Source organism: Streptomyces sp. NPDC058284, assembly GCF_042881135.1.
Classification (GTDB): domain Bacteria; phylum Actinomycetota; class Actinomycetes; order Streptomycetales; family Streptomycetaceae; genus Streptomyces.
On the sequence record NZ_JBHVYE010000001.1, the window covers coordinates 1 to 55534 of the forward strand.

52 protein-coding genes (1 of these 52 cut by a window edge) are annotated in these 55534 nt (G+C 71.7%); 31 read left to right on the forward strand and 21 right to left on the reverse strand.

Annotated elements, in window-relative coordinates; genetic code table 11:
- Positions 1–68 precede the first annotated feature (68 nt).
- From ACFVYR_RS00005 to ACFVYR_RS00040, 8 genes are all read left to right on the forward strand, one after another.
- Entirely contained in the window at positions 69–1667 is a 1599-nt protein-coding gene (locus tag ACFVYR_RS00005; RefSeq protein WP_384246814.1) for a DUF6801 domain-containing protein, read from the forward strand.
- A gap of 59 nt (positions 1668–1726) precedes the next feature.
- On the forward strand, positions 1727–2677 hold the full coding sequence (locus ACFVYR_RS00010) for a hypothetical protein (protein WP_384246817.1): 951 nt from the start codon (positions 1727–1729) through the stop codon (positions 2675–2677).
- A gap of 212 nt (positions 2678–2889) precedes the next feature.
- Positions 2890–4101: a helix-turn-helix domain-containing protein gene (locus ACFVYR_RS00015; RefSeq protein WP_384246819.1), complete on the forward strand. Its 1212-nt coding sequence runs from the start codon at positions 2890–2892 to the stop codon at positions 4099–4101.
- Positions 4102–4349: 248 nt separating this feature from the next.
- A complete protein-coding gene (locus ACFVYR_RS00020) occupies positions 4350–5318 on the forward strand; it encodes an ABC transporter permease (RefSeq protein WP_384247960.1) in 969 nt (322 codons plus the stop codon).
- 1 nt (position 5319) lies between these two features.
- A complete protein-coding gene (locus ACFVYR_RS00025) occupies positions 5320–6219 on the forward strand; it encodes an ABC transporter permease (protein WP_384246821.1) in 900 nt (299 codons plus the stop codon).
- Positions 6216–8420 (forward strand): dipeptide ABC transporter ATP-binding protein, encoded by a 2205-nt coding sequence (locus ACFVYR_RS00030; RefSeq protein ID WP_384246824.1) that lies wholly within the window; start codon positions 6216–6218, stop codon positions 8418–8420. Before ACFVYR_RS00025 ends, ACFVYR_RS00030 begins: the two co-directional genes overlap by 4 nt.
- Positions 8421–8506: 86 nt before the next feature.
- The gene (locus ACFVYR_RS00035; protein ID WP_384246825.1) at positions 8507–10183 is read left to right on the forward strand and encodes an ABC transporter family substrate-binding protein; all 1677 of its coding nucleotides are present in this window, start codon (positions 8507–8509) and stop codon (positions 10181–10183) included.
- 98 nt (positions 10184–10281) lie between these two features.
- Complete coding sequence (locus tag ACFVYR_RS00040; RefSeq protein WP_384246828.1) at positions 10282–10566, forward strand: hypothetical protein; 285 nt, start codon at positions 10282–10284, stop codon at positions 10564–10566.
- Between the two features lie 58 nt (positions 10567–10624).
- On the opposite strand, the gene ACFVYR_RS00045 is transcribed toward ACFVYR_RS00040, so the two are convergent.
- Entirely contained in the window at positions 10625–11311 is a 687-nt protein-coding gene (locus tag ACFVYR_RS00045) for a type III effector protein (protein ID WP_384246830.1), read from the reverse strand.
- A gap of 127 nt (positions 11312–11438) precedes the next feature.
- Here ACFVYR_RS00045 and ACFVYR_RS00050 point away from each other — a divergent pair, with 127 nt between their 5' ends.
- The 3 genes from ACFVYR_RS00050 (at position 11439) to ACFVYR_RS00060 (ending at position 12889) form a co-directional block, all read left to right on the forward strand.
- Complete coding sequence (locus tag ACFVYR_RS00050; RefSeq protein ID WP_384246832.1) at positions 11439–11876, forward strand: Hsp20/alpha crystallin family protein; 438 nt, start codon at positions 11439–11441, stop codon at positions 11874–11876.
- A gap of 103 nt (positions 11877–11979) precedes the next feature.
- Positions 11980–12375, forward strand: coding sequence for a DUF2267 domain-containing protein (locus tag ACFVYR_RS00055; RefSeq protein ID WP_384247961.1), 396 nt, complete (start codon positions 11980–11982; stop codon positions 12373–12375).
- Positions 12376–12454: 79 nt separating this feature from the next.
- Positions 12455–12889, forward strand: a complete 435-nt coding sequence (locus ACFVYR_RS00060) for a DUF2267 domain-containing protein (protein WP_384246835.1) — start codon at positions 12455–12457, stop codon at positions 12887–12889.
- A gap of 55 nt (positions 12890–12944) precedes the next feature.
- On the opposite strand, the gene ACFVYR_RS00065 is transcribed toward ACFVYR_RS00060, so the two are convergent.
- The 5 genes from ACFVYR_RS00065 to ACFVYR_RS00085 form a co-directional block, all read right to left on the reverse strand.
- Positions 12945–13421, reverse strand: coding sequence for a hypothetical protein (locus ACFVYR_RS00065; RefSeq protein WP_384246837.1), 477 nt, complete (start codon positions 13419–13421; stop codon positions 12945–12947).
- A gap of 216 nt (positions 13422–13637) precedes the next feature.
- A complete protein-coding gene (gene crcB / locus ACFVYR_RS00070) occupies positions 13638–14012 on the reverse strand; it encodes a fluoride efflux transporter CrcB (protein WP_384246839.1) in 375 nt (124 codons plus the stop codon).
- Positions 14009–14494: a fluoride efflux transporter CrcB gene (gene crcB, locus ACFVYR_RS00075; RefSeq protein ID WP_384246841.1), complete on the reverse strand. Its 486-nt coding sequence runs from the start codon at positions 14492–14494 to the stop codon at positions 14009–14011. The genes crcB (ACFVYR_RS00070) and crcB (ACFVYR_RS00075) overlap by 4 nt, the downstream gene beginning before the upstream one ends.
- Positions 14495–14567: 73 nt before the next feature.
- Positions 14568–15650, reverse strand: a complete 1083-nt coding sequence (locus ACFVYR_RS00080; protein ID WP_384247962.1) for a M20 family metallopeptidase — start codon at positions 15648–15650, stop codon at positions 14568–14570.
- Positions 15651–15781: 131 nt separating this feature from the next.
- On the reverse strand, positions 15782–17206 hold the full coding sequence (locus tag ACFVYR_RS00085) for a dihydrolipoyl dehydrogenase family protein (protein WP_384246844.1): 1425 nt from the start codon (positions 17204–17206) through the stop codon (positions 15782–15784).
- 164 nt (positions 17207–17370) lie between these two features.
- Between ACFVYR_RS00085 and trxA the strand changes: the two genes are divergently transcribed.
- Positions 17371–17763 carry a thioredoxin gene (gene trxA / locus ACFVYR_RS00090; protein ID WP_384246846.1) on the forward strand — a complete coding sequence of 131 codons (393 nt, stop codon included), beginning with the start codon at positions 17371–17373 and terminating at the stop codon, positions 17761–17763.
- Between the two features lie 34 nt (positions 17764–17797).
- Here the strand turns inward: trxA and ACFVYR_RS00095 are convergent, their stop codons facing one another.
- Entirely contained in the window at positions 17798–18832 is a 1035-nt protein-coding gene (locus ACFVYR_RS00095) for a LacI family DNA-binding transcriptional regulator (protein ID WP_384246848.1), read from the reverse strand.
- Positions 18833–19001: 169 nt separating this feature from the next.
- Here ACFVYR_RS00095 and ACFVYR_RS00100 point away from each other — a divergent pair, with 169 nt between their 5' ends.
- Positions 19002–20429: an amidase gene (locus ACFVYR_RS00100; RefSeq protein ID WP_384246851.1), complete on the forward strand. Its 1428-nt coding sequence runs from the start codon at positions 19002–19004 to the stop codon at positions 20427–20429.
- Between the two features lie 66 nt (positions 20430–20495).
- On the opposite strand, the gene ACFVYR_RS00105 is transcribed toward ACFVYR_RS00100, so the two are convergent.
- Entirely contained in the window at positions 20496–21362 is an 867-nt protein-coding gene (locus ACFVYR_RS00105; protein ID WP_384246853.1) for a TIGR02452 family protein, read from the reverse strand.
- A 161-nt stretch (positions 21363–21523) separates the two neighbouring features.
- Between ACFVYR_RS00105 and egtA the strand changes: the two genes are divergently transcribed.
- From egtA to egtD, 4 genes are read left to right on the forward strand one after another with little or no spacing between them, the layout of a single operon-like run.
- The gene (gene egtA / locus ACFVYR_RS00110; RefSeq protein ID WP_384246855.1) at positions 21524–22864 is read left to right on the forward strand and encodes an ergothioneine biosynthesis glutamate--cysteine ligase EgtA; all 1341 of its coding nucleotides are present in this window, start codon (positions 21524–21526) and stop codon (positions 22862–22864) included.
- Positions 22861–24204 (forward strand): ergothioneine biosynthesis protein EgtB, encoded by a 1344-nt coding sequence (gene egtB, locus ACFVYR_RS00115; RefSeq protein ID WP_384246857.1) that lies wholly within the window; start codon positions 22861–22863, stop codon positions 24202–24204. Before egtA ends, egtB begins: the two co-directional genes overlap by 4 nt.
- Positions 24204–24959: an ergothioneine biosynthesis protein EgtC gene (egtC, locus tag ACFVYR_RS00120; RefSeq protein WP_384246859.1), complete on the forward strand. Its 756-nt coding sequence runs from the start codon at positions 24204–24206 to the stop codon at positions 24957–24959. Before egtB ends, egtC begins: the two co-directional genes overlap by 1 nt.
- Positions 24956–25918, forward strand: coding sequence for an L-histidine N(alpha)-methyltransferase (gene egtD, locus ACFVYR_RS00125; protein ID WP_384246862.1), 963 nt, complete (start codon positions 24956–24958; stop codon positions 25916–25918). The genes egtC and egtD overlap by 4 nt, the downstream gene beginning before the upstream one ends.
- A 66-nt stretch (positions 25919–25984) precedes the next feature.
- On the opposite strand, the gene ACFVYR_RS00130 is transcribed toward egtD, so the two are convergent.
- A complete protein-coding gene (locus tag ACFVYR_RS00130) occupies positions 25985–27274 on the reverse strand; it encodes an extracellular solute-binding protein (RefSeq protein ID WP_384246864.1) in 1290 nt (429 codons plus the stop codon).
- A 207-nt stretch (positions 27275–27481) separates the two neighbouring features.
- Between ACFVYR_RS00130 and ACFVYR_RS00135 the strand changes: the two genes are divergently transcribed.
- Positions 27482–27697, forward strand: a complete 216-nt coding sequence (locus ACFVYR_RS00135) for a dodecin (protein WP_384246866.1) — start codon at positions 27482–27484, stop codon at positions 27695–27697.
- A 36-nt stretch (positions 27698–27733) separates the two neighbouring features.
- Here the strand turns inward: ACFVYR_RS00135 and ACFVYR_RS00140 are convergent, their stop codons facing one another.
- On the reverse strand, positions 27734–28222 hold the full coding sequence (locus tag ACFVYR_RS00140; protein WP_384246868.1) for an HAD family acid phosphatase: 489 nt from the start codon (positions 28220–28222) through the stop codon (positions 27734–27736).
- 42 nt (positions 28223–28264) lie between these two features.
- On the opposite strand from ACFVYR_RS00140, the gene ACFVYR_RS00145 reads away from it, so the two are divergent.
- The 3 genes from ACFVYR_RS00145 (at position 28265) to ACFVYR_RS00155 (ending at position 32252) form a co-directional block, all read left to right on the forward strand.
- Positions 28265–29341, forward strand: a complete 1077-nt coding sequence (locus ACFVYR_RS00145; protein ID WP_384246870.1) for an LLM class flavin-dependent oxidoreductase — start codon at positions 28265–28267, stop codon at positions 29339–29341.
- A gap of 110 nt (positions 29342–29451) precedes the next feature.
- Positions 29452–29766 carry an SH3 domain-containing protein gene (locus tag ACFVYR_RS00150; protein ID WP_384246873.1) on the forward strand — a complete coding sequence of 105 codons (315 nt, stop codon included), beginning with the start codon at positions 29452–29454 and terminating at the stop codon, positions 29764–29766.
- A 134-nt stretch (positions 29767–29900) separates the two neighbouring features.
- Positions 29901–32252, forward strand: coding sequence for an ATP-binding cassette domain-containing protein (locus tag ACFVYR_RS00155; RefSeq protein WP_384246875.1), 2352 nt, complete (start codon positions 29901–29903; stop codon positions 32250–32252).
- Positions 32253–32468: 216 nt separating this feature from the next.
- On the opposite strand, the gene ACFVYR_RS00160 is transcribed toward ACFVYR_RS00155, so the two are convergent.
- The 3 genes from ACFVYR_RS00160 to ACFVYR_RS00170 are packed head-to-tail and all read right to left on the reverse strand — an operon-like array spanning position 32469 to position 35881.
- On the reverse strand, positions 32469–33215 hold the full coding sequence (locus ACFVYR_RS00160) for a succinate dehydrogenase/fumarate reductase iron-sulfur subunit (protein ID WP_384246877.1): 747 nt from the start codon (positions 33213–33215) through the stop codon (positions 32469–32471).
- Positions 33212–35170 carry a fumarate reductase/succinate dehydrogenase flavoprotein subunit gene (locus ACFVYR_RS00165; RefSeq protein ID WP_384246880.1) on the reverse strand — a complete coding sequence of 653 codons (1959 nt, stop codon included), beginning with the start codon at positions 35168–35170 and terminating at the stop codon, positions 33212–33214. The genes ACFVYR_RS00160 and ACFVYR_RS00165 overlap by 4 nt, the downstream gene beginning before the upstream one ends.
- Positions 35171–35173: 3 nt before the next feature.
- Positions 35174–35881, reverse strand: coding sequence for a succinate dehydrogenase (locus tag ACFVYR_RS00170; protein WP_384246883.1), 708 nt, complete (start codon positions 35879–35881; stop codon positions 35174–35176).
- 95 nt (positions 35882–35976) lie between these two features.
- Here ACFVYR_RS00170 and ACFVYR_RS00175 point away from each other — a divergent pair, with 95 nt between their 5' ends.
- Positions 35977–36861, forward strand: coding sequence for a LysR family transcriptional regulator (locus ACFVYR_RS00175; protein ID WP_384246885.1), 885 nt, complete (start codon positions 35977–35979; stop codon positions 36859–36861).
- 260 nt (positions 36862–37121) lie between these two features.
- On the opposite strand, the gene ACFVYR_RS00180 is transcribed toward ACFVYR_RS00175, so the two are convergent.
- The 4 genes from ACFVYR_RS00180 to ACFVYR_RS00195 all read right to left on the reverse strand — a co-directional run bounded on the left by ACFVYR_RS00180 (position 37122) and on the right by ACFVYR_RS00195 (position 41834).
- On the reverse strand, positions 37122–39257 hold the full coding sequence (locus tag ACFVYR_RS00180) for a putative bifunctional diguanylate cyclase/phosphodiesterase (RefSeq protein ID WP_384246888.1): 2136 nt from the start codon (positions 39255–39257) through the stop codon (positions 37122–37124).
- Positions 39254–40066 (reverse strand): SAM-dependent methyltransferase, encoded by an 813-nt coding sequence (locus tag ACFVYR_RS00185; protein ID WP_384246890.1) that lies wholly within the window; start codon positions 40064–40066, stop codon positions 39254–39256. Before ACFVYR_RS00185 ends, ACFVYR_RS00180 begins: the two co-directional genes overlap by 4 nt.
- 213 nt (positions 40067–40279) lie before the next feature.
- Complete coding sequence (locus ACFVYR_RS00190; RefSeq protein ID WP_384246892.1) at positions 40280–41275, reverse strand: SCO0930 family lipoprotein; 996 nt, start codon at positions 41273–41275, stop codon at positions 40280–40282.
- Between the two features lie 421 nt (positions 41276–41696).
- Positions 41697–41834: a hypothetical protein gene (locus tag ACFVYR_RS00195; protein ID WP_384246894.1), complete on the reverse strand. Its 138-nt coding sequence runs from the start codon at positions 41832–41834 to the stop codon at positions 41697–41699.
- A 125-nt stretch (positions 41835–41959) separates the two neighbouring features.
- Here ACFVYR_RS00195 and ACFVYR_RS00200 point away from each other — a divergent pair, with 125 nt between their 5' ends.
- The 5 genes from ACFVYR_RS00200 (at position 41960) to ACFVYR_RS00220 (ending at position 45492) form a co-directional block, all read left to right on the forward strand.
- Positions 41960–42088, forward strand: coding sequence for a hypothetical protein (locus tag ACFVYR_RS00200; protein ID WP_384246897.1), 129 nt, complete (start codon positions 41960–41962; stop codon positions 42086–42088).
- A 15-nt stretch (positions 42089–42103) separates the two neighbouring features.
- Positions 42104–42868: a hypothetical protein gene (locus ACFVYR_RS00205; protein ID WP_384246899.1), complete on the forward strand. Its 765-nt coding sequence runs from the start codon at positions 42104–42106 to the stop codon at positions 42866–42868.
- A gap of 70 nt (positions 42869–42938) precedes the next feature.
- Entirely contained in the window at positions 42939–43241 is a 303-nt protein-coding gene (locus tag ACFVYR_RS00210) for a hypothetical protein (protein ID WP_384246902.1), read from the forward strand.
- Positions 43242–43332: 91 nt separating this feature from the next.
- Positions 43333–44646 carry an alpha/beta hydrolase gene (locus ACFVYR_RS00215; RefSeq protein WP_384246905.1) on the forward strand — a complete coding sequence of 438 codons (1314 nt, stop codon included), beginning with the start codon at positions 43333–43335 and terminating at the stop codon, positions 44644–44646.
- A 279-nt stretch (positions 44647–44925) separates the two neighbouring features.
- Positions 44926–45492, forward strand: a complete 567-nt coding sequence (locus tag ACFVYR_RS00220) for a hypothetical protein (protein WP_384246909.1) — start codon at positions 44926–44928, stop codon at positions 45490–45492.
- A gap of 237 nt (positions 45493–45729) precedes the next feature.
- On the opposite strand, the gene ACFVYR_RS00225 is transcribed toward ACFVYR_RS00220, so the two are convergent.
- Complete coding sequence (locus ACFVYR_RS00225; RefSeq protein ID WP_384247963.1) at positions 45730–46224, reverse strand: hypothetical protein; 495 nt, start codon at positions 46222–46224, stop codon at positions 45730–45732.
- Positions 46225–46573: 349 nt separating this feature from the next.
- Between ACFVYR_RS00225 and ACFVYR_RS00230 the strand changes: the two genes are divergently transcribed.
- Positions 46574–47254, forward strand: coding sequence for a class F sortase (locus ACFVYR_RS00230; protein WP_384246911.1), 681 nt, complete (start codon positions 46574–46576; stop codon positions 47252–47254).
- A gap of 56 nt (positions 47255–47310) precedes the next feature.
- Here ACFVYR_RS00230 and ACFVYR_RS00235 read toward each other — a convergent pair whose 3' ends face one another.
- Both ACFVYR_RS00235 and lysX read right to left on the reverse strand, forming a co-directional pair.
- The gene (locus tag ACFVYR_RS00235) at positions 47311–48153 is read right to left on the reverse strand and encodes a polysaccharide deacetylase family protein (protein WP_384246913.1); all 843 of its coding nucleotides are present in this window, start codon (positions 48151–48153) and stop codon (positions 47311–47313) included.
- 69 nt (positions 48154–48222) lie between these two features.
- Entirely contained in the window at positions 48223–51516 is a 3294-nt protein-coding gene (gene lysX / locus ACFVYR_RS00240; RefSeq protein ID WP_384246916.1) for a bifunctional lysylphosphatidylglycerol synthetase/lysine--tRNA ligase LysX, read from the reverse strand.
- A gap of 112 nt (positions 51517–51628) precedes the next feature.
- Between lysX and ACFVYR_RS00245 the strand changes: the two genes are divergently transcribed.
- Positions 51629–52090 (forward strand): universal stress protein, encoded by a 462-nt coding sequence (locus ACFVYR_RS00245; RefSeq protein ID WP_384246918.1) that lies wholly within the window; start codon positions 51629–51631, stop codon positions 52088–52090.
- Between the two features lie 94 nt (positions 52091–52184).
- On the forward strand, positions 52185–53609 hold the full coding sequence (locus tag ACFVYR_RS00250) for an amino acid permease (protein ID WP_384246920.1): 1425 nt from the start codon (positions 52185–52187) through the stop codon (positions 53607–53609).
- Positions 53610–53643: 34 nt separating this feature from the next.
- Here ACFVYR_RS00250 and ACFVYR_RS00255 read toward each other — a convergent pair whose 3' ends face one another.
- Positions 53644–54813, reverse strand: a complete 1170-nt coding sequence (locus ACFVYR_RS00255) for a CapA family protein (RefSeq protein WP_384247965.1) — start codon at positions 54811–54813, stop codon at positions 53644–53646.
- Positions 54814–55165: 352 nt separating this feature from the next.
- Between ACFVYR_RS00255 and ACFVYR_RS00260 the strand changes: the two genes are divergently transcribed.
- On the forward strand, positions 55166–55534 hold the 5' portion of the coding sequence (locus tag ACFVYR_RS00260) for a hypothetical protein (RefSeq protein WP_384247967.1). 144 nt of this gene lie beyond the right edge of the window; the window shows 369 of its 513 coding nt (coding positions 1–369); it begins with the start codon at positions 55166–55168; its stop codon lies beyond the right edge, outside the window.

A 55534-nucleotide genomic window follows, 5' to 3' on the forward strand; every position in this document is an offset into this window, starting at 1 on the left:
GCGCCCGGGGGGGCGGGCCCCCCCCCCCCCCCGCCCCGGGACGCGGGACAACCCGAGCGGAGTGACAGATGACAGGCCCCCGTACCGCCGTCCGACGGGCGGTCCGCAGCCGCGGACGTGGCGCGGCGATCGCCGCGTTCGTCGTACTGGCCGCCACCGTGCCCGCGGCGGCCGGGGCGTCCGGTACGCAGAAGGTCGACGCCGCGCTGCCCTACGTATGCCTGTTCCCCTCCGGAAAGCACTCCGCGACGGTACGGATCTCGGCTGCCCTGCCCGAGCGGGCGGCCGTCGGCGACCCGATCGAACCCGCGGACGTGACCACGACCGTCGAGCTGCCGGAGCCCGCGGTGGCGGACCTCGCTGCGCTGGGCGCGGCCGGTGCCCGGGCGGCGACCCGGCTGACGGTGGGCGTCACCCAGGGCGAGGCCACCGCCGAGGCGACCTGGCGCGGCAGCGCCGAACCCACGGCCCTGCCCTCGGCCGGGCCGCTGACACTGACCGCGACGGGGGACGTCCCCTCGATGACCGGGCAGAGCGCGGGCGAACTGACCATGACGGCGGGCGACTTCGCCCTGGACCTCGCGCTGAGCACCGCGGACGGCGGTACCACCGACCCCGCCACGGTCACCGTCGACTGCGACCTCGCCGAGGGAGCGCCGGACGGCGGGCGGCTGGCCGACGTCCTGGTCGGCAAGGACGAGGGAGGCGGCACGCAACCCCCGAGCGGATCACCGTCCGAGTCCCCCTCCGACGCGCCTTCCGCCTCCGACGAGCCTTCCGCATCCGGCAGGCCGGGGCAACCGGAGAAGGGCCCGGCGGGCGGGCGCACCCCGAAGGTCACCGAGCCCGGTCCCGGCGGTGGCTCCGCCGGACGTACCGCGCCGACCTGCAAGTACGACGAGAAGTACCCGGCGGGACCGATGTCCCTGAACGCCTACATCACCGGCTACTCCAACGTGAACAAGCTCGACGGCGCCGCGCTGATCCCGCCGTTCTGCACGCTCATCACCCAGGGAGAGCCGCAGTTCGTGTTCTTCCCCGACTACAGCGGCGCCACCATCACCCAGCATTCCACCGCCGACCTCTACCACCGGCAGCGCAAGCAGACACAGCCCTTCGACGCGACCTTCCTGACCTTCGACTTCACCCCCACGACGGCCACGATGGTGCTGGAGCAGACGGGTCCGATGACCATCGACTCGCACGGCACCACCGACTTCGTGTTCACCAGCACGGACACCTACGTCCGGGCACCGGTCGTGCTCCGGGTGACGTCGCTCAAGGTCAACGGCACCCCGCTGGACGTAGGGACGAAGTGCCGCACCAAGACGTCGCTCGCCTCCCCGGACCCGGACCCTGCGAAGCACCCCGGTGACCACCTGGTCCTGCACGGCCGCGGCGAGCAGACCACCGGCCAGCCCGCCACCGGCTACCTCCTGCTGTCCGGCGGCCCGTTGACCGGCAAGGTCACCATCCCCGCCTTCACGGGCTGCGGCACCGCCGACGGTGAGGACCTCGACCGCCTGCTCACGGCTTCCGTCTCCGGCCCGGACAACTACGTCAAGCAGATCCAGGGGCAGACCTGCTTCGTCTCGGCCGATGTGCTCAACCCCGACGAGTGCACCGAGGACGCCCAGCCCCGCAAGATCCCCGTAGCCGAACGTTGATCCCCCAAGCCCCCCAGCCCCGCCCCTCTCCCCCTCAACTCCCCGACCCGGAAGGCCACATGATGCGGTTCTCCCTCGGCACCAGAGTCGCCACCACTGCCACCGCCCTCGGCACCGCGCTCGGCGCCTTCGCCTCCATGGGCACCGCCACCGCGGCCGTCGCGGCGCCGAACGGCGAGTGGGCACCCTTCACCCGCTGCCCCGTGGACGCCCCGGCGATGCTGGCCGCCGACGGCCTGGTCAAGACCCCGCAGTGCGTGGTCTCCACCTCACCGAACGGCTCCATCAAACTGGGCAGGACGACCGTGCCCACAGGGAAGACCAACCTCCAAATGGGGGTCGTCCAGAACTCGGACGGGACCAGCTCCGTGGTGGCCCCGTCCGGCGGCGCCCTCGTCGCCGACTCCGCGACCGTCCCCGGCGGCCTCCTCGGGCTGATGTGCCCGAGCAACATCCCCGCGATCACCGACATCTGCAAGCAGCTCAGCAACAGCACGCTCAACAAGATCACGGCGACGGTGGAGTCCGTCGGCGCACCCTACGACTTCGACCAGACCGGCGGCATCGTCACCGACAAGCCGATCGTCGCCATACCGGTCCGCATCCACCTGGAGAACCCGTTCCTCGGCGCCAAGTGCTACATCGGCACCGCCGCCAAACCCGTCGTGCTGCGTCCAAAGAACCTGCAGTTCCCCGAATTCGGCATGTCGTTCTTCCGTGGTGACGGCACGGCCGACGACGAGGGCGAGATGAGCCGCGTCAACCTCACGGGGGCCGCGCAGAACGACAGCACCTTCGCCGTGCCGGGCGCCAGTGGCTGCGGTCTCGGCCTGCTCGGCCTGATCGACGCGGCGGTCAACGCCAAGACGGGGCTGCCCTCCGCCGCGGGAAACAACAGCCTGACGCTCAACAACTCCCAGACGCACCTCGCCGGCCTCAACGCCCCCGGCACCTTCGCCCCCGACGCGGGCAAGCGCCTCGCGCAGAACTGGCACTCCGCCGTCGAGTAATGGCCGCGCGGCGGCGATTTCCAGCCGTCCCAGCAGCCGTGCCACGCCCCACCGAACCGAAATGTGTACGGACTGTGTACGTCCCATGGAACTTGATTTAGCTTCAACAGCCCAGACACGCGTCACCTCAAGACCGGTCGTGCGCCTCCCCCGTGACGGGCCGGGGCGCACGACCGGTGCACCGTGGGCCCGAAGAGCAAGGGACGGCACGTATGCCTTCATCCACGCGACCGCCTGAAGTCGGTGAACCGCTCGAACCCCTTCCCAAGGAGTTCGCCGCGTTCATGAGACCGGAATTACCCGGCCTCCTGAAGGAGATCGGCGCCGAGGTCACCCGGGCCTACCCCGAGTACGGGCGGCTGCTCAACGGGCCCAACGCCGAACCCATCCGGCAGGGTGTCGAGCAGGCCCTGGCGGCCTTCGTGGACCGCGTCGCCGAACCCGGCAAGAACGCCGAGCTGCGCGACGAACTGCTGCGCAAGTTCGGCCGCGTGGAAGCGTACGAGGGACGCGCCCTTGAGACCCTGCGGGGGGCGTACCGGCTCGGCGCCCGCATCGCGCTGCGCCGCGCCAAGGCGGTGGGCCAGCAGTACCGGCTCTCGCCCGCCCTGATCCTCGCCTTCGCCGACGCCCTGTTCGCGTACGTCGACGAACTGGAGCAGATCTCCCGCGAGGGCTACATCGAGGTGCAGTCGCGGGCCTTCTCCGAGGTACCGGCACGGCGAAGACGGCTGCTCCACCTCATCCTCGCCGCTCCCCCGCTGCCCCAGGCGCTTCCCGCGCTCTGCGAGGCCGCGGCCTGGCGACTGCCCACCGACGTCACCATGGTCGCCCTGCGCACCCCGGTCCCCGAGCACCTGGAGGCGGCCCTCGCCGACGACGTCCTCCTGGACCTGGACATCCCGCAGCCGCATCTGCTGATACCCGGAGCCCTCACCCCCGAGCGCCGATCGATGCTCGAAGCGGCGCTGGCGGGCGCGCACGCCGTGGTGGGGCCGACCGTGCCGCCCGCCCAGGCCGCCGACTCCATCCGCTGGGCGCGCCGGCTGCTCCAGCTGATCGACGAACGCGTGGTGGCCGACGCTCCCCTGGTCAGCTGCGAGGACCACCTGGTGACGTTGTGGCTGCTCTCGGACCCGGCGCTCGTGACCCGTCTCGCGGCCGGGGAACTGGCCCCGATCGACCACCTGCCGGCCAGCCGCCGCGACCGGCTCGTGGAGACCCTGCGCGTGCACGTCTCCACGCGGGCGCCCGCGGAGCAGGTCGGCGACATGCTCGGCGTGCACGCCCAGACCGTCCGCTACCGCCTGCGGAACCTGGACGTCCTGCTTGGCGACCGCCTCGCCGACCCCGACCACCGCTTCGCCCTGGAGGCCGCGCTGCGCGCCCTGCACCTGCTCTCCCGCGACACAAAGGAGCAATGACGGGCCACCTTCTGCTGCGGCGACATTGCGATCTCTACGGCAGCATTGCGGACTCGTGGCGGAACCGGCCAGAAGCTGGTGCGGCCACCCAGTGCGGACCAAGCTGACATTCGCCCCTCACGGCACCGTTCCGTACTCGTACACCCGCAGAAAGCTCCACCACACATGTACTCGACCTGTCTTCCCGGCGCCTTTCCGGCGCGTCCCGCGTGTGTGGTGGAGAGGCGGTCCGCACCGTGCGCCATGTGATGCGCAAGGCGGGCGGCTGGCTCCTGATGATCGCGATCGCGACCAATGCCACGTACTTCCTGGCCAGTTGGTTCCTCGACCCACGATCGAACTACAAGGAGCAGCGCCCCGTCCGCAGCGAGGAGCAGATCTCCCGGGCCCTCGCCCCGTACAACCTCGACCCCGGGGAACCGCTGGTGCAGCGGTGGTGGCACTGGCTCACCTCGGTGACCGTCCACTTCGACTGGGGCAGGTCACCCACCGGCGTCTCCGTCAACGGCGAGGTGGGCTACCGTGCGCTGGTCAGCGCCGAGTTGGTCGTCACCGCGACCGTCCTGTCCGTCGTGATCGGTGTGGCGCTCGCCGTCTACACCGCCGCACGCCAGTACGGCGCGGCCGACCGCGTCTCGCAGGCCATCTCCATCGCGGTGTTCAACGTCCCGACGCCCGTCGCGGCGCTCGCCGTGGTCTTCGTCGCCATCTGGCTCAGCCAGCACGCCGGGTTCGACTTCCTCTACGTCGCCGGGGAGAACTCGCCCGACGTCGAGGGCCTGCTGCCGACGATCGGTGACCGCCTCCTGCATCTGATCCTGCCGACGCTCACCCTGACGCTGATGGGCTACGTGGGCTACCACCTGACACAGCGTTCCCTGCTGCTCGACACGATCAACGCCGACTTCGTGCGCACCGCCCAGGCCACCGGCCTCACCCGCGCCCAGGCCGTCCGCAGGCACGCGCTGCGCGCCGCGCTGATCCCGACGGCGGCCTCCGTGGCGTTCAGCGTGCCCGCCATCTTCACCGGGGCCGTCATCACCGAGACGATCTTCGGCTGGAACGGCATGGGCCGCTACTTCATCCAGACCATCAGCAAGAACGACGTGCACGGCACGGTCGCGACGGCCGCGTTCGCCGCGGTGCTCACCGCGATCGGCGCGATCCTCGCGGACATCGCCACCGTCTTCCTCGACCCCCGGGTGCGGGTGAACTGACATGGCGACAGCGATCGACACCCTCCAACCGCGCGCGGAGCTCGGCCGCGGCCGGCTCTACCTGCGGCGCTTCCTGCGCAACCGCCTCGCCGTCGCCGGCGTCGTGATCTTCGCGCTGCTCGTGCTGTTCAGCGTCTTCGGCGGCCTGTTCACGTCCTACACCCACACCGACGCCGACTTCGCAGCCCTCACCCAGCCGCCGAGCGCCGTGCACTGGTTCGGCACCAACCAGGGCGGCAACGACGTCTACGCCAGCGCCGTGCACGGGCTGCGGCGCTCGCTGGTGATCGCCGTGAGCGTGTCCGTCCTGACGATCGTCTTCGCCGCGGTCATCGGTTCCAGCGCCGCGTACTTCGGCGGCCGGGTGGAGAGGCTGACGCTCGCCGTCATCCACTTCCTCCTGATCGTCCCCTCGTTCCTCATCCTCGCCCTGGTCTCCCACCGCCTGGCCGGTGACTGGCGCGCCCTCATCCTCGTGCTGACCGTGTTCGGCTGGATGTCCACCGCCCGCGTCGTCTGGTCCGTCTCGACCTCGCTGCGCGAACGGGACTACGTGACGGCGGCGGAGTTCATGGGCGTACACCCGCTGCGCATCGTCCTGCGCCACATCATCCCCAACCTCGGTTCCCTGCTCATCGTCAACCTGACGCTCGGCGTCGTCGCGACCGTGCTGAGCGAGACCGCGCTGTCGTTCCTCGGATTCGGCGTCCAGACCCCGGACGTCTCGCTGGGCACGATGCTCGCCGACGGAGCGGCCACCGTCACCAGCGCCCCGTGGCTCTTCGCCTTCCCCGCCGGCCTCGTCGTCCTGCTCACCGTGTCGATGACCTTCATCGGCGACGGGCTGCGCGACGCCCTCGACCCCACCTCTGTGACCGGCGCGGCGGGAGGCCGACGATGACGACACTGACCAGCCCCCTGCACGACCACCCGGCTCCCCCCGGCGATGTCGCGCCCGTGCTCTCCGTACGCGACCTGCGGGTCTCCTTCCCCTCCGAGGCCGGGCCCGTCGAGGCGGTGCGCGGCGTCAGCTTCGACCTGCTGCCGGGCCGGACCCTGGGCATCGTCGGCGAGTCGGGATCGGGCAAGTCGGCCACCGCGATGGGCGTCATGGGCCTGCTGCCGCCCACCGCCGAGCTGCGCGGCCAGGTCCTCCTCGGCGGCCAGGACCTGATCGGTCTCGACGACCGGGCGCTGTCGCGGGTACGGGGGAAATCCGTCGGCATGGTCTTCCAGGACCCGCTGTCCGCGCTCACGCCCATCTTCTCCGTGGGCCGGCTGCTCTGTGACGCGCTGCGGGTCCACCAGGACCTGTCCAAGAAGGCCGCCTGGGAGCAGGCCGTCGAACTGCTCGACCTCGTCGGCATCCCCGACCCGCGCAGCCGCGCCTCGGCCTTCCCCCACGAGTTCTCGGGCGGCATGCGCCAGCGCGTGGTCATCGCCATGGCGATCGCCAACCGGCCGCGCGTCCTTGTGGCCGACGAACCCACCACGGCGCTCGACGTCACGGTGCAGGCGCAGATCCTCGACGTACTGCGCCTCGCGCAGCGGGAGACCGGCGCCGGGCTCGTCCTGATCACCCACGACCTCGGTGTCGTGGCCGGTCACGCGGACGACGTCGCCGTGATGTACGCGGGCCGCTTCGTGGAGAAGGCAGGCGTGGATGAGCTGTTCCGGCGGCCGACGATGCCGTACACCGCGCGGCTCCTCGCCGCGGTGCCGACCGTGGACGGCGGGGTGCGCCGCCCCCTCGTCCCGATCGGCGGGGAGCCGCCCGCCCTGACGGCTCTGCCGGCCGGCTGCCCCTTCGCGAGCCGGTGCGCCGTCGCACTCGACGCGTGCGGCTCCGAAGAGCCGGAGCTGCGCCGTGTGACGGGGCACGGGGACGTGGCCTGCCTTCGCGCGGCCGAGATAGCCGCAGGCACCCTGGACCCCACCGAGGGCGTCGCGCCCGTCACCCCGGAGGCGGGCACGGGTCGCACCGGGGGCGGTGATGTGGTGCTGCGTGTCGAAGACCTCGTGAAGACGTTTCCCGTCACCAAGGGCGCGTTCGTCAAGCGCCGGGTCGGCACCCTGCACGCGGTCAACGGGGTCAGCTTCGAGCTGCGCGGCGGTGAGACGCTGGGCCTGGTGGGCGAGTCGGGCAGCGGCAAGACGACGACGCTGCTGGAGATCCTGCGGCTCAGGCGGCCGGAGGGCGGCCGGATCGAGATCTCCGGGCGGGAGGTCGGGGCGCCGGCGGGCACGAGTAGGCGTACGGATTCTGGTACGAGTGCTGGTGCTGGTACGAGTGCTGGTGCTGGTACCAGTACCGGGGGCGGCGCCGGCAGCACCCGCGACGCGCGAGCCGGTTCCGGCGGCGGGCGCGGGCGCACTCCGCGGCACGACGTGCAGATCGTCATGCAGGACCCGCTGGGCGCCCTGGACCCGCGCCTTCCCGTCCACCAACTGCTCGCCGAGCCCCTGCGGGCCGTCGGCCGGGACCGCGACGCGATCCGCTCCCGCGTCCATGAACTGCTGTCGCTCGTCGGTCTCGACGCCTCGGTGGGCGACCGCTTCCCCGTCGCGCTCTCGGGAGGCCAGCGCCAGCGCGTCGGCATCGCCCGCGCCCTGGCCACGGACCCGAAACTGCTCGTCCTCGACGAGCCGCTCTCCGCCCTTGACGTATCGGTGCAGGCCGGTGTGATCAACCTGCTGGCCCGGCTCAAGCGCGAACTGGGCCTCGCCTACCTCATGGTGGCCCACGATCTCGCCGTGGTCCGCTACCTCTGCGACCGCGTCGCGGTGATGTACCTGGGGCACATCATCGAGACCGGCGACACGGAGACGCTCTTCTCCGACCCGAAGCACCCGTACACCAAGGCGCTGCTCTCGGCGATCCCCGTACCCGACCCGGAGCGCGAACGCACCCGTGAGCGCACCGTGTTGCGGGGCGAGCAGCCGGACGCCACGAACCTGCCGCGCGGCTGCGTGTTCGTCGACCGTTGCCCCTTGTACCGCCTCGCGGACGACGACGTCCGGGAGCGCTGCCGCACGGAGCGCCCCGCGTCCCGCTCTGTGCCGGGGCAGCCGGGTCACGCATACGCCTGCCACGCCGCGTGACCTGAGCGCCGCTGTCCGGCGCCCCGGGTGCCGACTTCCGACTCCCCGTTCGACAAGCCACACCTTCAACTCAAGGACTCTTCCCCATGCGCGCAAGACTGGCCCTGCCCGTCGCCCTCATAGCGGCCATCTCCGTCACCGCCACCGCCTGCCAGTCCTCATCCGGTGGCAGCGGCGCGGGCAACGAGGGCACGCCCACCTCCGCTTCCGGAGCCGCCGACTACAACCCGACGGCGTACGACAAGCTCAAGGACGGCGGGACCTACACGACGGCGGGCACGTTCGACGATCAGGGCAACCCGTTCCACGTCAACTCCACCCTGACGGCCACCCGGGTGTGGGGCTGGTACAACGCGAACGCGATCACCTTCTCGCCGACCGGTGAGGTGCGGTACAACCGGGACTACTTCAGCGACGTGAAGGTGTCCGTCAAGGGCGGCGACCAGAAGGTCGTCCTGACGCTCAACAAGAAGGCCGCCTTCAACGACGGGACGCCGATCGACTGGACGGCCATCAAGGCGACCTGGAAGGCCAACAACGGGAGCGACAAGGACTTCGCGGCCTCGTCCACGGACGGCTACTCCCAGATCACCGACGTCGCGCGGGGCAAGGACGACAAGCAGGCCGTCATCACCTTCAAGGGCGTCAACGCCTCCTGGCCGGGCCTGTTCACCACGTTCCTGCATCCGAAGGCTGCGGAGGTCGGCAACTTCAACAAGGCGTACGTGAAGAAGGCGCACCCCGAGTGGGGCGCGGGCCCGTACACGGTCGGCAAGTGGGACACCCACTCGGGCGACATCACCTTCGTCCGCAACCCGAAGTGGTGGGGCAGGAAGGGCAAGCTCGACAAGCGCGTCTACGTGAACCTGGAGTCGACCGCGGCGGTCAACGCCTTCAAGAACGGCCAGCTCGACTACGTCTCCGCGGTCGACGCCGAGAGCCTGAAGCAGGTGAAGGGGCTCAAGGGCACCGAGATCCGAAGCGGCGGCAGCCCGTTCGCCTACTCGCTCCACTTCAACACCAAGTCGTCGGTCCTCGGGGACAAGGCGGTGCGCAAGGCGGTCCAGGAGAGCGTCGACCGCAGCCAGATCGCGAAGATCCAGTTCCAGGGCCTGGACTACAAGGAGCCGCTGCCCGGCTCAGCGGTGCTCTACAGCTTCCAGAAGGGGTACGAGGACAACGTCTCGGCCGTCCTGAAGTACGCGCCCGACCGGGCGAAGAAGGAACTGGACGCGGCGGGCTGGAAACCCGGGGGCGACGGAGTCCGGGAGAAGGGCGGCAAGAAGCTCGAGATCGGGTACACGCTGCTGGGCGACGACGCGTTGGGCAAGGCCACCGCCGGCGCACTCGCCGCGATGCTGAAGCCGGTCGGTGTACGCCTCGCCATCAAGAAGGCCGACGAGGCGGACTTCGCCAACATCCTCAGCGAACGGAAGTTCGACCTGTTCCTCTCGGGCAACCGCTCCATGAACCCCTACGGGGCCCGCAATCTGTGCGACTTCTACTGCTCGGACCGTGAGTCCAACCTCACGGGGGCCGGGTCCCCGGCGCTGGACAAGGAGATCCGCGCCACGGGGGACATCGCCGATCTGGGCGAGCAGGCAGCGGCGGCCAACAACGTCGAGCGGAAGGCCTTCCAGAACTACGCCCTGCTCCCGATGTTCAGCGGACCCTCGACGTACAGCGTGAAGAAGGGGCTCGCGAACGTGGGCGCGACCATCTTCCACAACCCGCTGCCGGAGACGGTGGGCTGGGAGAAGTAGCCCACCGGCTCGCCGGCCGGGGCGTTGATGCGGGCGGTCAGCCGCCCTGGCCGGCGCCGCACCCAGCGGAGTGATCGTCTCGCGATCAGGTCGGTGCCTTGATTTTTCCTTCCCGCGAAGAGGCCTTTCCGGCCGCCTCGGGGGTATTCGGCGGCATGGCCATTCACGAGAAGTCAGTGCCGCTGGTGACGCAGGACATCATCCGGCGTTTGGTTGCCGCCGTACGCCAGGGCGATGACGAATCCGTCCGGACGGTGCTCGAGCGGTTGTCGGAGGTTGCCGACACCTCGGCGCTCCTGCTGCTGGGTGAGCGGCTGAACGAAGACCTCGAACCACGACGGCTCAGGGGAGCCGAGGGGACGGGCGATGTGTCGCCGGTGTGATGGCCTGCGCCCGGGCATTCCGCCTCCGTGGCCGGTCCGCGCGGCGCGGTGCCCGCCGTCAGGTGTGGTCGGGCCGGTCGGAGCCCTGGGCTGCACCTTGCCCGATGAGCGAGTCGAGCTGGGTGGCGAGGCGGGGGTGGGCGGCTGTCAGGTAGGGGCGGGTGGCGGTCAGCGGGGGGACCAGGGCCGCGGGGTCGTCGTGGGCGAGGGCCGCGTCGAGCCGGCCGAGGGGGGTGCGGGCGGCCGTGGGGAGGTCGGTGAGGGCGGCGATCTGTCCGGCGATGCGGCGCAGGGCCGCGGCGTTGTCGCGGGCCCAGGCGGTGTGGGTGCGGTCGGCGGCGCGGCTCTCCCGGGTGGCCTGGACGCGCTGTTCCGCGGTGGTTCCGGCGGGGCCCGGACGGTTGCGCAGGTAGCGGCGTTCGGCGGCCTGGCGGCTGGCGACACCGAGTGGGTGGGCGAGGTCGGCCCAGCTGGCACCCGCTTCGCGGGCGGTCTCGATCAGGCCCGTCTCCCATCCGGCGAGCTGCTCGCGGACCTGCCGCAGCAGCAGGAGGGAGGCCAGGGCCTGCTCCGGGCCGACATCCGTGACGGCGGGATCGTCGGGGTCGGCGGCTTCGTTGTGGGCGTCGTGCACGGCGTGCCCGATGGTTTCCAGGGCCGCCGCGGCAGCCAGGAACGAGGCCGGGCTCCGGGCGTCGGCGCCGGTATCGGCGCCGGTGGAGGGTGGCTGGCCTGATGCTGTCACGAGAGCTCCTTCCTGCCGTCATCCTTTGGACGACGCCGGTGTTTGTCATCTATTGGATGACATGTTACAACGGTGTCAGTGAAGCGCATTGGCGGGTACGACCCAGACCTTCAGGAGGTGTTTCGCGATGTTGATGCGCACTGACCCCTTCCGCGAGCTCGACCGCCTCGCCCAGCAGCTCACGGGCGCCGGCACCGGCACCTGGACGCGGCCGACCACGATGGCGATGGACGCCTACCGTGAGGGCGACGAGTACGTGGTGGCCTTCGACATCCCCGGTGTCAGCGCGGACGCGATCGACATCGACGTCGAACGGAACATGCTGACCGTCAAGGCCGAGCGCCGCCCCGTGGCGAAGGCCGACGACGTGCAGATGGAGCTGTCGGAACGGCCGCTGGGTGTCTCCTCCCGTCAGCTCGTGCTGGCCGACACCCTGGACACCGAGCGCATCAAGGCCGACTACGAGGCCGGGGTGCTGACCCTGCGCATCCCGATCGCCGAGCGCGCCAAGCCCCGCAAGATCTCCATCGGCGGGGACTCCTCCCGCAAGGAGATCTCCGGCTGAGTCCGGCGCCCCGGACCGGCCGACGGCGCAGGGCGGGCATCCTCCCGGTCTCCCCCTCCGCCCGCCCTGCGCACCCCTCGGGCCAAGAGAGGCGGTGGCTGACGTGCCCCTGCGACAGGAAGCGTTCCTCGATCAGGTGAAGGAACGCGGCGAGTACGAGAGCGTGCGTGAGGCGGAACGCGTGTCCCGCGTCGTGCTCGCGCTGCTCGGCGCCCACTTGGTCGGCCGCGTACGTGCCGAACTGGCCGCACGCCTGCCGGAAGCATTCGCCCTGATCCTCCTCAATCCGCTGCAGAGCGCCGAACCGCTCTCCCCCGAGCGGTTCGTGCGGGCCACGGCGGCCTGGATCGAGGGGTCGACCGAAGCGACCGCGACGTGGGACGTCAGCGCCGTCCTCAGCACCGCCGCCGACGCGGCCGGTGACGATCTCATGCGGCAGATCCTGCTCCAGCTGCCCGCCGGTTACGACCTGCTCTTCGGCCGCCCCCAGCCCACCTGACCAACCGTCAACCCGGTGCCCGGGCATGCCGGGCACCCGCACAACGACCTCGACGACGAGAAAGGCGACCACCACAGTGATGCCCGACCAGCGCGAACCGGTGCGGCAGCTCCCGGCGATGACGTTCGAGCAGATGTTGGAGAAGGTCCGCTACGAAGGGGCCTATCCCACCCGCGAACGGGCCGCGGAAGCCGTCCACCTGGTCCTTTCGGGACTCGGACGCCAGCTGACGGGCGAAGAACGCGTAGAGCTGGCGGCGCGCCTGCCCTTCGAGGCCGCCGCCACCCTCACCGCGCAGATCCCCGCCGTCGAGACCCTCACCGGCTGGGCCTTCGTCAAGGAGCTCGCCGAGCGCGCCGGCGCCAGCCCGGCCACCACCCGCTGGGACACCGGCGCCGTCCTTGCCACCGTCGCCACCCTCGCGGGACCCGACCTGCTCACCCGCATCCTCAACCAGCTCCCGACCGGCTACGCCCTGCTGTTCGGCCGCGCCGAACTCATCCAGGCCGCCTGACCGAAAGCGGGCGGCGCCGACGCGCGCGAGCCGCTGCCGCCCGCGAAGGAGCGAGCTACTTCTGCTTGACCGGCGGGCACGTGCCCGTGTCCTCACCGATGGAGTTGATCTCGGCGTTGGGACGCGGGTCGCCCGCGTAGTCGACCTGGTCCGTGCACTTCTTGCCGGGCTCCTTCGGCGTACCCGCCGCCTTGCCGGACTTCTGGGGCTCGGGGCAGGTGCCCGTGTCCTCACCGATGGAGTTGATCTCGGCGTTGGAACGGGGGTCGCCCGCGTAGTCGCGCTGGTCCGTGCACTTCGCGTCGGACGCGACGGGCGTGCCCGACTGCTTGCCCTTCGGCGCCTCGGGCTTCGGGGCGCCGGGCTTCGCCGTGTCGGACTTCGAGGTGTCGGCCTTCGGCGTGGCCGTGGCCGCCGATGAACTGCTCGCGGAGGAGGACGTGCTGTCGCCGCCGTCGTTGCCGCAGGCTGTCAGCGCCAGGCCGAGGGCCACCGCGGTCATGGTCAGTGCCGAGATCTTCCGAGTGCGCATGTGTCGTGTCCTCTGAGTGGGGCCGCCGCTCGTGGGGAGCGGATGGACGGGTGAGCGAGCCGATCAGCCGCTCGCCCGTGTCGCTTTCTGCCCCTTCAGACAGACAGGGTGATCAACCCAGTTCCGTCTTGATCGTCTTCAGGACACGTTCGTGACATGACAGTGATCACCTCGTGGCCCGGGCGGACAATTCCGCGCCGCCGCAACCCACGGCGCTCACGGCCAGAGGGCCTCGGCGACGGCCATCCCCGCGAAGGCCGCGCCGAGGCCCGCGACGACGCTCCCGAGCGCGTTGGCCGCGGCGTAGAACCGGGCGCGGCGCTCGGCGAGCCGCAGTGTCTCGTACGAGAAGGTCGAGTACGTCGTCAGCGCGCCGCACAGGCCGGTGCCGAGGAGCAGTTGGGTGTGCGGGGACGCGGCGCCCGCGTTGACCGCGCCGGTGACCACGCCCAGGATCAGGCAGCCGGTGACGTTGGCGGTGAAGGTGCCCCAGGGGAAGTCGGTCCTGTGCCGTACCTGCACGGCTCGGTCGGTCAGATAGCGCAGCGGGGCGCCGACCATGCCGCCGACGGCGACGAGCAGCCAGTTCATGCCCTCCTCCGCGACACCAGGCCGCGCGTCGTCCACGCCGCGCACGACACCGCGGCGAGGGCGGCGAGCAGGGTCAGGCCCAAGTAGGCGAGTCCGGTGCGTGCGTGGCCGTCCCTGACCAGGCGCTCGATGTCCACCGCGTACGTCGAGAACGTGGTGAAGCCGCCGAGGACGCCGGTGCCGAGGAACGGCCGGACCAGGCGGTGCGCCGTCCCGGCCTCGGTGACCAGCACCATGAGGACGCCGATCGCCGCGCATCCCGCGGCGTTCACCACCAGCGTCGTCCAGGGGAACCCTCCGGTAGCGGTCGGCCAGCTCACGGACGCCGCGTACCGTGCCACGGCGCCGACACCGCCACCGACGGAGACCGCCACGACGATCTGCCACTGCCCCCGCGCCGGTTCACGGCGCTGCGCGGCCACGGACAAATCGATGTCGGGGTCCGTGGGTTCGTCCAGTGCCCCGGGCCGCTGAGCTCCCATGGGCCTACGCTAACCGGCCCGGCCGATCACCGCGCCATCAGACCCGGACTGCCCGACAGCCGCCCCGTGGACCTCAGGCGTCCGCGGTCCCCAGCTCTCCGTTGCGGATCGCGCGCACCAGGCCGGAGACGAGGTTCGCCCGCTCCTCCATGGCCGCGACCACCACGTACTCGTGGTCGGCATGGGCGCCACCGCCGACCGCACCGAGACCGTCCAGCGTCGGCACGCCGAGCGCGGCAGTGAAGTTGCCGTCGCTGCCGCCGCCGACCGCCTCGCCCACCACGCCCGGAAGCAGCCGCTCCGCCACCGCGAACAGCCCGGCGGCAGCCGACTCGGGCATCGGCGGACGGCCGATGGAGCCCCGGACCGTGAGCTGGGCCCCTTCGACGTGCGGCGTGAGCGCCGCGAACGCTGACTCGATGCGTTCCGTCTCCTCGGCCGTCTCCACCCGGACGTCGACGACGACGGTCGCCCCGGCGGGCACGACGTTGTCCAGCGTGCCCGCCGATGCGACGGTCGGAGTCACGGTCGTGCCGAGGTCCGGGCGGGCGAGCTCCGCGATGTCGAGCACCTGATGGGCCGCCTCGACCAGGGCGTTGACCCCCGCCTCGGGTTCGAGGCCCGCGTGCGAGGCGCGGCCCGCGACGGACACCTCGAACGTGCCGCATCCCTTGCGGCCCGTCTTCAGTCCGCCGCCGTCGGCCGCGCCCTCGAACACCAGGACCGCACCGCAGGCGAGGGCGCGCTCCTCGATGAGCGCGCGGGAGGTGTGGGAGCCGACCTCCTCGTCGGCGGTCACCAGGATCTCGACGCCGGACCGGTCGTCGAGCGCCGCGAGACCGTGGACGGCCTGCACCAGGCCGCCCAGCATGTCGAAGACCCCTGGCCCCGTCGCGTGCCCGGCCTTGACCTCGAACGGGCGGCGGCCGAGGGTGCCGAGCGGGAACACCGTGTCGTGGTGACCGAGGATCAGCACCCGGGGCTCGCCGCCGGACGACCAGTGGACGTGCGGTCCCACCTCGCTCCCGACGAGCACGGCCTTCCCGCCGAGGCGGCTCTCGATGACGGCTGCGACGGCCTTCGCCGACGCCGTCAGGGCCTCGGCGTCCCGCGAGGGCGACTCGACCTCGACGAGCGTCCTGAGGTCGTCGATCATCGCTTCCGTCCGCACGCCGACTGCCTGGTGGATCGTCACGGCGCAAGGGTACTTGGCGTGCCGATCATGGAACAGGCCTTCGCGAACGTACATCCGCGGGGGGGCGTGGTGGCGGGACCCGGTGCCCGCCGTCAACCCCGGTAGGTCTCCAGGAGCCGCAGCCAGACCTCGCTGATCGTCGGGTAGGCGGGCACCGCGTGCCAGAGCCGGTCCAGCGGGATCTCGCCCGCGACGGCCATCGTCGCGGAGTGGATGAGTTCGCCGACGCCGGGGCCGACGAACGTGACGCCGAGGAGGATCTCGCGGTCCAGGTCGACGACCATGCGGGCGCGGCCCCGGTAGCCGTCGGCATAGAGGCCCGCGCCCGCGACGCCGGACATGTCGTAGTCGACGGCCCGGACCCGGTGGCCCGCGGCCTCCGCCTCGGCGAGGGTCAGGCCCGCGGAGGCCGCCTCGGGGTCGGTGAAGACGACCTGCGGGACGGCCGCGTGGTCGGCGGTGGCGGAGTGGGCGCCCCAACGGTCGCTCTCCAGGAGCGGGACTCCCTGGGCGCGGGCGGCGATGGCGGCGCCCGCGATGCGGGCCTGGTACTTGCCCTGGTGGGTGAGGAGCGCGCGGTGGTTCACGTCGCCCACCGCGTACAGCCAGTCGCTGCCCTCGACGCGCAGGCTCTCGTCGACCGGCAGCCAGGAGCCGGGTTCCAGGCCGACGGTCTCCAGGCCGATGTCGTCGGTGCGCGGGGCGCGGCCCGTGGCGAAGAGGATCTCGTCGGCCTCAAGTGCCGAGCCGTCGTCCAGGGTCGCCGTGACGGTGCCGCCCTCGCGCCGCACCCCGGTGACGGAGACGCCGGAGCGGACCTCGGCCCCCGCCTCCGTGAGGGCCTCGAGCACCAGCTCACCGGCGAACGGCTCCATGCGGGGCAGCAGTCCCCCGCCCCGTACGAGCACGGTCACGCTCGATCCCAGTGCCTGCCAGGCGGTGGCCATCTCCACGGCGACGACACCGCCACCGACGACCAGGAGCCGGCCGGGCACGTGGTCGGCTGCGGTGGCCTCGCGGCTGGTCCACGGCTTGGCGTCGGCGAGGCCCGGCAGACCGGGGAGCGCGGCGCGGGTGCCGGTGCAGACGGCCACCGCTCGGCGGGCCTCCAGCGTGCGCTCGACGCCGTCCGCGCCGGTGACCGTGACCTTGCGGGGACCCGCGAGGCGCCCGTGGCCCCGGTACAGGTCGACGCCGACGCCCTCCAGCCAGCCGACCTGGCCGTCGTCCTTCCAGTGCGACGTGTAGTCGTCGCGGTGCGCGAGGACCGCGGAGGCGTCCAGGGGGCCTTGCACCGACTGGCGCAGGCCGGGGACGCGGCGGGCGTCGGCGCGGGCGATGACGGGGCGCAGCAGTGCCTTGCTGGGCATGCACGCCCAGTAGGAGCACTCACCCCCGACGAGTTCGCTCTCCACGATCGCCGCGGACAGCCCGGCCGCCCGGGCCCGGTCCGCCACGTTCTCCCCCACGGGACCTGCGCCGATGACTACTACGTCGTATGTGATGGCATCCGTCATGAGGACAGTCTGTCGGCAGGTGTGCGCCGTGGCCACATGGGTACGCGCGCGGAACGCGCCGGTGCACATGCGGCATCTTCCGCGCGTGCGACAGGCGGAATACGTCCGCAGCATCGGCCGTTGTGCACAGCGGCTACGCCCGACAGCAGGAAGTAGGACACACCATGAGCAGCGCGACTGTGGAGCTCACCAAGGACAACTTCGACCAGACGGTCACGGACAACGAGTTCGTGCTGATCGATTTCTGGGCCGAGTGGTGCGGGCCGTGCAAGCAGTTCGCCCCCGTGTACGAGAAGGCCGCCGAGGCCAATCCCGACCTGGTCTTCGCCAAGGTCGACACGGAGGCGCAGCCCGAGCTCGCCCAGGCCTTCGAGATCCAGTCGATCCCGACCCTGATGATCGTCCGCGACCAGGTGGCGGTCTTCGCCCAGCCGGGCGCGCTGCCCGAGGCCGCGCTCACGGACGTCATCGGCCAGGCCAGGAACCTGGACATGGACGAGGTGCGCCGGCAGGTCGCCGAGGAGCAGGCCAAGCAGCAGGGCGCGCAGGGCCAGTAGGACCGGCTCCTGGAGGAAGCGCGGGCCGTAGCGGTCAGCTGGACTCGCGGTGCACGACGTCGGCTCCGAGCACGTCGTGCACCTCGGGTTCGGCGCCCGGGTCGCGCACCACACGGTCGACGAGTTCGGCCAGGCCGCGGCCCGAGGGCAGCTCTATGCGGACGGTGCTGAGCCGGGGTCTGAGGAGCCGGCCCAGCATCAGGTCGTCCGAGCCGATGACGGCGCTCTCGTCGGGGACGGCGATGCCTTCGTCCTGCAGGGCGCGCATCAGGAGCATCGCGTATTCGTCGTTGTACGCGAAGACGGCGTCGATGCCGAGGTCGCGCCAGCGCGCCGCCAGCCGGGCGGCTGATTCCTCGGCGTAGGCGAGAGGCAGCTCGATGACCGAGGCGCCGGTGGTGCGGGTGCTCTCCACCGCCTGGCGGACCCCTTCGAGGCGGGGCCGCGAGAAGTGTTCCAGGCCCGGTTCCTCGGGGACGACGACGCCGATGCGGCGGCGTCCGCGGGCCAGGAAGTGCAGGGCGGCGGCCTCGCCGACCCTGCGTCCGTCCATGAGCAGGGCGTGCGCGCCCTCCACGCGGTGCGGTCCGAGGGTGAAGACGGCCCGGGCGCCGGACCGCTTCAGGACGGTCACGCCGCGTGGGCCGACCGCGGAGGCGTCGGGGGCGAGAACGGCCACGGGACGCAGTTCGGCCCAGGCGCGGGCGGCGTCCTCGCCGGTCAGGCCGAGACTCGCGTACTGCACGACGGTGTAGTCGAGTCGGCCGAGCGCCCACTGCAGTTCGTTGAAGAACCGGCTGAAGAGCGGGCCGACGGGTATCTCCGAAGTGGGCATGAGGACCATACGGCTGTGCCCTGCGCGCAGGCTGCGGGCCGCGGCGTGCGGGACGTAGCCGAGTTCCCTCGCCGCTTCGTGGACGCGGCGGCGCGTGGGTTCGCTGATGCGGACGGCGCTGGTGTTGTTGAGGACGTACGAGACGGTCGCGCGGGAGACCCCCGCCAGGCGGGCGACGTCGGCGCTCGTCGGCACGGAACGCTGCGTGGGCTGCTGCTTCGGTATCTGCACCATGGCCCCGTCATCCTCGCAGACGCGGCGGGCTTGGCCGCGGGCGGGCGGTGGAGTCGCGCGGCCGGTGAACTGGCCCTGCCGCGTCCCTCGTTGAGCCGCTCGCGTTCCGTGTCGAGCTACTCGCCGGTTAACGTTCGGGCACCCGTCGTCGAGCGAAGGTGTCCCCCACATGACTGCCGACCGTGCCGATGGCCTGGTGCGCACCGCCCGCGCGCTGGCCGCTGGAGAGGTGTCCGCGCGTGCGCTGACCGAGCGGGCGCTGGCCAGGATCGAGGCGTCGCAACCCGCGCTCAACGCGTTCAAGCTGGTGCGTGCGGAGGCCGCGCTCGCCGAGGCGGACGCCGCCGACCGGGAGTTGGCGGCGGGCGGGGGCTCCTCGCGACCGCTGCTCGGGGTGCCGCTGGCGGTGAAGGACGACATGGACGTGGCGGGCGAGCCGACCGCGTTCGGCTGCAGGGGCGACTTCGTGCCGAAGGAGCGGGACTCCGAGGCGGTGCGCAGGCTGCGGGCGGCCGGGGCGGTGATCGTCGGCAAGACCAACACGTGCGAGCTGGGGCAGTGGCCGTTCACGGAGGGGCCCGGCTTCGGCGACACCCGCAATCCGTGGAACACCGGCCACACGCCGGGCGGTTCGTCCGGCGGCTCGGCGGCCGCGGTCGCCGCGGGCCTGGTCCCGGCGGCGCTCGGCTCGGACGGCGCAGGGTCGGTGCGGATTCCGGCGGCCTGGACGCACCTGGTCGGGATCAAGCCGCAGCGCGGCCGGATATCCACCTGGCCCTGGCCCGAGGCCTTCCAGGGCATCACCGTCAACGGCCCGCTCGCGAGGACGGTCGCGGACGCCGCGCTGCTCCTCGACGCGGCGAGCGGCAGCCACGAGGGCGACCTGCACCGCCCCGCTCCCGTACGCGCCGCCGAGGCCGCCACCCGCGATCCGGGGCGGCTGCGGATCGCCCTGTCGCTGCGGATGCCGTTCACGGCGACGCCCAAGCACCTGCACCCGGTGGTGCGGGACCGGGTGGTGGCGCTCGCGGACCGGCTCGCCGCGCTCGGGCACGACGTGGCCGAGGCCGACCCGCGCTACGGGCAGATCGGCCTTGCGTTCGTGCCGCGGGCCACGGCGGGCATCGCGGAGTGGAGCCGTCACGTGCCGGACTTCTCGCTCCTCGACCGGCGCACCCAGGAGGCGGCCCGCATGGGCAGGCTGCTGGGCGGCGCGCCGCTGAGGCTGGCGCGCCGCTCGGAGGCCGCGCTGCACCGGCGGGTGGGCGCCCTCTTCTCGACGTACGACGTGGTGATCGCGCCGACGACGGCCGCTCCCCCGCCGCGCGTCGGCGCGCTCGCCACGATGAACGGCTGGCGGACCGACCGGGCGATGATCGCCGCGTGCCCCTACGCGTGGCCGTGGAACGTGCTCGGGTGGCCGGGTGTCAACGTGCCCGCGGGCCGCACCCCCGGCGGCCTGCCGGTCGGCGCCCAGTTGCTCGGGCCCGCGGGCAGCGAGCCGCTTCTGGTGTCCCTGGCCGCGCAGTTGGAGGCGGACCAGCGGTGGTACGAGCGGTGGCCCGCGCCGTTGCCCGACGCGGCTCCGGCGCCGTAGGACCGCACGTTCGCGAGCTGTCCGGCCGTACGCCGGTGCCGCCACGTTCAGGCGACCGGCCAGGTTCTACGGCGAGCCCTGTGACTGCCTGGCGGCGGCAGGGGCGCCGGTCTCGCGGGCGAACGCCTCCTCGAAGGCGCCGCGCGTCACCGCGCCCTTCGTGCGGTCGAGCACCCCGAACACGACGTGCGTGAACTGCCCGGCGAACCGGCCGCCCGCACCGAGCAGCGCGTGGAAGGCCCCGGCGACCTGCGCGGGGTCGTTCATGAACACCCCGCACCCCCAGGCGCCGAGCACCAGTCTGCGGTAGCCGCACGCCGTCGCGGTCTCCAGGACGCGCTCGGCGCGCGCCGCGAGGGCGCCCGGGATGTCGGCCGCGCGCTCGGGTGCCCGGCGGCGGATCACCCCGGCGTTCGGCGCCGCGGAGGTGAGGAAGCCGACGGTGTACGCCTCGTCGAGGAGCCGCCCGCGGTCGTCACGGAAGACGGGGACGCCCGGCGAGTGGACCACGCGGTCGCTGTAGAACGGGTCGCGGTCGGCGCGGTGGTGGGCGTAGAACGCGGGGGCCCGCAGGAGGCACGTGTAGAGGGCGGAGCCCCGGCACAGCGCCTCTTCCTGCGCCTGGGCGCCGTTCAGGTAGCCCCCGCCGGGGTTGCGGGCCGAGGAGAAGTTCAGCACGGCCACCGGGGAACCGTCCTCGGCCGTCAGCCTGCCGGCCGCCTCCAGGCTGCTCTCGCCCGTGACCTCGAATACGGTGTCCACGACCGGCCGGACCGGCGCCTCCACCGGCTCGGGCCCGAACACGCGCGTACCGGCGCGGGCTGCGGCCACCGCGTCGGCGAGCTCCGTCTCCCGGCCGCACGGCGCGACGTACGCCCCCGCCGCGACGATCCGCTCGGTCTCCTGCGCCTGTGCGCGCAGCCGGGCGCTCATGCCCGCGCCCCCGTGTCGTCCATGCCCGCATGGTGTGGGGTGCGGGTGGGGCGGCGCAACAGAAATAGCGGGTACGGGAACGGCCTGAGGGGCACTCTTGTGCGAACGGCCCTGAAGGGTTTTGGGTGTGACGAGCAGCATCGGATGGAAGGGATCCCCGCATGCCTGAGGGAGACTGTAGGAAACACCGCACCGCACGCCCCACAAGGGCGCGGGACACGGTGTCGGAGGCCGAGGTGGAGGCGCTGGTCCGCGGCATCTGCTTCAAGACCGGTCCACCCCGCGCCACCGGCGTCGAACTGGAATGGCTCGTCCACGAGCCCGGACTGCCCCACCTGCCCGTACCCACCGCCCGCCTCGAAGCGGCCTACGCCGCACTGCGGGCCCTGCCCCTGCAATCGTCCGTCACCGTCGAACCCGGCGGCCAGCTGGAGCTCAGCTCGCTGCCCGCCGCCTCGCTGACGGAAGTCGTCTCGGCCATGCGGGCCGACCTCGACGTCGTACGCGACACGTTACGTTCCCACCGCCTCACCCTCAGCGGCTTCGGCGCCGACCCGTGGCGACCACCGTCACGCGTCCTGCGCGAACCCCGCTACGACGCCCTGGAGTCCTGCCTCGACCGCGGCGGGCCGGCCGGACGCCGCATGATGTGCTCGACGGCGTCCGTGCAGATCTGCCTCGACGCGGGCCACGAGGAGCCGGGCCCGCTCGGCTACGCGCGACGTTGGCGCCTGGCGCACCTGCTCGGGCCCGTCCTGGTCGCGGTGTTCGCCAACTCGCCGCTGCAGGAGGGCCGCCCCACCGGCTGGCGGTCGACCCGGCAGGCCGTGTGGGCGGGCATCGAACCCGGCAGATCCGGCGCCCCGCCGCTCGACGGGGAGCCGCGCGAGTCCTGGGTACGGCACGCCCTGGACGCGCCGGTCATGTGCGTCAGGAGGGAGCCGGGCGACGGCCCGTGGAGCGTTCCCGAAGGGATGAGTTTCCGGGCGTGGGCCCGCACCGGCGCACCGCGCAGACCCACCCGTGAGGACCTCTTCTACCACCTGACCACGCTGTTCCCGCCGGTCCGCCCGCGCGGCCACCTGGAGCTGCGCATGGTGGACGCGCAGCCCGGGGACGACGGCTGGATCGTGCCGCTGGCCGTGACGAGCGCGCTCTTCGACGACCCGGAGGCGTCCGAGACCGCCTATCGCGCCGTGAAGCCGCTGGCCGAGCGGTACGGGCCGCCGGACGCGCCCGCCGCGCCGCACAACCCGCTCTGGCTCGACGCGGCGCGGCACGGCCCGGCCGACCCCGAACTGCGCGAGGCCGCCGTCGCCTGCTTCGCCGCCGCCGTCGAGGCGCTGCCCCGCCTCGGCGCCGCCGCGTCCGTGCGGGACGCCGTCGCGACGTTCGCCGCGCGGTACGTCGCGCGGGGGCGCTGCCCGGCGGACGACCTGCTCGACCGCGTGCGGGACGCGGGACCACTCCATGATTCGCCTGGGAAGGACTTTCGCCGATGACAGGCTCCACCACCGACCCGGAAGCCCTGCGGGAGCGCGCGCTCACCGCGCTCCTGGCCGCCCGGGACCGCACCACCCTCCTCACCAGTTGTGTGGAGGACGCCGAACTCACCGCGCAGCACTCGCCGTTGATGTCGCCGCTGGTCTGGGACCTCGCGCACATAGGCAATCAGGAGGAGCAGTGGCTGCTGCGCGCGGTCGCGGGCCGCGACGCGATGCGGCCCGAGATCGATCCGCTGTACGACGCCTTCGAGCATCCCCGTTCCGAGCGGCCGCGCCTGCCGCTGCTCGCGCCCGCCGAGGCCCGCGGCTACGCGGCGGAGGTGCGGGGCCGGGCGCTCGACGTACTGGAGAAGACACCGTTTCGCGGCACGCCGCTCACCGACGCGGGCTTCGCCTTCGGGATGATCGCGCAGCACGAGCAGCAGCACGACGAGACCATGTTGATCACGCACCAGCTGAGGACGGGACCCGGCGCCCTCACCGCGCCGGACCCACCGCCCGCGGAGCCCTTCACCGGTCCTGCCGAAGTCCTGGTCCCCGGCGGTCCGTTCACCATGGGCACGTCCACCGAGCCCTGGGCCCTCGACAACGAACGCCCGGCGCACCGCCGCCTGGTCCCCCCGTTCTTCATCGACACGACACCGGTCACCAACGCCGCGTACCAGCGCTTCATCGAGGACGGCGGCTACGACAGGATGCACTGGTGGGACCCGGCGGGCTGGGCGATGGTCCGCGAGCACGGCCTGCGGGCGCCGCTGTTCTGGCGCCGTGAGGGCGGTCAGTGGCTGCGGCGGCACTTCGGGACGGTCGAGCCGGTGCCGGCCGACGAGCCGGTGCTGCACGTCAGCTGGTACGAGGCGGACGCGTACGCGCGGTGGGCGGGGCGCCGCCTGCCGAGCGAGGTGGAGTGGGAGAAGGCCGCCCGGTACGACCCGGTGTCCGACCGGTCGACGCGCTATCCGTGGGGCGACGCGGACCCCACGCCGGAGCGCGCCAACCTGGGGCAGCGGCATCTGCGGCCCGCGCCCGCCGGAAGCTACGCCGCGGGCGAGTCGCCGCTCGGCGTACGGCAGTTGATCGGTGACGTGTGGGAGTGGACCTCCAGCGGGTTCCTGCCCTACCCCGGCTTCTCCGCCTTCCCCTACCGCGAGTACTCGGACGTGTTCTTCGGCGGCGACTACAAGGTGCTGCGCGGCGGCGCCTTCTCCGTCGACGCGGTGGCCTGCCGCGGCACGTTCCGCAACTGGGACCACCCGGTGCGGCGGCAGATCTTCTCCGGCTTCCGCACGGCGCGGGACGCCGGGCCCACCGAAACCGCACCCCCGGGAACCGCCTGATGTGCCGTCACCTCGCCTGCGTCGGCCCGCCCAAGTCCCTGGGAAGCCTCCTGGTCACGCCCCCGCACAGCCTCTTCCGGCAGTCGTGGGCGCCCCGGATGCAGCGGTACGGCACCGTCAACGCCGACGGCTTCGGCGTCGGCTGGTACGCCGAAGGGGACCCGGCGCCCGCCCGCTACCGCCGCACCGGGCCGATCTGGGGCGACCAGTCGTTCGCCGATCTCGCCCGGGTCGTGCGCTCCGGGGCGGTCCTCGCAGCCGTGCGCGACGCCACCCTGGCGGGCGCGGACGGCGAGGCGGCGGCGGCGCCGTTCGCCTCGGGACCGTGGCTGTTCAGCCACAACGGCGCGGTGACCGGCTGGCCCGGCACGCTCGCCCTCCTCGCCCGGGACCTGCCGCCCGCCGAGCTGCTCTCGATGGAGGCGCGCTGCGACTCCGCGCTGGTGTGGGCGCTCGTCCTGCACCGGCTCTCCAGCGGTGACGAGGCGGGGCAGGCCCTCGCCGACACCGTCCGGGAGGTCGCGGAGGCGGCCCCCGGATCGCGCCTCAACCTGCTCCTCACCGACGGCGCCACGATCACCGCGACCACCTGGGGCGACACCCTCTGGTACCTCGCGGAGCCCGGCCGCCGCACCGTCGTGGCCTCCGAGCCCTACGACGACGACCCGCGCTGGCGCGAGGTGCCCGACCGCACCCTGCTCACAGCCGACCGCACCGACGTCACCCTGACCCCGCTCAAGGAGCCCCCTGCGTGAGCCCGTTCCTGCTGACCCGCACCCTCCCCGAGGACGCCACCGACTCCGCGCTGCGCGCCGACGTCCTGCACGGCCTCACCCGCACCCCCAAATCGCTGCCGCCCAAGTGGTTCTACGACGCGCGCGGCAGCGTCCTCTTCGAGGAGATCACCACCCTGCCCGAGTACTACCCCACCCGGGCCGAGCGCGAGATCCTCGTGGCCCGGTCCGCACAGATCGCCGAGCTCACGGGCGCCCGCACACTGATCGAGCTGGGCTCGGGCTCCTCGGAGAAGACGCGCCACCTGATCGACGCCCTGTCCGGCCTGCACACCTACGTCCCCGTGGACGTCAGCGAGAGCGCGCTGACCGGCGCCGCGAACACGCTGCTAGCGCAGCGGCCCGCACTCGACGTGCACGCCCTGATCGCCGACTTCACCCGCGGCCTCGCGCTGCCGGGCACGCCGGGCCCGCGCCTTATCGCGTTCCTCGGCGGCACGATCGGCAATCTGCTGCCCGCCGAGCGCGCCGCGTTCCTCACCTCGGTACGCGGACTGCTCCAGCCCGGCGACGCGCTGCTCCTCGGCACGGACCTGGTCAAGGACGAGTCGGTCCTCGTCTCCGCGTACGACGACGCGACGGGCGTGACCGCCGCGTTCAACAAGAACGTCCTGTCGGTGATCAACCGTGAGCTCGCGGGGGACTTCGACCCCGCCGCCTTCGAGCACGTCGCCGTCTGGAACCGCGAGCGCGAGTGGATAGAGATGCGCCTGCGCTCCACCACCGACCAGACGGTGAAGATCCACGCGCTGGATCTCGCGGTCGACTTCACGGCTGGCGAGGAACTCCGCACGGAGATCTCGGCGAAGTTCCGTGCGGACGGCGTGGAGAGCGAACTCGGCGCCGTCGGGCTGAAGCTGACGCACTGGTGGACGGACGACAGGGAGCGCTTCGCGCTGTCGTTGAGCACGGTGGCGTAGGGCGGTGGTGCAGCGCGGCGCGCAGTGGCGTGCCGCGCGTGCCGCCCGACTCGACCTGACCCGGTGTCAGAGCCCTCCGACGTTCAGCACCTCGGTGATCTTGTCCGAGGCCTTGCGTGCCTCGGCCGCCGGGTCGCCGCCCATCAGGACCTGCGTCATGTAGTCCTTGATGGGGTTGTCCGCCTCGACGCCCGCCCAGCGCGGCGAGTTAGGGGTGGCCCGGCCGTTCGCCGCGCCGACGGCCATCGCCGCGACGCCCTCCTCGCCCGCGACCGCGGGGGCCAGCTTCGCCTTGTTCGGGACGTAGTTCATGGTCCGCGCCAGGTCGGTCTGCCACTTCTTGCCCGCGAGCGCCTCGATCACCGCGACCGCGCCCTTGTGGTTGTCGCTATGCTCGGGCACCACGAAGTCGGAGCCGCCGGTGAAGACCGCGCCGGGCTTGCCCGCCTTCTTGCCGGGGATGGGGAAGTAGCCGAGTTTCCCCTTCAGTTGGGGGTTCTGCTCCTCGATGGCGCGGGCGGCCCCCGGCACCGTGACGATCTGGGCGACATCGCCCTTGGCGAACACACCGGCCTGCGACGGGTGCTCCTCGTCGGCGTCGCGCGGGCCGTCGCCGAGCGCCTGCAGCCGCTGGTAGAACGCCATGCCGCGCAGCGCCGCGGGCGTGTGCAGGCTGCCGCGCCAGTCGCCGGAGGACTCCTTGGTCTCCTTGGCGAGGTCACCGCCCTCGTCCCAGATGAACCCGGCGAGGGTGTACCAGTCCTGGCCGGCCAGGTAGATCCCCTGCTTGCCACCGCCGTTGAGCTTCTCGGTGGCCGCGATCCACTCCTCGCGGGTCCTGGGCGCCTTCTTGATCCCCGCCTGCGCGAACAGGTCCTTGTTGTAGATGACGACACGGTTGGCGGCATACCAGGGGATGCCGTACTGGGCTCCCCGGTAACGTCCCGGCTCGGCCAGACCCGGCAGCCAGTCGTCCATGCCGAGGTCGCGCGCGGACTCCAGGGTGAGGTCGTACAGGCCGCCCTCGTCGACGTACTGGGCGACCTGGGTGTTGCCGACCTCGATGATGTCGGGCCCGTCCCCGCCCTCTTCCTTGAGCGCCTTCTTCACCTTGGGGCCGATGCCGGTCCACTCCTGGATGCGGATGTCCAGGTCGATCCCGTCGTGCTCCTTCTCGAAGTCCTTCGTGAAGCGCTCGACGAACTCGGGCGACGCACTGCCCCGCATCAGCCAGACCGTGACGGTCTCGGCGTCGTCACCGCCCGGCAGCACCCCGCATCCGGCGAGCAGAACGGTGGAGGAGAACGCGAGGGCCAGAGACACGGCGGCGCGGCGGTGCGGGTTCACGTGGGTCACTTTCTACCTGAGGACAGGGGAAGTCAGCCCGACGCGGGGGGATGAGCTCTCGGCTCGAACGGGTTACCGGCTGGATTCTGGTATGTACCAATGATCCGGTCAAGGGGGTACGCCATCTCGCGCACGCGGGCGCGTTGGTGCACGGTGGAGTGACGGCACTCCACGGAGTCGTGCGGCTCCACTCGACGGTCCCGGAGGACTCACCTCATGTCGAACCACACGTACCGCGTCACCGAGATCGTCGGCACGTCCCACGAAGGCCTCGACCAGGCGATCCGCAACGGCGTCGAACGTGCCTCGCAGACACTGCGCTCCCTGGACTGGTTCGAGGTCACGCAGGTACGGGGCCATATCGAGGACGGGCAGATCGAGCACTACCAGGTGGGACTGAAGGTGGGGTTCCGGCTGGAGGACGGTGAGTAGGCGGTTCTCGACAGGGCGCGTTCTCGACAGCGCGCCTCAGGTGCGGCCCTCTCGTTCCTGGGCGTCCTTCAGGGAGTGGGAAGTGGTGGCCCAGGTGGCGCGGACGACCTTGAAGCCCGCGCGTTCGGCCTCCTCGCAGACCAGTTCGTCGTCGTCCACGAGCACGCGGATCTCGTGTTCGCGGGCGATGGAGCGCAGGATCTCCAGCTTCGTGCGGCGGGCGGGCCTGCGGTCGTCGTCGCGTCGCATCCAGATGGTGCCCTCCGGCAGGCCCTGGCGGGCGAGCCAGGCCACCGTGTCCGCCCTGCACCGCTCGGGGCGTCCGGTCAGGTAGACGACCTCGCACTCCTCGGCGCTCGCGAGGCACAGCTCGATGCCGCGGGGCAGCGGCGGATCCTGGGGCGCCGCGGCGAAGAACGCGTTCCAGTCGCGCGGCTTGCGCTCCAGGTACCGCTGCCGGTGCGCGGTGTCCGCGAGGGTGCCGTCCAGGTCGAAGACGGCCAGAGGTCTGCTGTTCTCGGTCACTCCCCCAGGGAATCACGGCGGCGTCCAGGTGTTGAACCTTGTGTGAGCTCATTGATGGCAGCAACCCGGTTCTCCGTCCTCGACCGTTCCCGTACCCGCGAGGGGCACGACGGGCCGGACGCCCTGCGCGACACGGTGCGGCTCGCCCAGGAAATCGAAGCGCTCGGCTATCACCGGTTCTGGGTCTCCGAGCACCACGGCGTGCCCGGCGTCGCCGGTTCGGCACCGACCGTGCTGGCGGCGGCCGTCGCGGCGGCCACCCGCACCATCCGGGTCGGCACGGGCGGCGTGATGCTGCCCAACCACCAGTCGCTGGTCGTCGCCGAGCAGTTCGGCGTGCTGGAATCCCTCTTCCCCGGCCGGATCGACATGGGGCTCGGCCGTTCGGTCGGCTTCACCGACGGGGTACGCAAGGCGCTGGGGCGCGACAAGCACGCCGCGGAGGACTTCGCCGACCGGCTCGGCGAACTGCTCGACTGGTTCCGCGGCACGTCCGGCACCGGCGTGCGGGCCCGCCCCGCCGAGGGGCTGACCGTCCCGCCGTACGTCCTGGCCGTGGGCGAGGGCGCGACGATCGCCGCCGGGGCGGGCCTGCCGCTGGTCATCGGGGACATCCGGGGCCGCGAGAAGATGCTGCGCGGCATCGAGGAGTACCGGGGCGGCTTCCGTCCTTCGCCGTGGCTTGCCGAGCCGTACGTCGTGATCGCCGGCACCGTGGCCGTCGCGGAGAGCGAGGAGGCGGCGCGCAGGCTGCTGATCCCGGAGGCCTGGTCGATGGCGTACTCCCGCACGCACGGCACCTTCCCGCCGCTCCCGCCGGCCGAGCGCGTGGAGTCGCTGACCATGACGGAGAAGGAACGCGGCTTCTACGAAGCGGGGCTGCGCGGGCATGTGCACGGCACGGAGGAGCAGGTGGCCGCCGATCTTGAGCTGGTGATCAAGGAGAGCGGCGCGCAGGAGGTGCTCGTCACGACCAGCACGTACGACCGGGCGGGCCTGCTGGACTCCTTCCGGCGGCTGGCGAAGGTGGCGGGGCTGGGTGCTCAGGGGGCTGGGATCTCAGGGGGACTGGCCGCCCCGACTTCTCAGAGCCCGCACGAACACCGGCCGACTGGGTGAAGTGCGACGTGCAATTGCCTGCCGTACTCCGGCATTCGGGTGACATTGCGGTTGCCGTGAGCCCGGTGAGGCATGCAGGAGGCGTCTGATCTCTCCTGGAAGGACACCAGATGCTCAAGACCATTCGCGCGGCGGCTGTGACCGCGGCAACGGTTCTCACCCTCGTCGCAGGGGCAGCGGTCACCACCGCCTCGGCCGACATCGCCCGGACCGACGCCCCGGCCGCTGTCCAGGGCACGGTCTGCACCGTCAATGACAACGGCGTCAACTACCGCGGCGGACCAGGCGCCCAGTACCCGGTCCTGGGTCAGGTGAACAAGGGTCAGAAGATGAACGCACAGGGCCGAGAGGGAAGCTGGATCAAGGGTGACCTGTGGGGAGGGCGCACCGGCGTGTGGATTCACGTCTCCTACCTGGACTGCTGAAGTCCTGCTGCTGGAAGCGGAGTGCCGCGCGCGTGATCGCTCGCGGCACTCCGTTCCCCCGGCCCCCCGGCTCGCGCGTTCCCCCGCACCCTAGAATTGTGGGGTTTGTCCCCGAGCCGCGTACGGAGCCCCTCATGCACAGCCCCCACGACCCGTTCGTACGCGTCCGGGGTGCCCGCGAGCACAACCTCCAAGGCGTCGACGTGGACATTCCGCGTGACGTCCTCGTGGTCTTCACGGGCGTCTCCGGCTCGGGGAAGTCGTCGCTCGCGTTCGGGACCGTCTACGCCGAGTCCCAGCGGCGCTACTTCGAGTCCGTCGCGCCGTACGCCCGGCGGCTGATCCACCAGGTGGGCGCGCCGAAGGTCGGCGAGATCACCGGTCTGCCGCCCGCCGTCTCGCTCCAGCAGCGCCGCTCGGCGCCCACCTCGCGCTCCTCCGTCGGCACCGTCACCACGCTCTCCAACTCCCTGCGGATGCTCTTCTCCCGCGCGGGCCGCTATCCGGCGGGCGCCGAGCGGCTCGACTCGGACGCCTTCTCGCCGAACACGGCGGCCGGCGCGTGCCCCGAGTGCCACGGTCTTGGCCGGGTGCACCGCACGACGGAAGAGCTCCTGGTGCCCGACCCGTCGCGGTCCATCCGCGAGGGCGCCGTCGCGGCCTGGCCCGGTGCCTGGCAGGGGAAGAACCTGCGGGACGTGCTCGACGCCCTCGGGTACGACGTGGACCGGCCGTGGCGCGAGCTGTCGCAGCGGGACCGCGACTGGATCCTGTTCACGGACGAGCAGCCGGTGGTGACCGTGCACCCGGTGCGCGACGCAGGACGCATCCACCGCCCCTACCAGGGCACGTACATGAGCGCCCGGCGCTACGTCCTGAAGACCTTCGCTGACTCCAAGAGCCAGTCGCTGCGCGCCAAGGCCGAGCGGTTCCTGGCGAGCGCGCCGTGTCCGGCGTGCGGCGGCAGCAGGCTGCGTCCGGAGGCGCTGGCCGTCACCTTCGCGGGCCGCACGATCGCGGAGCTTGCCGCGCTGCCGCTCGGTGACCTCGCCGACGTCCTCGCGGGCGCCGCGGACGATTCGGAGACGGCCCGCGTCCTTACCGGGGACCTGATCGCCCGTATCGCGACCGTCACCGAGCTCGGTCTCGGCTACCTCAGCCCCGACCGCGCCACGCCCACGCTCTCGGCGGGCGAACTCCAGCGCCTGCGCCTCGCGACCCAGCTGCGCTCGGGGCTCTTCGGCGTGGTGTACGTCCTGGACGAGCCGTCGGCGGGACTCCATCCGGCGGACACGGAAGCCTTGTTGACGGTGCTCGACCGGCTCAAGGAGGCGGGCAACTCGGTCTTCGTCGTGGAGCACCACCTCGATGTCGTGCGCCACGCGGACTGGCTCGTCGACGTCGGCCCGCGGGCGGGCGAGCACGGCGGGCGGGTGCTGCACAGCGGCCCGGTGGCGGAGCTCGCCGAGGTCCGCGAGTCGGCGACGGCCCGTTTCCTCTTCGGCCAGGAACCCGCTCCGGAGCGTGAAGTCCGTTCCCCGCAGGGCTGGTTGAAGCTCGGTCCGGTGACCCGGCACAACCTGAGCGAGGTGACGGCGGAGATCCCTCTCGGCGCCTTCACCGCCGTCACGGGCGTGTCGGGTTCGGGGAAGTCCACACTCGTCGGCGAGATCACCGAGGACCTCGCGGGCGTCGGCCGTCTCGTCCGCGTCGACCAGAAGCCGATCGGGCGCACGCCCCGCTCCAACCTGGCCACCTACACCGGCCTCTTCGACGTCGTACGCAAGGTCTTCGCGGCCACGGACACGGCGAAGGAACGCGGCTACGGCGTGGGCCGCTTCTCCTTCAACGTGGCGGGCGGGCGCTGCGAGACCTGCCAGGGCGAGGGTTTCGTCAGTGTCGAGCTGCTCTTCCTGCCGAGCACCTACGCGCCCTGCCCGGCCTGCGGGGGCGCCCGCTACAATCCCGAGACGCTCGAAGTGACGTACCGGGGAAGGAACATCGCCGAGGTGCTCGACCTGACCGTCGAGGCCGCCGCGGACTTCTTCGCCGACACCCCGCCCGTCGTACGCAGCCTGCGCACACTCCTCGACATCGGCCTCGGCTATCTGCGGCTCGGCCAGCCCGCCACGGAGCTGTCGGGCGGCGAGGCCCAACGCATCAAGCTGGCGGGCGAGTTGCAGCGGGTCAGGCGGGGCCACACGCTCTACCTCCTCGACGAGCCGACGACGGGCCTGCACCCGGCCGACGTCGAGGTCCTCACGCACCGCCTGCACGAACTGGTCGACGGCGGAAACTCCGTGGTCGTCGTCGAGCACGACATGGCGGTCGTGGCGGGCGCGGACTGGGTGATCGACCTCGGTCCCGGCGGCGGCGACCGGGGCGGCCTGGTCGTGGCGGCCGGCACCCCGGCGCGGGTGGCGGGCGCCGAGGGCAGCAGGACGGCGCCGTATCTGGCTCGCGCGCGGGGAGCGCGGGGGCGTTAGGCGGGCGGGGAGCGGGGGCAAGCCCGGTTCGGTGGGCCGCGACGGGTTCGGGACGACGGTGCCGCCGAGCGAGGTCACCACACCGCGGAACCGCAGGGGCGCCGCATGGCAGATCGGGGCGGGGCTGAGGTAGACGGTGTCCTCGCCGAAGCCGTAGGCGCGGGGAACCGCGCGACAAGCCACGGACGCCCCGCGGTCCCCCACTTACCCGCGCACCTACCGGCTGACCTTCCGGGTGGCCCGCAACCACTCCTTGTTCATCGCCGCGATGGACGGCAGTGGAATGCCCTTCGGGCACGCGGTCGCGCACTCACCGGTCAGCGTGCAGCCGCCGAACCCCTCCGCGTCCATCTGCGCCACCATGTCCAGGACCCGCGTCTCGCGCTCGGGCGCGCCCTGCGGCAGGACGTTCAGGTGGTTGACCTTGGCCGAGGTGAACAGCATGGCGGAACCGTTGGGGCAGGCCGCCACGCACGCCCCGCAGCCGATGCACTCGGCGTGCTCGAACGCGGAGTCGGCGTCCGGCTTGGGCACGGGCGTGGCGTGCGCCTCGGGCGCGGAGCCGGTCGGCGCGCTGATGTAGCCGCCGGACTGGATGATCCGGTCGAAGGCCGAGCGGTCCACGACCAGGTCCTTGACGACCGGGAAGGCCGAGGCGCGCCACGGCTCGATGTCGATGGTGTCGCCGTCCTCGAAGGACCGCATGTGCAGCTGGCAGGTGGTGGTGCGCTCGGGGCCGTGCGCGTCGCCGTTGATGACGAGCGAGCAGGCGCCGCAGATGCCCTCGCGGCAGTCGTGGTCGAAGGCGACGGGGTCGTCGCCCTTGACGATGAGCTCTTCGTTGAGGGTGTCGAGCATTTCCAGGAACGACATGTCGCTGGAGATGCCGTCCACTTCGTAGGTGGACATCGCGCCGTCGGCGTCGGTGTTCTTCTGGCGCCAGACGCGCAGGGTGAGCTTCATGCGTAGCTCCGCTGAGTGGGGTGGACGTACTCGAAGACGAGGTCTTCCTTGTGCAGGACGGGGGCGGCGCCGGTGGCGGTGAACTCCCAGGCGGCGGCGTACGAGAACTCCTCGTCCACCCGCGCCGCCTCGCCGTCCGGGGTCTGCGACTCCTCGCGGAAGTGGCCGCCGCAGGACTCGGCGCGGTGCAGGGCGTCGAGGCACATCAGCTCGGCGAGTTCGAGGTAGTCGACGATGCGGTTCGCCTTCTCCAGGGACTGGTTGAACTCCTCGCCGGTGCCGGGCACCTTGATGCGGCGCCAGAACTCCTCGCGGATCTGCGGGATGCGCTCCAGGGCCTTGCGAAGGCCCGTCTCGGTGCGCGCCATGCCGCAGAACTCCCACATGACCTCGCCGAGTTCGCGGTGGAAGGAGTCGGGGGTGCGGTCGCCGTCGACGGACAGGAGCAGGTTGAGGCGGTCCTCGGTCTCGGCGAGCACCTCCTGCACGACCGGGTGGCCGTCGTCCACCTCGTCCTTGTGCGGGTTGCGGGCGAGGTAGTCGTTGATGGTGGACGGCAGCACGAAGTAGCCGTCGGCGAGGCCCTGCATGAGGGCGCTCGCGCCGAGCCGGTTGGCGCCGTGGTCGGAGAAGTTGGCCTCGCCGACGGCGAAGAGCCCGGGGACGGTGGTCTGGAGGTCGTAGTCGACCCAGAGGCCGCCCATCGTGTAGTGCACGGCGGGGTAGATCCGCATCGGCACCTCGTACGGGTTCTCCGCGGTGATCCGCTCGTACATGTCGAAGAGGTTGCCGTACTTCTCCTCGACCTTCTTCCTTCCCATCCGCCGGATCGCGTCGGCGAAGTCGAGGTAGACGCCCTGCCCGCCGGGCCCCACTCCCCTGCCCTCGTCGCACACGTTCTTGGCGGCGCGGGAGGCGATGTCGCGGGGCACGAGGTTGCCGAAGGAGGGGTAGATGCGCTCCAGGTAGTAGTCGCGCTCGTCCTCGGGGATCTGGTTCGCCGGGCGGTCGTCGCCCTTGGCCTTGGGCACCCAGATCCGTCCGTCGTTGCGCAGCGACTCGCTCATCAGCGTCAGCTTGGACTGGTGGTCGCCGGTGCGCGGGATGCAGGTGGGGTGGATCTGCGTGAAGCAGGGGTTGGCGAAGTACGCGCCGCGCCGGTGGGCCCGCCAGACGGCGGTGGCGTTGGAGTTCATGGCGTTGGTCGACAGGTAGAAGACGTTGCCGTAGCCGCCGGATGCGAGGACCACGGCGTCCGCGAAGTACGTCTCGATCTTGCCGGTGATCAGGTCGCGGGCGACGATGCCGCGCGCCCGCCCGTCGACCACGATGACGTCGAGCATCTCGGTACGGGGGTGCATCTCCACGTTGCCCGCGGCGATCTGGCGGCTGAGCGCCTGGTACGCGCCGAGCAGGAGCTGCTGCCCCGTCTGGCCGCGCGCGTAGAACGTCCTGGAGACCTGGACGCCGCCGAAGGAGCGGGTGTCGAGGAGGCCGCCGTACTCGCGGGCGAACGGCACGCCCTGCGCGACGCACTGGTCGATGATCTCCACCGAGATCTGCGCGAGGCGGTGGACGTTGGACTCGCGGGCGCGGAAGTCGCCGCCCTTGACGGTGTCGTAGAAGAGCCGGTGGACCGAGTCGCCGTCGTTGCGGTAGTTCTTCGCGGCGTTGATGCCGCCCTGCGCGGCGATGGAGTGGGCGCGGCGCGGTGAGTCCTGGTAGCAGAACTGCACGACGTGGTAGCCCTGTTCGGCGAGGGTGGCTCCGGCGGAGCCGCCTGCCAGGCCGGTGCCGACGACGATCACGGTGTGCTTGCGCCGGTTGGCGGGGTTGACCAGCTTCGCCTGGAAGCGGCGGGTGTCCCAGCGCTCGGCGATAGGCCCCGAGGGGGCCTTGGCGTCGACGAGCGGCTCTCCCGTCGTGTACGCGGAGTACTCACTGGAGTAGTTCATGGGTCAGCTCACCAGTCCGGTCATGACGGCCACGGGTACGGAGACGAAGCCCACGGTCAGCACGAGGGCGAGGCCGTTGGCGAGAGGCTTGAGGACGCGGTTGCGGGTCGCGGTGCCCACGCCCAGGGTCTGCGCCGCGCTCCACAGTCCGTGCCGCACGTGGAAGCCGACGGCGACCACTGCGACGATGTAGACGACGTTGCCGTACCAGGTGGAGAAGGTGTCGATGACGTTCTGGTACGGGTGCAGGTGCTCGTAGGTGCCGGGGTGCACGGTGCCGGTCGTCAGGTCGAGCACGTGCCAGACGATGAACAGCGCGATGATGATGCCGCCCCAGCGCATGGTGCGGGTCGCGAAGCTCGCCTCGCGCCGCTTGTGCACGTACTGGGTGGGGCGCGCCCTGATGTCGCGGCGGCTCAGCTGGTACGCGGACGTGGCGTGCGCGACGACGGCGACGACGAGCACCGCGCGGACCAGCCAGAGCGTCCATTCGTAGTGCATGAAGGGCTCGCCGAGGGTGCGGAGCCAGTGCGCGTACTCGTTGATCTCCGCCGGGCCGAAGAAGATCTTCAGGTTGGCGAACATGTGCAGGAACAGATAGAGCAGCATGATCAAGCCGCTGACCGCCATCACCGTCTTCTTGCCGATGGTGGAGTCCCAGAGCGTGCGGGTCATGGACGGCCGTTTGTCCGTCCGCGTTGCCAGAGCCATGACAGAGACGCTATGGCCGAAAGTCCCGATCGGTCCAAGACATGGATCAGCTCAACTCCATAGTCTGAGCCTATCGACCCACGTACCGTACGTGTATGCAATTCCAGCAGCTGCACTACTTCGTCGCCGTCGCCGAGACCCGGCACTTCACGCGGGCCGCGGAGGAGGTCCATGTCTCCCAGCCGTCGCTCTCCCAGCAGATCCGGGCGCTGGAGAGGGAGCTGGGCGCGGAGCTGTTCAGCCGCGCGCGCGGCAACATCACCCTCACCGACGCCGGTGAGGCACTGCTGCCGCTGGCCCGCCGGATCCTCGCCGACGCGGACACCGCCCGGATCGAGGTGCAGGAGCTGGCGCAGCTGCGCCGGGGCCGGATCCGCCTCGGGGCGACGCCGAGCGTGTGCACGGGGCTGCTCCCCGACGTCCTGCGCGCCTTCCACGACCGGCACCCCGGCATCCAGCTCCTCATCGAGGAGGGCGGCTCCCACGATCTGGTACGCGAACTGGCGCGCGGCGCGCTGGATCTGGCCCTCGTGGTACTTCCGCTGCCCAGCCCCTCACCGGCCCTCACCACCGTCGAGCTGCTGCGCGAGGACCTGGTCGTGGTGTCGGCGCCGCACGCGCGCCGCCTCGGTGACGCGGTGCGCATCGCCGATCTCCAGGGCGAGCGCCTCGTGATGTTCCGGCACGGCTACGACCTGCGGGAGCTGACCGTCGCCGCCTGCCGCGCCGAGGGGTTCGAGCCGGAGTTCGCGGTCGAGGGCGGGGAGATGGACGCGGTGCTCGGGTTCGTACGGGCCGGTCTTGGCGTGGCGGTCGTGCCGCGCATGGTCGCGGAGCGGTCGGGGCCCGACCTGCGGATGACGCCGCTGGCCAGGCCGAGCCTGCACCGCACGATCGCGCTCGCCCACCGCAGCGACGTGGCGCCGCCGCGCGCGGCGCGGGAACTCCAGCGGATGCTGCTGGAGCGCGACCTGCCCTGAGAGCCTGTCCTTGGAGCTTTGAGAGCCTGTCTTTGAACCCCCGTCGTCCGCGCGAAGCGCGAGCGCAGCGGCGGATTGGGGCCTCCCCTGCTCGAGCGGAGCCGAGAGCTTGGGGAAGCGTGCGATCGGAGTGCGGAGTTCCAGGTCATGTGGCGGAGCCACCTGTCCTGGAACTCCGTGCGCCGAGGGCGCGTGCCGGGCGTCGCTGCGCAGACGGGGGTTCAAAGACAGGCTCTGAATCCCCGCACCCGCCCCGGCGGTCAGCCGGTCGCGTCCGCCAGCGCCAGTTCGTGCAACCGGTCCGGCGGGCCGGGCCGCGCGTAGTACCAGCCCTGGGCCGTATCGCAGCCGAGCTCCCGCAGCTGGTCCGCCTGGGCGCCCGTCTCGACGCCCTCGACGGTGACCGCGAGGTCGAGGCTGTGGGCCAGCGCGACGATCCCCTCGACGATCTTCAGGTCGACGGGGTCGGCGGGGAAGTGCTGCATGCCCTGGGTGAACGAGCGGTCGAGCTTGAGCACGCTCACCGGCAGACGCCGCAGGTTGGCGAGGTTGGAGTAGCCCGTACCGAAGTCGTCGAGCGCGATGTCCACGCCCATCTCGGCGAGCCTGCGCAACGGCTTGAGCAGGTCGTCGTCGGCTCCTATCAGCGCGGACTCGGTGACCTCCAGGCAGAGCGCGCCCGGCTCGAGGCCCTCGCGCTCCAGGATGTCGACCGTGTCGGAGACAAGGCCCGGGTGGGTGAGCTGCATCGGCGAGAGGTTGACGTTGACGCGCAGCGGTCCGGCCCCGCTGTGCCGGGCCTCCCACAGGCGGGCCTGGCGCACGGACTCCTCGAGGACCCAGCGCCCCAGCGGCACGATCAGTCCGGTGTGCTCGGCGAGCGGGATGAAGCGGTCCGGGCCGATGACGCCGTGCTGCGGGTGCAGCCAGCGCACCAGCGCCTCGGCGCCGCGCACACTGCCGTCGCCGAGGTGCACGAGGGGCTGGTACTCGATGAAGAACTCGCCGCGTTCCAGGGCGGCGGGCAGCGCGGTGGTCAGCCCGTGCCGGGTGATGGCACGGGCGTCGGCCTCGGGGTCGGCGAGTTCGTAGCGGTTGCCGCCCGCGGACTTGGCGCGGTACATCGTGATGTCGGCGCTGCGCAGGACTTCCGCGGCGCCGCGCTCGCCCGCCGCGCCCTCGACGATGCCGATGCTGCCGCGCACGGTCAGCTCGCGTCCGTCGACGCGGATCGGGGCGGCGAGCGCGTTCATGATGCGGCCGGCGAGCTCGTCCACCTCGGTCTCGGTGTCGGGGCCCGTGGTGAGCGCCACGAACTCGTCGCCGCCGAGCCGGGCCACCATCTCGCCGGGGGCGGTCGCGCAGGACTGCAGCCGGTCGGCGACCTCGACGAGCAGCCGGTCGCCGGCCGCGTGACCGAGGCTGTCGTTGACGGTCTTGAAGCCGTCGAGGTCGAGGTAGCACAGCCCGAACCGGGCGGTTCCGCCCGCCGCGAGCGCCTTCTCCAGGCGCTCGAAGAACAGGGTGCGGTTGGGCAGTCCGGTGAGCGCGTCGTGCGTGGCCTCGTACCGCAGGCGGAGGTTGAGGAGCCGTCGCTCGGTGGTGTCCTCCATCAGGGCCAGCTGGTACTGCGGGGCGCCGTCCGCGTCGCGCAGCAGGGAGACGGTCAGGTTGGTCCACAGGACCGTGCCGTCGGGGCGGTAGAAGGCCTTCTCCACGCGGTAGTGCTCACGGTCCCCGCGCACCAGTTCCTCGTACAGCTTCCAGACGTGGGGTGAGTCGTCGGGGTGCGTCCACTCCCCCACGTTGCGCCCGCGCAGTTGGTGCTCCAGGCCGCCGAACATGCGGATCAGCGCGTCGTTGACCTCCAGGACCGTGCCGTCGAGGTCCGCGATGCCGATGCCGATCGCGGCGCCGTGGAAGACGGCACGGAACCGCGCCTCGCTGGCGTGCAGGGCCTCGGCGACGGCGCTGCGGGCGCTCAGGGCGGCCCGGGAGATCGCCTCCTGCTCGGCAAGCGTGCGCTCGCGCAGCGCTTGGGCGAAGCCCGCGGCCATCGCGTGCTGGATCCGCGCGGAGCGGGCGCGCAGCTCCTCGCGGGGTCCTTCACCGCCGCAGTACAGGACCAGATAGGCGTCGACGCAGTCGAGCGTGCGGCTGAGGGCCTCTGGGTCCGTGCAGTGCGTGCCGACGAGCGCGGCGCCGATGCCCTGACTCTTCGCCGAGTCGAAGACCCGCTCCCGCAGCGCTTCGCTCAACCGCCGGGCGAGCGGCACCAGTTGCTGCTCGAACTCGGGACGGGTCAGCGAGGTCGCCGTCACGGGAAAGATCGCCCGGCTCCAGATGGTGGCGAACCGGCGGAGTCTTCCCTCGGGTCCGTCCTGCTCGCCGCTCAACGCTTGCGTCCCACGCCCGCGAATCCCGAGAAGGAGTAGGGATCCTCCTCCTCGGGCGCAGTGTCGGGCCGCCAGTGCGGCATCGGCACCAGGCCGGGTTCCACCATGTCGTATCCCTCGAAGAACCGCGCGATCGCGTCGCGCGAGCGCATGATCAGTGGATTGCGGATGTCCTTGTATACACCGACCGTCCGCCCGGCCTGTTCGGGGGGAACGGGAACCCCCTCGTACGAGGCGTGGCTGACCACGACGAGGCTGCCGGGCGCAGTTGCGTCCCGCAGCTCGGCGACCGCCGCGTAAGGATCGTACGCGTCCTCGACGAAGTGCAGGACGGCGACGAGGAGAAGAGCGACCGGGCGGTCCAGGTCGAGGACCGTGGCGACTTCCGGACTGCCCAGAATGTCCCGGGGCGCGCGCAGGTCGCCGGTGACGGCCCCGGTCCCCTCGGTGCCGTCGAGAACGGCCCGGCTGTGCGCCACGGCGACCGGGTCGTGGTCCACGTAGACGACGCGGGCGTCGGGGCTGGCCTGCCGGGCCACCTCGTGGACGTTGCCGAACGTCGGGATGCCGGAGCCGATGTCGAGGAACTGGGTGACGCCCTGGTCGACGGCGTACCGCACCGCGCGCCGCATGAAGGCCCGGTTGGCCTGCATGATCTTCGGCAGCCCCGGCATGAACTCCATCGCCTTGCGGGCCGCCTCCCGGTCCACCTCGAAGTTGTGCGAACCGCCCAGGTAGTAGTCGTAGATGCGGGAGACGCTGGGCATCGAGATGTCGATGCCGAGCGGGGCCCAGGCGGGACGCTCCATCAAGACTCCAAGGCGTAGGGGGTGACGCAGACGATCCGGTGTTCGAGGGTGAGGCTACTGATCGTCCGCCAAGGGAGCGAGTCAAAACGGAAATTGGCCGTCCGTTCTCGGTCACTGCCTTTGGCAAGTGCCGTGTCCCGCACCGGGGAACGGCCCGCCCCCTCCCTGTGATATGGGAGGAGACGGGCCGGTCTGTCCGTGCGCCCGGGCGGGCTAGCCTGCGGCGCCCACCGGCTTGCCCTGGGGGCTCGCCGCGTACCAAGTCCCGCCGACGCCCTGCCCGTTGGTGTCTCCGGGCTTCTTGTCGCCGCCGAAGGTGTACAGCGGCCAGCAGTTGATCGTCTGCTGCTTCTCGCCGTCGGGCCGGTTGAAGACCATGAAGCCCTTCTCGAGGATTCCTCGAGTGTCGCTCTTGGCCACGGGAGCCACGACGGACCACTTCTGGAGGCAGGCGCCGGTGCACGCCGACTTGATCGGCCAGGCCGAGTCCTTGGTGAAGCGGTAGACGGTCATGCCGTTCTTGTCGACGACGATCTCGCCGAGTTTCGGGTCCTTGCGGGTGGAGAGTCCTGCCGGGTCGACGGGAGCCGCCCCGGCCGCCGGGGGCGCGGCCTTCTTGCCGTCGGGGGCCGCCGCGTACCAAGTGCCGCCCACTCCCTGCCCCTTGGCGTCGCCCGGCTTGGTGTCCCGTGCGTACCGGTACATCGGCCAGCCGTCGACGGTCAGCTGCTTGGTGCCGTCGGCGGCGGTGACCTCGCCGAGCAGGGAGGCGTCGACGCCCGGAGCGGCCTTGGCGCCGCCCGCCGCGACGGCGGGCCAGGTCTTCAGGCAGGCGGCGTCGCAGTTGGACTTGGGCGGCTGGGCGGTGTCCTTGTCGAAGCGGTAGAGGGTGAAGCCCGCGTTGTCGGTGACGACCTTGCCCAGCTTCTTGCTGTCCCACACGGCGAGTTGCCCGGCGGGCTTGGCCTTGGCGCCCGCACCCTTGCCGGCGGCGTCCTTGCCGGCGGCGTCGGAGTCCGCGCCGTAGCCGTCGTCCGCGCCGTAGCCGCCGTCCTTCGCGGGCGCCTGGTTGCCCACGTTCTGCCCGTTCGGGGACTGGTCGCCCTTCTCCTGGCCGCACGCCGTCGTCAGCGCCAGCAGGGCCGCGGCTGTCGCTACGAGTGAGGCGCTCCGCCAGGCCCGGGGGGAAACCCCACTTGGATGCAGCATCCTTGACTCCCACTGTTCACAGAGGTGTTGTGGCGCCCGATTGCGTCACACATGGCCCTAGGTACGGGCGGGAGCCACCGCGCCGTTCAGCCGGGGCGCAAGATTCTTCGCCGAGGACGCAGCCGGAGCGAGGGGTGCGCGCCGTCAAACCCCTGACGGAGACAGATCCCCCCTTCGGGTCAATCAGGGGCTTCGGCGGCGTGGCGGGGCCGTGCACTGCCCATGCTCCCCGTCGTGCATCGAACTTCGCGGGCCTTGTCACCCCTAGTCACACGCGTGTTGGCGCTCATGGCGCTGGCCTTGCTGCTCGGTGCCTCTTCGGCCCTCGGCGCGGCCTCCGCCGACGACTGCGCCTACGCGTCGATCACTCAGGGCGGCAGCGCTTCGGGCGGCGGCTCGGTGGCCGTCGCGGGCGACGGCGTCAACTGCCACGCCGGTCCCACACATCACCCGAAGCCTCCCCCACCGCCCCCACCACCTCCACCACCGCCTGCTCCCCCACCACCGCCACCACCGCCGCCCCCGCCTCCGCCACCGCCCGCTCCCAAGCCGCCTCCACCGCCGGCCCCCGCGCCGCCCGCCCGGCCCACGCCACCGCCTCCGCCGCCCGTGCCGCCGGCCCCCGAGCCGAAACCCGAACCCAAGCCGTCCGTCACCCCCCGGCCCACTCCGTCGGCCTCATCCGTGTCATATCCGGCGTACCACGCCCCGTCGCGCGGGCAGCAGCCCCGCCACGGTCCACCCCTCGTCTCGCTGACCCTGCTCATCACGGCGCCCGCGGTGCTCGCCGTCGCCGCGCTCCGCCCGCGCTGACCGCCGGAGGTTTCCATGTCGGAATGGCTTGTTCTCACCCTCGCGATGGTCGTCGTGTGCGCCGTCGTGCTCGTCGTGACCCTGCTTCGCCACCGCACGACCGGCGAGGACTACGACGCGTCGGAGACGCCCGACGTCATCGAGTACATGACGATGATGATCGGCGTCGTGTACGCCATCGTCCTTGGCCTGGCCATCGCGGGCGCCTGGGAGGCGCGGGGCGCCGCACAGGAGCACGTACGCCTCGAGGCACAGGCCCTGCACGAGGTCTCGGAGCGGTCGCGGGTCTGGCCCGAGGAGGTACGGGGCCAGATTCGCGCCGACGTCCACACCTATGTCAGCCATGTCGTCACCACGGAGTGGGACACCATGAAGGACAAGGGTGAACTCACCGACCGCGGTGCGCAATTGCTGGCCCGCGTCCGGCACGACGTGACGGACTACGAGCCGAAGTCGGACTACGAGGCGCAGGCCTACCAGCCGCTGGTCGACGCGGTGGCGGCCGCGGACGACGCGCGCAGCGCCCGCGCGGACAGTACGGGGGCGACCATGCCCGGCGTGGTCTGGTTCGGTCTCATCATCGGAGGGTTCGTCACCATCGGCATGATCTTCGCCCTGCAAATTCGCCGCACCCCGCGCGAACTCATCCTGGCGGGACTCTTCTCCGCTTTGTTCGCCTTCCTGCTCTTCCTCATCTGGGACCTCGACGCGCCCTACAGTCGCGGCGTCGCGGCGACAGCGGAACCGTTCCACCTGTTGTTCCCCGGACTGAGTGGCTGATCCCGGCCACCTTCGGGCCCGTATCGGCATCCGTGCTGCGCCGCGCTTTTGTTCGGCGCACCCTGGTGCCATGGCCTGGCAGTCACCGATCATCGTCCACCCGCCCGCCGCCGACGGCGGGCGACGGGTCACCGTGCGCGGTGAGGACGTCGGCGTCGCCCGCAGCGACGCGGACCTCACGGGGTTCCTGCGGCGCGCCGGCATCGGCGAGGCCGACATCGCGCTCGACGACCCGCATCTCGTCGAATGGCGCGGCGGAGCGCACGGGTGGCCGGACCGGACGGACCGGACCGACCAGCCCGACCAGCCCGACCAGACGGACCGGACGGACCGGACGGACCGGACGGATCGGACGGATCGGACAGACCGCTGAGAGACCCGCACGTCGCCCGATTTGCCACGTTCGCCCTCCTTGTTAAGGTTTGCGTGAACCGGCAGGTGACGTGTGCCGGGTGGAGGTGCCGATGGCCGCCGGGCCGCTGGACTGGTCGCTGGTCGACGGGGCGGTTCCGCTCGTCGTGCGGATTCTCGGCGGCCTGGCACTCGCCGCCCTCCTCTTCTCCCGCGACCGCCGCTGGTGGACCCGGCTGCTCCCGCTCGCCGCCGTGACGGCGGCGATCCTGACCCTTCTGGTCCAGCTCACCGTCGACGACTGGTGGCAGCCCTTCCCCGACAAACTCCCCGTCGACGTGGTGGTGTGGACCGGCGTCGCGATCCTCGGCGTCTGCCTGGCCCTCTGCCGACTGCCGATGCTGCGGTGGCCCGGCCGCGCGGGCGCCCTGTCCGCGGGCCTGCTCGTCGTGGTCCTCGGACTTTCCGAGGTGAACATCCACTACGACAACTACCCGACCCCGCGGACCATGCTGGGCCCCCAGGGCACCGTCAGCCTCAAGGACGCCACGGGCAGGAAGGAGCCGACGCTCGACGTGCCCGCGGGCAAAGCGCTGTCCGAGGTGTGGAAGGCGCCGGCCGGGCTGCCCGCCAAGGGCACCGTGTCGACCACCTCGATCCCCGGCGCGAAGTCGGGGTTCAAGGCCCGTGACGCGTACGTCTACCTGCCCCCGGCCTACCGCGCCTCGCCTCGCCCGTTGCTGCCCGTACTCGTCCTGATGGCCGGGCAGCCGGGCTCCCCGCAGGACTGGATCACCTCCGGTCAGCTGCCGGACATGATGGACGACTTCGCCGGCCGGCACGGCGGTCTCGCGCCGGTCGTCCTCGTCGTCGACCCGCTGGGCTCCTCCTTCGACAATCCGCTGTGCATGGACTCCCGGCTCGGCAAGGTGCAGACGTATCTCGCCGAGGACGTCCCGGCCTGGGCGGCGGACCACCTGCAGGCGGCCACGGGCCGCGCGCACCGGGCGGTCTCCGGGCTTTCCAACGGCGGCACCTGCGCCCTGCAGCTGGCGGTCAACGCGCCGGAGGTCTACGGCACCTTCCTCGACATCTCGGGCCAGGACGAGCCGACGCTCGGGGGCCGCGAGAAGACCGTGGACGCGGCGTTCGGCGGGGACGAAGCCGCGTTCGAGAAGGTCAACCCGGTCGACGTGATGGCTCGGCGGAGGTTCCCGGACACGGCCGGGGCGTTCGTCGCGGGGACCGACGACTCGACGTACCGTCCGCAGGCGCTCACGGTGTACGCGGCGGCGAGGAAGGCCGGGATGAAGGCCGAGCTCGTGGAACTGCCGGGCCGGCACAGCTGGCAGGTGTGGCGTCCCGGCCTGGAGAAGCAGCTCCCGTGGCTGGCGTCGCACATCGGCCTGACGCCCCTGAGGCGCTGACCGCGCCGAGGCCCTGACGCGGCGCTGAAGCACGGGAGCTGAGCCGCTGGGCCCAAGCCGCCCCGTCCCCCTACCGGAGAGCCCCACCACACCGCCGGGTCCAATCCGCGACGCCGCGCCGCCCCGTTCGCCCGGCCGGCCCACCCGGTTGACCCGTTCGCGCGACACGGATCGCGGTGCCACGGCTCCGTACCTAGCGTTTCGGACATCGAGGTGCATTTCAGATGTCAGCGGAAGAAGAGTCCGCCGCTTGCTCCTCGGGGACCCGGAGGATCCACCATGAGCGCGATACGCATCGCCTCGGCCGCTCTGCTCACCGCTTCCGCACTCGCCGTGACGGCCCCCGCCGCGACCGCCGCGACCGCAGCCGTCCTCGGCGAGGAGAACGTGACCGCTTTCGGCTTCAGCGTCACCCCGACGACGATCGCCGCGGGTGGCCAGGTCACCCTCAACGTCGACGGATGCGACGGCGAGACGAAGGTCACCTCCGGCGTCTTCGACGACACCACCATTCCCAAGGGGCAGAAGTCCGCCACCGCCCAGGTGTTCTGGGACGCCAAGCCGGGTGCGACGTACGAGGTCACGTTCACCTGCAACGGCAGCAACCCGGGCAGCGACAAGACCGACCTCACCATCGCCACGGGTCGTCCCGACAACAACAGCCACCACCCCAACAACACCCACCACCCGGATCACCACGCCCACAAGGGCGTCAAGGCCGGCACCGGTGGCAGCCTCGGCGGATTCGACCTGCACGAGATCGCCCTCGGCGGCGCCCTGATCCTGGGCACCGTCGGCACCGCGTACTACAAGATGCGCCGCCGCACCGGCGGGGACCACTCCTGACAGCACTCCGCCCCCGGGACGTCTCCAGATCCCGGGGACGAAGCGCCGGCACCGTCGGTACGAGCTGTCCGCGTCGGTACGAGAAGGGCACACCGGGCACGGAGCGGAAGGGGGACGCCCCGGCCCGGAGGGCCCAACTCCCGGGACCGGCGGGAAAGTCCGGACCCGTTTCCCGGACCCGGCCGCGGACCCGGCCGCAGATCCGGCCGCAGATCCGGCCGCAGATCCGGCCGGAGCCTAGGCCCGGTTCTCGGCCCGGCGACGCATCCAGAAGACCCCGCCGCCGACCAGCGCGGCGGTGACCAGCGCACCGCCGATCGCCATGTCGGTGCCGGTCGCGCCGGAGTTCGTGCTGCCGCCGAAGCCACCGCGCACACCGCCGTGGATGACGGTGAACGCCGCCGGGCGGACCAGGGTCTTGCCCCCGCAGTGGGCCGTGATGTCGTACGCGCCAGGGCGCACGTGCTGGTGGACGGCCGCGGTGGCGCTCACCGCGGTGCCGCCCGGGATGCCTTCCAGCTTCGCGTCGGGGAAGGCGGGTGACGTGACCTTGCTGCCCTGCGACTGGCAGGACGAGCCGTCGACGGTGACCGTCAGATGACCCCCTCTCGGGACCACACTGGGCATCGCCACGATGTTGGTCGGGTCGGCCCAGGCGGACGCGGCCGGGGCGGCGAGCCCGACGGCCCCGACGGCCGCGGCGGCGACCGCGAGGGCATGAGTGGTCCGCATACGGGATGTACGCATGGCAATCCTCCGCGGAAGACGCCCCGGGGCTACCGTCCCCGGTCGATCGGCGAGAGCGCCTCCCAGACTGACCCTCAGATGCCGTGCGCGAGGCCGCATTTCGGCGATCGGCCGTCCTGGTGAGACGACACGCCGAGGCACGTGCGTTCGACCCGACATCACCGCAGGTCACGGTCTGTCAGAAAGTTCCTGCCGGAGGCGCACTCGGATGGCGCACCCCGGCCCCCGCGCCACCCGTTCGCTCCCGCCCTTTCGCACGCCGCGCGCGCCACGCTTAGCGTGCTGGTACGCGCAACGGACGCGGCGTGCCTGCCGCGTTGAGAGGGGATAGAGAATGCCTTCGTCCCATCCGGCCGACGATTTCGAATTCCAGGAAGTCCAGGAGGACGAGAAGCCGAGGAAGCGCGCCCCGTGGGGCGTGATGGCGCTCGTTCTGCTGACCGGCCTCGCGCTGATCCGAAATGGTTCGGGGGAATTCGACGTCGGCCCGCCGCAGCCCGCGTCCGCCGCGGCCGCGGACCGCACGCCCGAAGCCGTCGCCGGCGCCCCGGCACCCCTGGCCTTCTCACCCGCCGAGCGCGTACGCATCAAAGGCATCCAGGTGGATGCGCCGATCATGCAGGTGGGACTGGACGCGGAGGGCTGGGTGGATGCGCCGCCGCCCGACGACCCGAACCTCGCGGGCTGGTTCACCGGCGCCGTGTCGCCCGGCGAGAAGGGCACGGCCGTGATCGTCGGCCATGTGGACAACCGGCAGGGCCCGGCCGTCTTCTACGGTCTGGGTTCGCTGAAGAAGGGAAATCACGTCGAGGTCAGGCGCCGGGACAAGAAGACGGCGATTTTCAAGATCTACGGCGTCGAGGTGTTCGACAAGGCCACTTTCCCGGGCGAGCGGGTCTACGGGAACAGTGGAACTCCCGAATTGCGCGTCATCACCTGTGGCGGCGGCTTCTCGAAACGGGCCGGATACGACGGGAACGTCGTGGTGTTCGCCCGACTGGTCGCCGTGCGCTGAGAGCCTGTCTTCGACACGGGAACCAGGCGGACGAGCGGCACGCGCCGCACGAGCTCTCAGAACAGGTCACTCCGCGGCACGGTGAGGTGATAGCCGGAGTCAAGCAGTTCCGGAAGGTAGGAGCTCAGCGCCTCGACGCTGGCCGAGCGGTCGCCGCCCGCGTCGTGCGAGAGCACCACGACCCCGGGCCCTGCGCCCTCGCGCACCCGCCGCACGATGGTCCGCGCCCCCGGTTCGGTCCAGTCGAGGGTGTCGACGGTCCAGGCCAACGGCTCCATGCCGAGCCCGGCCCCCAATTGGAAGGCGTTGCGGTTCCACGCGCCGTAGGGGGCCCTGAACCAGGCGGGGGGCTCGCCTGTCGCGTTCTCGATGACCTCGCAGGTCCGCTCGATCTCCTCGCGCATCCCGGCCCGGTGGAGCCGGGTCAGCAGCGGGTGGCTCCAGGTGTGGTTGCCGATCAGATGCCCGTCGTCGGCCATCTCGCGGAGCAGGTCCTTGTTGTCGACGGCCATCTCACCGCACACGAAGAACATCGCGCGGACCTCGTACTCGCGCAGTGTCCGCAGGATGTGCGGGGTGTAGCGCGGGTCGGGCCCGTCGTCGAAGGTCAGCACCATCGTCGGCTCGCGTCCCGGCATCCGCAGGATGGGCGCCTCGCGTACGCGGGGCAGGGCCCGGCCGGGGCGCCCGGGAGCGTAGCCCGCCATGGGCTGCAGGCGGTACGCGGAGGGCCCCCGGAGCCGCGCGGCCTGCGGGCCCCCGGCGGGCGTCCTCGCGGCAGCGGCGGGTCCCGGAGCGGGCGCACGGTCGGCCGCGCATCCCGCGCTCGCGCCGAGGCCCAGCATCGCCGCCGCCCGGAGCAGGACCCGGCGCCCTGGAGTCAGCTCATCATCTTTCATGAGTAATCCGTCGCACGGCCGAAGGCCCGTGCGGACCATCAACACGGGGCGGCCCCCGAAAGCACCCGATCAGACGCGGCGGACGAGGGGGAAGGGCAGGGTCTCCCGGATGGTCAGACCGGTGAGGAACATGACGAGCCGGTCGACGCCGATGCCGAGTCCGCCGGTGGGCGGCATCGCGTACTCCAGGGCGTCGAGGAAGTCCTCGTCGAGCTCCATGGCCTCGGGGTCTCCCCCGGCGGCGAGCAGCGACTGCGCGGTGAGTCGGCGGCGCTGCTCCACGGGGTCGGTCAACTCGGAGTAGGCGGTGCCCAGTTCGGTGCCGAAGGCGACGAGGTCCCAGCGTTCGGCGAGCCGCGGGTCCGTGCGGTGCCGGCGGGTGAGCGGGGAGACGTCGGTGGGGAAGTCCTTGTAGAAGGTGGGCAGCTCCGTCTTCTCCTCGACGAGCCGCTCGTACATTTCGAGGACGACGTCGCCGCGGCCGTCGTCCGCGGTGTAGGGGACGGCGGCGCGGTCGCAGTGCCGGTGCAGGACGGTGAGCGGAGTGCCGGCGTCGACCTCGTCGCCGAGCTCCTCGGAGAGCGCGCCGTACACGGTCTTGACCGGCCAGGGCCCGGAGATGTCGTGCTCGACGAGCCTGCCTCCGGCGTCGGCCCTGCGGGCGACTGGCGAGCCGAAGGCGGCGGTCGCGGCGGACTGGACGAGCTCGCGGGTGAGGTCGAGCATCACGTCGTAGTCGGCGAAGGCCTGGTAGGCCTCCAACATCGTGAACTCGGGGTTGTGCTTGTAGGAGACGCCTTCGTTGCGGAAGGTGCGGCCCATCTCGAAGACCTTCTCCATGCCGCCGACGCAGAGCCGCTTCAGGTACAGCTCGGGGGCGATGCGCAGGTACAGGTCGAGGTCGTAGGCGTTGATGTGGGTGGTGAAAGGGCGGGCGTTGGCGCCACCGTGGATCTGCTGGAGCATCGGCGTCTCGACCTCGAGGTAGCCGCGGTCGAGGAGGCCCTGGCGCAGCGCCTGCACGGCGGTGGAGCGGAACCGCACCACGTCGCGTGCGCCGGGGGTCGCGATCAGGTCGAGGTAGCGGCGGCGGACCTTGGCCTCGGGGTCGGTCAGGCCGCGGCGCTTGTCGGGCAGCGGGCGCAGACACTTGCCGGTGAGCCGCCATTCGGTGACGAAGACGGTGAGCTCGCCCCGGTCGCTGGTGCCGACCGTGCCGGTGGCGGCGATGTGGTCGCCGATGTCGGTGGCGTCGGTGAAGCCGTCCAGGACGCCAGGGCCCGAGGTGTCGCGGGCGAGGGCGAGCTGCAGGTCGCCCGACCAGTCGCGCAGCACGGCGAAGACGATGCCGCCGAAGTCGCGTACGAGCATGACACGGCCCGTGACCGACACCTGTTGCCCCGTCAGCTGACGGTTCACGCGGGCCAGTTCATGGGTGCGGGGAGCGAGGCCGACCGGGTAGGGGTCGACTCCCCCGGCGCGCAGTCGGTCGAGTTTGCGGTGGCGGGCGCGGATCTGTTCCGGGAGCCTCGACACGGGGTCGGCGGCGGTGTCCTGGTCCGCGAGGCCGAGCGCGGCGATGGAGGGGAGGCCCTCGGTGGTCGTGGGCCGGTCGACGCCGCGCGGCTTGTGGCCCTTGCCCCAGAGTTTGCGCAGCGACGGCACGGAGACGAAGCCCTCGGCGATGCCCGACGCCAGGCTGATCCGGGCGAGGGCGCCGCTGTCGCCGTAGCAGATGAAACGCGGGTACCACTCCGGGTGGTACTTGGCGTTCGAGCGGTAGAGGGCCTCCAGCTGCCACCATTTGGAGAAGAACAGGAGCAGCTTGCGCCACAGCCGCAGCACGGGCCCCGCGCCGATGCGGCCGCCCTCCTCGAAGACCGAGCGGAACACGGCGAAGTTCAGCGAGACGCGCCGCACTCCGAGCCGGGGCGCGGCGGCGCAGAGCTCGGCGACCATGAACTCCATGACACCGTTCGGCGCGGTCCGGTCGCGGCGCATCAGGTCGAGGGAGATGCCGTCCCTGCCCCAGGGGACGAGGGAGAGCAGCGCGAGGAGCTTGCCGTCGGCGCCCAACGCCTCGACGAGGAGGCAGTCACCGTCCTCGGGGTCGCCGAGCCGGTCGAGGGCCATGGAGAAGCCGCGCTCGGTCTCGGTGTCCCGCCAGGCGTCGGCCTTGTCGATGATCTCCTCCATCTCCTCGTCGGTGAGGGTGGAGTGCCTGCGGACCCGGGCGGTGGCGCCGGTGCGGCGGACCCGGTTCACGGCCTGGCGGGTGACGCGCATGTCGCGGCCGTCCAGATCGAACTGCGCGACGTGCAGGATCGCCTCGTCGCCGAGTTGCAGCGCGCCGAGCCCGGCGCGGGCGTACGCGGTGGCGCCGTCCTCGGACGCGCCCATGACGGCGGGCTGCCAGGCGTACCGCCTGGCGACGTCCAGCCAGGCGCCGATCGCGTGCGGCCAGGCCTCGCGGTCGCCCACGGGGTCGCCGCTGGCCAGGCAGACGCCGGCCTCCACGCGGTAGGTGACGGCGGCCTTGCCGCTGGGCGAGAAGACGACGGCCTTGTCGCGCCGGGTGGCGAAGTAGCCGAGCGAGTCCTGCGCCCCGTACGCCCCGAGCAGGGCGCGGATGCGGGGCTCCTCGTCGCCGTGCAGGGCCGCTTCCATGCGCTGGGAGCGGAAGAGGGTGGCGGCGGCGTTCAGCAGGGCGAGGGCGCCGAACAGGCCGAGCCAGAAGTGGAGGCCGCGCGAGGGGGCGCCGTCGAAGTAGTCGCGGCCGTGGATCAGCCCGCCGCAGACCCGGTTCGCCGCCCACAGCAGGCGCTCCCCGCGCACCAGCGTGCCGGGGAACAGCTCCACCAGTCCCCAGCCGAGGAGGCTCGCGAGGCCGAGGCCCGCCACCAGGACCGCCACGGCCCGCCGTACGGCGCCGCGCCGGGAGTCCGCGGAGAACTCCTGGCGGGCCAGGATCAGCAGGACGAAGGCGATGCCGCAGACCACGAAGGACGGCAGCGACTCGGCCCAGAAGCCGAGCGCCGCGCCGAGCACGTCGAAGGCGAGAAGCAGCCCCAGATAGCTGACGACCAGCCACCACGCGACCTTCTTGCGGGCGGCTGTCGCGGCGGCGAGCAGGAAGAGGAAGACGGCGTACGCGAGGTTCGCGCTGACCGGGACCGTGACGAGGTCGAGGACGCGGATGACGGGCATGAGGAGGCGGCGCAGCGGGGCGATCACCGCAAGGACCGCGCAGAAGACGCCGAGGCCGCCGAAGAAGGCGGCGAAGCCCTCCGGGACCCGGCCGAGGAAGCCGCCGCCGGCGCGCGTGCGCCCGCAGGGCCCGGGCTCCTCCGTGCTGACCGTCATGGGCACGACTCTAGGAAGAGCGGGGCCGCCGCGCGCGTCGAGCGGGGGCGGCGGAACGGGGCCCGGGTGCCCGGAGCGCAGGCGGTATGAGTGCCTCCGCTAACCTCTCGTCGTGAGCGAAGACCAGTCCCAGCAGTTCGAACGCGGCACCGACGGGCCGAAAGTCATCGTCGTCGGAGTCGACGGCTCCGATACGTCTCTGCGGGCGGCGGCGTACGCCGGAGGCCTGGCCAGGCGGCAGCGGGCCCTGCTCGCGGTGGTGTACATCCAGCCGGTTCTCGCGGCGGGGGCCGCGTTCGGCGCTCCGGTGGCCGAGACCACCGACGAGATCGCCGAGGGGCTGATCGCGGAGATCAGGTCCGCCACCGAGCGGGTGAAGGGCATATTCGACGTCCGGTGGGAGTTCCACACCTTCCGCGGTGACCCCTTCACCGGTCTGGTCACCGCCGCCGACGACCTGAAGGCCGACGCCGTGGTCGTCGGCGCCTCCGAGCAGGCGGGCCACCGCATCGTCGGCTCGGTCGCCGTACGCCTGGTGAAGACGGGCCGCTGGCCGGTGACCGTGGTGCCGTAACGGCCTCCACAGGGTGTGGCGTCTTCCCTCGGGCCCCCGGCTGGGCCATCATGATCCGCCATCAGCCGGCCCCGTCTGCGAAGAGGTGGAGCTCATGCCGGGACTCCGGATGGGACAGGGCGTACTGCGCCGCAAGCCCATCGAGCACATCGACGAGACAGAGGCGGGCGGCGGTCTCTCCAGGACGCTGGGGCTCTGGCAGCTCACCGCGATCGGGGTCGGCGGCATCATCGGTGCCGGCATCTTCAGCCTCGCGGGCGCCGTCGCGAACGGCACCGCGGGGCCCGCGGTCCTTGTCTCCTTCCTGATCGCGGGCGTCGCGAGCGCCGCCGCCGCCTTCTCGTACGCCGAGTTCGCGGGCATGATCCCGAAGGCGGGCTCCGCCTACACCTACGGCTATGTGGTGCTCGGCGAGCTGACCGGCTGGTTCATCGGCTGGGACCTGCTTCTGGAGTACACCGCGATCGTCGCCGTCGTGGCGATCGGCATCTCCGGCTACTTCGGCTTCCTGGTCGAGGAGCTGGGGGCGGAACTGCCGCACTGGATGATGGGCGCGCCGGGCACCGGCGACGGGCACAAGGTCGACCTGTTCGCCGCGGTGCTGTGCCTGTTCATCGCGTACCTGCTCACCCTCGGCATCAAGAACGCCGCGCGCTTCGAGCTGATCGTGGTCGTGCTCAAGGTGATCGTGGTGCTCGTCGTGATCGCGGTCGGCTTCTTCCACATCGAGACCGGGAACTACGAGCCGTTCTTCCCCTACGGGATCAGCGGCGCGTTCACGGGCGCCGCGACCGTCTTCTTCGCCGTCTTCGGGTACGACGCGATGAGTACGGCGGCGGAGGAGTCCAAGGACGCGCAGCGGCACATGCCGAAGGCGATCCTCTACTCCCTCGCCATCTCGATGGTCCTCTACGTCCTCGCCTGCCTGGTCCTGACCGGCATGCAGAGCTATAAGGACGTCGACCCGGAGAGCGGCTTCTCCACGGCCTTCAAGTCGGTGGGGCTCGGCGGTCTCGCGGACGTCATCGCGGTGGGCGCGATCATCGGCATCCTCACGGTGATGTTCACGTTCATGCTCGGGTGCACCCGTGTGTGGTTCTCGATGAGCCGGGACGGTCTCCTTCCCAAGTGGTTCGCCAAGACGCATCCGACGCGGCACGTGCCGACGCGCGTGACGTGGATCGTCGGGGTCGCGTCGGCCGCCATCGCCGGGTTCCTGCCGATCGGCGAGGCGGCCGAACTGACCAACATCGGGATCCTGCTGGCGTTCGTCGTGGTGTGTGTCGCGGTGATCGTGCTGCGCTACAAGCGGCCGGAGCTGCCGCGCACCTTCCGCTGCCCGGGGATGCCGGTGGTGCCGGCGGTCGGGGTGGTCTTCTCCATCTGGCTGATCACGTTCCTGCAGTGGCAGACCTGGGTGCGGTTCGCCGTGTGGTTCGTGCTCGGCCTCGTCGTGTACTTCGGGTACTCGTACCGCAAGTCGGAGCTGGCGAAGGCGGACCGGGCCGCAGGGGCGTGAGGTCCCGCAGGCGCTGCGCATCGCGCCCGCGGGGCTACTCGCCCATGACCAGGCCCTGCTTGCCTGCGCCCCGGCTGAGCACGACGCGGCGGATGCGGTCGCGCACATCGCGCACGTCCGCGCCGCGCTCCAGCGCCTTGTTGAGGTCGACGACGCGGCCGGTGTCCGTGTTGAACCACATCGGCAGGAACTCGGCCTTCGTCACCTGCCAGCGGGCACCGGCGCGCGCGGGCGGCTCGAAGGTGAAGCGGCCGATGGTGCCCTGGTTGCCGCGCGGATCGTCGGCGCCCTCGTGGTTGATCATGGCGCCGGCGATCTGGTCCCCCATGCCGTAGATGACCCATGTGCCGTTCACCTTCTCGTAGGCCTGCGGCACATGGGCGTGCGTGCCGAGCAGCAGGTCGATGTCGGGGCGCCCGTCCGTGCGGGACGCGGTGAGCTGCTTGCCGAGCCGCAGCTGCTGCCGGTCGGGCTCGTCCTGCCACTCCGAGCCCCAGTGCAGGCTGACGACTACGACGTCGGCGCCCGCCTTCCGTGCCGCACGGGCGTCCGCGACGATCTTCGCGCGGTCGATGAGGTCGACCGTCCAGGGCTTGCCCTTCGGCAGCGGATAGCCGTTCGTTCCGTAGGTGTACGCGAGTTGCGCGACCTTCGCGCCGCCCGCCCGCAGCCAGGCCGGACGCTTGTCCTCGGCGGCCGAGCGGGCCGAACCCGCGTGCTTGACCCCCGCCTTGTCCAGCGCGTCCAGGGTGCGGCGCACTCCTGCCGCGCCGTCGTCCAGGGTGTGGTTGGAGGCGGTGGAGCAGGCGTCGTAGCCGGTGGCCTTGAGGGCGCGGGCCACCTGGGGCGGCGACTTGAAGGTGGGGTAGCCGGTGTAGTCGCCGTCCGCGCCGTAGACCGTCTCCATGTGGCAGATCGCCAGGTCGGCCTTGGAGACGACGGGCTTGGCGCCCGCGAGCATCGGCGCGAAGTCGTAGCCGTCGCCGCCCGCGTCGGCGTTGGCCTGGCGGATGATCGAGGCGTGCGGCAGGACGTCACCGGAGGCGACGAGTGTGAAGGGGTGCTTCCCGGCCGCGGAGCCGCCGAGCCACGCCGGCGGCGGGGCCGAGCAGCCCGCGGCGCACGCGATGCCCACGATGCCCGCGATGCCCGCGCGCAGAAGGACCGCCGCCGCTGCCGTCGTGGGGCGCGTGCGCAGGCCCAGGCGGGTGTTCGGGGAGGTGGAAGGGGGCCTGATGTGCCGTGGGGTGCGTACGCGCTGCGTCATCGAGCGGGCTCCGTGACTGGGGACGATAGTCGGCTAAACGCATCTACATACGGAGTCATAGGCAAATCAAGGACCAAAGCCGTCAGGCACCCTGAAACAGCGTCAAATGGGCGAGCCTGTGACGCGAACAACACAGGGCGGCTCACCTGCGGTGAAACCGGAGGCCGGGTCAAGGGTTTGCAAAGCGCCTTGCCCGACCCCCCTCCCGGGTAATCGGCTGTCCTCACCGTGTGCCGGATTGGGGGGCCAGAGGCCGGTGACGCGCACGGACCGGAGGAAGGCGGAGCGGATGCGGCACGAGAGCAGAGGCAACACCGAGGGCCCCCAGGGCGGCGAACTGGCTGTGCCCATGGCGTGGTTGTACGCCGAGTACATCGCCGACGAACTGCTGCGCACCGGCGATCTGATGCCGCCCACCTCCTTCGAGTACCGGGCGGGACGCGACGCCCTGGCGCTGACGATCTTCCTGTCGGACAGCAAGGGCGAGCTGGCCGGGATCCGCGTGGTCTCGCAGCTGGAGACGTGGCTGACGCTGACCGCCTACAGCCAGCCGTGGCAGGACTGGGTCCGCCGCCGCATGACACAGCTCACGGCGGAGGCCGTCGCCTCCGGCGGGCCCCGGCCCGATCTGGAACTCGCCGACCTGGCATGGCGCTGG

Bases quoted from the DNA above. Each gene is read 5' to 3' on its own strand.
- ACFVYR_RS00085 (WP_384246844.1), bottom strand. From the start codon at position 17,206: ATGACGGATGCCATCACATACGACGTAGTAGTCATCGGCGCAGGTCCC.
- ACFVYR_RS00080 (WP_384247962.1), bottom strand. From the start codon at position 15,650: ATGATCGACGACCTCAGGACGCTCGTCGAGGTCGAGTCGCCCTCGCGG.
- egtB (WP_384246857.1), top strand. From the start codon at position 22,861: ATGACAGGCTCCACCACCGACCCGGAAGCCCTGCGGGAGCGCGCGCTC.
- ACFVYR_RS00210 (WP_384246902.1), top strand. From the start codon at position 42,939: ATGGCCTGGCAGTCACCGATCATCGTCCACCCGCCCGCCGCCGACGGC.
- ACFVYR_RS00020 (WP_384247960.1), top strand. From the start codon at position 4,350: ATGCGCAAGGCGGGCGGCTGGCTCCTGATGATCGCGATCGCGACCAAT.
- ACFVYR_RS00190 (WP_384246892.1), bottom strand. From the start codon at position 41,275: ATGCTGCATCCAAGTGGGGTTTCCCCCCGGGCCTGGCGGAGCGCCTCA.
- crcB (WP_384246841.1), bottom strand. From the start codon at position 14,494: ATGGGAGCTCAGCGGCCCGGGGCACTGGACGAACCCACGGACCCCGAC.
- ACFVYR_RS00160 (WP_384246877.1), bottom strand. From the start codon at position 33,215: ATGAAGCTCACCCTGCGCGTCTGGCGCCAGAAGAACACCGACGCCGAC.
- ACFVYR_RS00250 (WP_384246920.1), top strand. From the start codon at position 52,185: ATGCCGGGACTCCGGATGGGACAGGGCGTACTGCGCCGCAAGCCCATC.
- ACFVYR_RS00135 (WP_384246866.1), top strand. From the start codon at position 27,482: ATGTCGAACCACACGTACCGCGTCACCGAGATCGTCGGCACGTCCCAC.
- ACFVYR_RS00060 (WP_384246835.1), top strand. From the start codon at position 12,455: ATGCCCGACCAGCGCGAACCGGTGCGGCAGCTCCCGGCGATGACGTTC.
- ACFVYR_RS00025 (WP_384246821.1), top strand. From the start codon at position 5,320: ATGGCGACAGCGATCGACACCCTCCAACCGCGCGCGGAGCTCGGCCGC.
- ACFVYR_RS00100 (WP_384246851.1), top strand. From the start codon at position 19,002: ATGACTGCCGACCGTGCCGATGGCCTGGTGCGCACCGCCCGCGCGCTG.
- ACFVYR_RS00035 (WP_384246825.1), top strand. From the start codon at position 8,507: ATGCGCGCAAGACTGGCCCTGCCCGTCGCCCTCATAGCGGCCATCTCC.
- egtA (WP_384246855.1), top strand. From the start codon at position 21,524: ATGCCTGAGGGAGACTGTAGGAAACACCGCACCGCACGCCCCACAAGG.
- ACFVYR_RS00015 (WP_384246819.1), top strand. From the start codon at position 2,890: ATGCCTTCATCCACGCGACCGCCTGAAGTCGGTGAACCGCTCGAACCC.
- ACFVYR_RS00095 (WP_384246848.1), bottom strand. From the start codon at position 18,832: ATGGTGCAGATACCGAAGCAGCAGCCCACGCAGCGTTCCGTGCCGACG.
- ACFVYR_RS00205 (WP_384246899.1), top strand. From the start codon at position 42,104: ATGTCGGAATGGCTTGTTCTCACCCTCGCGATGGTCGTCGTGTGCGCC.
- ACFVYR_RS00105 (WP_384246853.1), bottom strand. From the start codon at position 21,362: ATGAGCGCCCGGCTGCGCGCACAGGCGCAGGAGACCGAGCGGATCGTC.
- ACFVYR_RS00150 (WP_384246873.1), top strand. From the start codon at position 29,452: ATGCTCAAGACCATTCGCGCGGCGGCTGTGACCGCGGCAACGGTTCTC.
- crcB (WP_384246839.1), bottom strand. From the start codon at position 14,012: ATGAACTGGCTGCTCGTCGCCGTCGGCGGCATGGTCGGCGCCCCGCTG.
- trxA (WP_384246846.1), top strand. From the start codon at position 17,371: ATGAGCAGCGCGACTGTGGAGCTCACCAAGGACAACTTCGACCAGACG.
- ACFVYR_RS00185 (WP_384246890.1), bottom strand. From the start codon at position 40,066: ATGGAGCGTCCCGCCTGGGCCCCGCTCGGCATCGACATCTCGATGCCC.
- ACFVYR_RS00170 (WP_384246883.1), bottom strand. From the start codon at position 35,881: ATGGCTCTGGCAACGCGGACGGACAAACGGCCGTCCATGACCCGCACG.
- egtC (WP_384246859.1), top strand. From the start codon at position 24,204: ATGTGCCGTCACCTCGCCTGCGTCGGCCCGCCCAAGTCCCTGGGAAGC.
- ACFVYR_RS00230 (WP_384246911.1), top strand. From the start codon at position 46,574: ATGCCTTCGTCCCATCCGGCCGACGATTTCGAATTCCAGGAAGTCCAG.
- ACFVYR_RS00165 (WP_384246880.1), bottom strand. From the start codon at position 35,170: ATGAACTACTCCAGTGAGTACTCCGCGTACACGACGGGAGAGCCGCTC.
- lysX (WP_384246916.1), bottom strand. From the start codon at position 51,516: ATGACGGTCAGCACGGAGGAGCCCGGGCCCTGCGGGCGCACGCGCGCC.
- ACFVYR_RS00005 (WP_384246814.1), top strand. From the start codon at position 69: ATGACAGGCCCCCGTACCGCCGTCCGACGGGCGGTCCGCAGCCGCGGA.
- ACFVYR_RS00155 (WP_384246875.1), top strand. From the start codon at position 29,901: ATGCACAGCCCCCACGACCCGTTCGTACGCGTCCGGGGTGCCCGCGAG.
- ACFVYR_RS00030 (WP_384246824.1), top strand. From the start codon at position 6,216: ATGACGACACTGACCAGCCCCCTGCACGACCACCCGGCTCCCCCCGGC.
- ACFVYR_RS00220 (WP_384246909.1), top strand. From the start codon at position 44,926: ATGAGCGCGATACGCATCGCCTCGGCCGCTCTGCTCACCGCTTCCGCA.
- ACFVYR_RS00065 (WP_384246837.1), bottom strand. From the start codon at position 13,421: ATGCGCACTCGGAAGATCTCGGCACTGACCATGACCGCGGTGGCCCTC.
- ACFVYR_RS00215 (WP_384246905.1), top strand. From the start codon at position 43,333: ATGGCCGCCGGGCCGCTGGACTGGTCGCTGGTCGACGGGGCGGTTCCG.
- ACFVYR_RS00225 (WP_384247963.1), bottom strand. From the start codon at position 46,224: ATGCGGACCACTCATGCCCTCGCGGTCGCCGCCGCGGCCGTCGGGGCC.
- ACFVYR_RS00235 (WP_384246913.1), bottom strand. From the start codon at position 48,153: ATGAAAGATGATGAGCTGACTCCAGGGCGCCGGGTCCTGCTCCGGGCG.
- ACFVYR_RS00175 (WP_384246885.1), top strand. From the start codon at position 35,977: ATGCAATTCCAGCAGCTGCACTACTTCGTCGCCGTCGCCGAGACCCGG.
- ACFVYR_RS00010 (WP_384246817.1), top strand. From the start codon at position 1,727: ATGATGCGGTTCTCCCTCGGCACCAGAGTCGCCACCACTGCCACCGCC.
- ACFVYR_RS00050 (WP_384246832.1), top strand. From the start codon at position 11,439: ATGTTGATGCGCACTGACCCCTTCCGCGAGCTCGACCGCCTCGCCCAG.